At 72.0% G+C, this 41,043-nt stretch carries 35 protein-coding genes and 1 pseudogene (1 of these 36 running past the window's edge); 18 read left to right on the top strand and 18 right to left on the bottom strand.

Annotated elements, in window-relative coordinates; all coding sequences use genetic code 11:
- Window positions 1–124 precede the first annotated feature (124 nt).
- The 7 genes from ehuA to ectA form a co-directional block, all read right to left on the bottom strand.
- Complete coding sequence (gene ehuA / locus ABZ635_RS08265) at window positions 125–961, bottom strand: ectoine/hydroxyectoine ABC transporter ATP-binding protein EhuA (RefSeq protein WP_357760806.1); 837 nt, start codon at window positions 959–961, stop codon at window positions 125–127.
- A complete protein-coding gene (gene ehuD / locus ABZ635_RS08260; RefSeq protein WP_357760801.1) occupies window positions 948–1,601 on the bottom strand; it encodes an ectoine/hydroxyectoine ABC transporter permease subunit EhuD in 654 nt (217 codons plus the stop codon). The genes ehuA and ehuD overlap by 14 nt, the downstream gene beginning before the upstream one ends.
- Window positions 1,601–2,329 carry an ectoine/hydroxyectoine ABC transporter permease subunit EhuC gene (gene ehuC, locus ABZ635_RS08255; RefSeq protein ID WP_357760798.1) on the bottom strand — a complete coding sequence of 243 codons (729 nt, stop codon included), beginning with the start codon at window positions 2,327–2,329 and terminating at the stop codon, window positions 1,601–1,603. Before ehuC ends, ehuD begins: the two co-directional genes overlap by 1 nt.
- A 6-nt stretch (window positions 2,330–2,335) precedes the next feature.
- The gene (gene ehuB / locus ABZ635_RS08250) at window positions 2,336–3,184 is read right to left on the bottom strand and encodes an ectoine/hydroxyectoine ABC transporter substrate-binding protein EhuB (protein WP_357760820.1); all 849 of its coding nucleotides are present in this window, start codon (window positions 3,182–3,184) and stop codon (window positions 2,336–2,338) included.
- A 477-nt stretch (window positions 3,185–3,661) separates the two neighbouring features.
- A complete protein-coding gene (locus tag ABZ635_RS08245) occupies window positions 3,662–4,063 on the bottom strand; it encodes an ectoine synthase (RefSeq protein ID WP_357760795.1) in 402 nt (133 codons plus the stop codon).
- 147 nt (window positions 4,064–4,210) lie between these two features.
- On the bottom strand, window positions 4,211–5,479 hold the full coding sequence (gene ectB / locus ABZ635_RS08240; protein ID WP_357760792.1) for a diaminobutyrate--2-oxoglutarate transaminase: 1,269 nt from the start codon (window positions 5,477–5,479) through the stop codon (window positions 4,211–4,213).
- A 91-nt stretch (window positions 5,480–5,570) separates the two neighbouring features.
- Window positions 5,571–6,116: a diaminobutyrate acetyltransferase gene (gene ectA, locus ABZ635_RS08235; RefSeq protein WP_357760789.1), complete on the bottom strand. Its 546-nt coding sequence runs from the start codon at window positions 6,114–6,116 to the stop codon at window positions 5,571–5,573.
- Between the two features lie 748 nt (window positions 6,117–6,864).
- On the opposite strand from ectA, the gene ABZ635_RS08230 reads away from it, so the two are divergent.
- The 3 genes from ABZ635_RS08230 to ABZ635_RS08220 all read left to right on the top strand — a co-directional run bounded on the left by ABZ635_RS08230 (window position 6,865) and on the right by ABZ635_RS08220 (window position 8,577).
- Window positions 6,865–7,128 (top strand): WhiB family transcriptional regulator, encoded by a 264-nt coding sequence (locus tag ABZ635_RS08230; protein ID WP_357760786.1) that lies wholly within the window; start codon window positions 6,865–6,867, stop codon window positions 7,126–7,128.
- A 139-nt stretch (window positions 7,129–7,267) separates the two neighbouring features.
- Window positions 7,268–7,837 carry a copper resistance protein gene (locus ABZ635_RS08225; protein ID WP_357760817.1) on the top strand — a complete coding sequence of 190 codons (570 nt, stop codon included), beginning with the start codon at window positions 7,268–7,270 and terminating at the stop codon, window positions 7,835–7,837.
- Window positions 7,838–7,947: 110 nt separating this feature from the next.
- Complete coding sequence (locus ABZ635_RS08220) at window positions 7,948–8,577, top strand: copper resistance CopC family protein (protein WP_357760784.1); 630 nt, start codon at window positions 7,948–7,950, stop codon at window positions 8,575–8,577.
- Between the two features lie 72 nt (window positions 8,578–8,649).
- On the opposite strand, the gene ABZ635_RS08215 is transcribed toward ABZ635_RS08220, so the two are convergent.
- Entirely contained in the window at window positions 8,650–9,411 is a 762-nt protein-coding gene (locus ABZ635_RS08215; RefSeq protein WP_357760781.1) for a protein phosphatase 2C domain-containing protein, read from the bottom strand.
- Window positions 9,412–10,284: 873 nt separating this feature from the next.
- On the opposite strand from ABZ635_RS08215, the gene ABZ635_RS08210 reads away from it, so the two are divergent.
- Together ABZ635_RS08210 and ABZ635_RS08205 are read left to right on the top strand one after the other, a co-directional pair.
- Window positions 10,285–11,559: a glycosyltransferase gene (locus ABZ635_RS08210; RefSeq protein WP_357760778.1), complete on the top strand. Its 1,275-nt coding sequence runs from the start codon at window positions 10,285–10,287 to the stop codon at window positions 11,557–11,559.
- 17 nt (window positions 11,560–11,576) lie between these two features.
- Window positions 11,577–12,563, top strand: coding sequence for an anti-sigma factor RsbA family regulatory protein (locus ABZ635_RS08205; protein ID WP_357760775.1), 987 nt, complete (start codon window positions 11,577–11,579; stop codon window positions 12,561–12,563).
- Here the strand turns inward: ABZ635_RS08205 and ABZ635_RS08200 are convergent.
- Together ABZ635_RS08200 and ABZ635_RS08195 are read right to left on the bottom strand one after the other, a co-directional pair.
- Window positions 12,553–12,900, bottom strand: a complete 348-nt coding sequence (locus ABZ635_RS08200) for an STAS domain-containing protein (RefSeq protein WP_357760772.1) — start codon at window positions 12,898–12,900, stop codon at window positions 12,553–12,555. The two genes, ABZ635_RS08205 and ABZ635_RS08200, sit on opposite strands and share 11 nt — an antisense overlap.
- Before the next feature lie 163 nt (window positions 12,901–13,063).
- Entirely contained in the window at window positions 13,064–13,837 is a 774-nt protein-coding gene (locus tag ABZ635_RS08195; protein WP_357760769.1) for a GAF and ANTAR domain-containing protein, read from the bottom strand.
- A gap of 150 nt (window positions 13,838–13,987) precedes the next feature.
- On the opposite strand from ABZ635_RS08195, the gene ABZ635_RS08190 reads away from it, so the two are divergent.
- Complete coding sequence (locus ABZ635_RS08190) at window positions 13,988–15,148, top strand: PAS domain-containing protein (protein ID WP_357760767.1); 1,161 nt, start codon at window positions 13,988–13,990, stop codon at window positions 15,146–15,148.
- 126 nt (window positions 15,149–15,274) lie between these two features.
- Here the strand turns inward: ABZ635_RS08190 and ABZ635_RS08185 are convergent, their stop codons facing one another.
- A complete protein-coding gene (locus ABZ635_RS08185; RefSeq protein WP_357760764.1) occupies window positions 15,275–15,916 on the bottom strand; it encodes a response regulator in 642 nt (213 codons plus the stop codon).
- 6 nt (window positions 15,917–15,922) lie between these two features.
- Window positions 15,923–20,332, bottom strand: coding sequence for a HAMP domain-containing protein (locus ABZ635_RS08180; RefSeq protein WP_357760761.1), 4,410 nt, complete (start codon window positions 20,330–20,332; stop codon window positions 15,923–15,925).
- A 441-nt stretch (window positions 20,333–20,773) separates the two neighbouring features.
- On the opposite strand from ABZ635_RS08180, the gene ABZ635_RS08175 reads away from it, so the two are divergent.
- A complete protein-coding gene (locus ABZ635_RS08175) occupies window positions 20,774–22,939 on the top strand; it encodes a SpoIIE family protein phosphatase (protein ID WP_357760814.1) in 2,166 nt (721 codons plus the stop codon).
- A gap of 45 nt (window positions 22,940–22,984) precedes the next feature.
- Here the strand turns inward: ABZ635_RS08175 and ABZ635_RS08170 are convergent, their stop codons facing one another.
- On the bottom strand, window positions 22,985–23,590 hold the full coding sequence (locus tag ABZ635_RS08170) for a response regulator transcription factor (RefSeq protein WP_357760758.1): 606 nt from the start codon (window positions 23,588–23,590) through the stop codon (window positions 22,985–22,987).
- 218 nt (window positions 23,591–23,808) lie between these two features.
- Between ABZ635_RS08170 and ABZ635_RS08165 the strand changes: the two genes are divergently transcribed.
- The 4 genes from ABZ635_RS08165 (at window position 23,809) to ABZ635_RS08150 (ending at window position 27,608) form a co-directional block, all read left to right on the top strand.
- Window positions 23,809–25,512: a trypsin-like peptidase domain-containing protein gene (locus tag ABZ635_RS08165; protein WP_357760754.1), complete on the top strand. Its 1,704-nt coding sequence runs from the start codon at window positions 23,809–23,811 to the stop codon at window positions 25,510–25,512.
- 362 nt (window positions 25,513–25,874) lie between these two features.
- Window positions 25,875–27,134 carry a glycosyltransferase gene (locus ABZ635_RS08160; RefSeq protein WP_357760751.1) on the top strand — a complete coding sequence of 420 codons (1,260 nt, stop codon included), beginning with the start codon at window positions 25,875–25,877 and terminating at the stop codon, window positions 27,132–27,134.
- Between the two features lie 72 nt (window positions 27,135–27,206).
- Entirely contained in the window at window positions 27,207–27,443 is a 237-nt protein-coding gene (locus ABZ635_RS08155; protein ID WP_357760748.1) for a hypothetical protein, read from the top strand.
- Window positions 27,444–27,455: 12 nt separating this feature from the next.
- Window positions 27,456–27,608 carry a hypothetical protein gene (locus ABZ635_RS08150; protein ID WP_357760745.1) on the top strand — a complete coding sequence of 51 codons (153 nt, stop codon included), beginning with the start codon at window positions 27,456–27,458 and terminating at the stop codon, window positions 27,606–27,608.
- A gap of 265 nt (window positions 27,609–27,873) precedes the next feature.
- Here ABZ635_RS08150 and ABZ635_RS08145 read toward each other — a convergent pair whose 3' ends face one another.
- From ABZ635_RS08145 to ABZ635_RS08135, 3 genes are all read right to left on the bottom strand, one after another.
- On the bottom strand, window positions 27,874–29,496 hold the full coding sequence (locus ABZ635_RS08145; protein ID WP_357760742.1) for a HAMP domain-containing sensor histidine kinase: 1,623 nt from the start codon (window positions 29,494–29,496) through the stop codon (window positions 27,874–27,876).
- Window positions 29,497–29,501: 5 nt separating this feature from the next.
- Window positions 29,502–30,200, bottom strand: a complete 699-nt coding sequence (locus ABZ635_RS08140; RefSeq protein WP_357760739.1) for a response regulator transcription factor — start codon at window positions 30,198–30,200, stop codon at window positions 29,502–29,504.
- Between the two features lie 83 nt (window positions 30,201–30,283).
- Window positions 30,284–31,231, bottom strand: a complete 948-nt coding sequence (locus ABZ635_RS08135; RefSeq protein WP_357760736.1) for a CoA ester lyase — start codon at window positions 31,229–31,231, stop codon at window positions 30,284–30,286.
- Window positions 31,232–31,426: 195 nt separating this feature from the next.
- Here ABZ635_RS08135 and ABZ635_RS08130 point away from each other — a divergent pair, with 195 nt between their 5' ends.
- The 3 genes from ABZ635_RS08130 to ABZ635_RS08120 are packed head-to-tail and all read left to right on the top strand — an operon-like array spanning window position 31,427 to window position 34,362.
- On the top strand, window positions 31,427–33,763 hold the full coding sequence (locus ABZ635_RS08130) for a molybdopterin-dependent oxidoreductase (protein WP_357760733.1): 2,337 nt from the start codon (window positions 31,427–31,429) through the stop codon (window positions 33,761–33,763).
- Between the two features lie 60 nt (window positions 33,764–33,823).
- Complete coding sequence (locus ABZ635_RS08125; protein ID WP_357760730.1) at window positions 33,824–34,105, top strand: type II toxin-antitoxin system Phd/YefM family antitoxin; 282 nt, start codon at window positions 33,824–33,826, stop codon at window positions 34,103–34,105.
- On the top strand, window positions 34,102–34,362 hold the full coding sequence (locus tag ABZ635_RS08120; RefSeq protein ID WP_357760727.1) for a type II toxin-antitoxin system RelE/ParE family toxin: 261 nt from the start codon (window positions 34,102–34,104) through the stop codon (window positions 34,360–34,362). The genes ABZ635_RS08125 and ABZ635_RS08120 overlap by 4 nt, the downstream gene beginning before the upstream one ends.
- A 33-nt stretch (window positions 34,363–34,395) precedes the next feature.
- Here ABZ635_RS08120 and ABZ635_RS08115 read toward each other — a convergent pair whose 3' ends face one another.
- Window positions 34,396–36,546 (bottom strand): PrsW family glutamic-type intramembrane protease, encoded by a 2,151-nt coding sequence (locus tag ABZ635_RS08115; RefSeq protein ID WP_357760724.1) that lies wholly within the window; start codon window positions 36,544–36,546, stop codon window positions 34,396–34,398.
- Window positions 36,547–36,752: 206 nt separating this feature from the next.
- Between ABZ635_RS08115 and ABZ635_RS08110 the strand changes: the two are divergent.
- Together ABZ635_RS08110 and ABZ635_RS08105 are read left to right on the top strand one after the other, a co-directional pair.
- Window positions 36,753–37,178: pseudogene (locus ABZ635_RS08110) on the top strand (TetR/AcrR family transcriptional regulator); the annotation flags it as partial.
- 13 nt (window positions 37,179–37,191) lie between these two features.
- Window positions 37,192–37,686: an NUDIX domain-containing protein gene (locus ABZ635_RS08105; protein ID WP_357760721.1), complete on the top strand. Its 495-nt coding sequence runs from the start codon at window positions 37,192–37,194 to the stop codon at window positions 37,684–37,686.
- An 87-nt stretch (window positions 37,687–37,773) separates the two neighbouring features.
- On the opposite strand, the gene ABZ635_RS08100 is transcribed toward ABZ635_RS08105, so the two are convergent.
- Window positions 37,774–39,336 (bottom strand): NAD(P)H-hydrate dehydratase, encoded by a 1,563-nt coding sequence (locus tag ABZ635_RS08100; RefSeq protein ID WP_357760718.1) that lies wholly within the window; start codon window positions 39,334–39,336, stop codon window positions 37,774–37,776.
- A gap of 173 nt (window positions 39,337–39,509) precedes the next feature.
- On the opposite strand from ABZ635_RS08100, the gene ABZ635_RS08095 reads away from it, so the two are divergent.
- Both ABZ635_RS08095 and ABZ635_RS08090 read left to right on the top strand, forming a co-directional pair.
- Window positions 39,510–39,947 (top strand): hypothetical protein, encoded by a 438-nt coding sequence (locus ABZ635_RS08095; RefSeq protein WP_357760715.1) that lies wholly within the window; start codon window positions 39,510–39,512, stop codon window positions 39,945–39,947.
- A gap of 119 nt (window positions 39,948–40,066) precedes the next feature.
- On the top strand, window positions 40,067–41,043 hold the 5' portion of the coding sequence (locus tag ABZ635_RS08090) for an N-acetylmuramoyl-L-alanine amidase (protein ID WP_357760713.1). It continues 760 nt past the right edge of the window; only the first 977 of its 1,737 coding nucleotides appear in the window; the start codon lies at window positions 40,067–40,069; its stop codon lies beyond the right edge, outside the window.

The raw sequence follows: 41,043 nt of genomic DNA, 5'->3' as shown, positions 1-41,043 counted from the left end.
GCTCCCCGGCGGGCCCCCGGGCGCGCAGCAGCTGCCCCTTGACCGGGCGCAGCGGCGGTACCACCACCGGTTCGGGCACCCGCAGGCGGTGCCCGCCGCGCCCCCGACGCCCGAGGTGACGGACCTAGTGGCCGCTCTCCAGCACCGACTTGAGGAAGGACTTGGTCCGCTCCTCGCGGGGGTCGCCGAAGATCTGGTCCGGGTGCCCCTCCTCGGCGATCCGGCCCTGGTCGAACATCAGAACCCGGTGCGACACGTCCCGCGCGAAACCCATCTCGTGGGTCACGCACAGCATCGTGATGTCGGTGGTCTCGGCCACCTCCCGCAACACGTCCAGGACGCCCGCCACCAGCTCCGGGTCCAGGGCGGAGGTGACCTCGTCCAGCAGGAGGATCTCCGGCCGCATCGCGAGGGCGCGGGCGATCGCCACGCGCTGCTGCTGGCCGCCGGACAGCTGGGTCGGGTGGGCGTCGACCTTGTCGCCCAGGCCCACCAGCTCCAACAGCTCCTCGGCCCGGGCGTTCGCCTCGTCCTTGTCCAGCCCGAGGACGTGGACCGGCGCCTCGATGACGTTCCTGCGCACCGTCATGTTCGGGAACAGGTTGAACTGCTGGAACACCATGCCGATGCTCTTACGGCGCCGTCGGAGGTACGACTCGTTGGCCGGGACCAGGCCCTTGCCCCGGGGCATGTGGCTGAACGGCTCCCCGCCGACGGTGATGTGCCCCTCGGTGACCTTCTCCAGCGTCATGAGCAGACGCAGGATGGTGGTCTTGCCCGAACCGCTCGGCCCGATCAGCGTGACGCGCTCACCGGCGGCCACGTCGAAGTCGAGGTGGTCCAGGACGGTGAGGTCGCCGAAGCGCTTCACCACCTGGTCGAACACGATCAGCGGACCGTCGGCGGCGCCGCCCCCGACACCCTGTTCGGTCACGTTCTCGGGGGTATCAGACGGCGACATATCGCTTCTCCAGTCGTCGAATCACAATCGCGGACGGGATACTCACCAGGAGGAAGAGGAACCCGACCATGGTGAAGGTCTCCACGTAGCGGAAGTCCTTGCTGCCGACCTGCTGCGCCATCGCGAGCAGCTCGACCACGCCGATGGCGAAGAGCAGCGGTGTGTCCTTGAACATCGCGATGAGGTAGTTGCCCAGCGCGGGGATCACCCTGCGGATCGCCTGGGGCAGCACGATCGCCGTCCAGGTGCGCGAGGTCGGCAGGCTCAGCGCCCGCGACGCCTCCCACTGGCCCTTGGCCACGCCCTCGATACCGGACCGGTACACCTCGGCGGTGTAGGCGGCGTAGTGGATTCCGAGGACGATCACACCGATGGTGAAGGCCGAGACGTCCGGCGGAGCCAGCGTGAACACGAACACCAGCTGGATCACCAGCGGAGTCGTGCGGATGAACTCCATCAGGAAGTGCAGGAGGGCTCCGAAGAACGGCACCCGCCGCACGACCGCGATGAGCAGGCCGAGGGTCAGCGCCAGGGCGTAGCCAATGCCTGTCGCCTGCACGGTGACCACCAGGCCGCTGAGCAGGTCCGGCAGGACCTCGCCGGTGTACTCGAAGTCCCACAGGTTGTTCAGGAACTCCATCACTGGGCCACCCCCACCTTCGTACCGACCGACGGGGGCCGCAGGAGCCCGAGGAGACCGCCGCCGGACGGCGGGGTCCGTCCCAGCTTCCGGTTGGCGCGCCGTTCGAGCAGGCGCACGCCGAAGATGAGGACCTGGGCGATCAGGTAGTAGAGGGCGAAGGCCACCAGGAAGGCCGCGATGGTCTCACCGGAGAGGCGGCGCACGTCCTCGGCGATCCAGGTCAGGTCCTGCAACGCGACCAGGTACACCACGGCGGTGGCCTTCATGAGCTCGACCACCAGGTTGCCGAACGTGGGCAGCATCTGCGCCCACGCCTGTGGCAGGACCACCAGGCGCGTGCGCTGGGCCCAGGACAGGTTCAGCGCCATGGTGGCCTCGATCTGCGCCCGGGGTACGGCGTTGATCGAGGAGCGCACCACCTCGGCCCCGTAGGCGCCGAGGTTGAGGCCCAGTGCCAGGATCGCCGCGAACATGTCCTCCAGCTGGAATCCGGTCAGCCGGGGCAGGGCGTAGATCAGCCAGTACATGACGACCAGCGCCGCGACACCGCGGAAGACCTCCACGTACACCGTGGCGACCGCCCGGGCCAGTCTGCTGCGCACCGTGCCCAGGACACCGAAGGTCATCGCCAGGACGAAGGCCAGGACGATGCCGCCCAGCGTGAGCTGGATCGTGAGCAGCGCTCCGTCAACGAAGCGCGGGCCGTACTCGTTCAGGAACTCCACGCGGGATCACTCCCCACAGAGCTCGGCGGTGGTGGTCCCGTCGGGCAGGTCGTCCTCGGTGAAGCCCCACTCCTCGCCGAGTTCGAGCAGACGGCCGCTCTCGGTGAACTCGGCGACGACGCGGTTGATCTCCGAGAGGAGCTCCTCGTCCTCGGTGCGGACGCACAGCCCGCCCCAGCCCTTCTCCTCCTTGCCGTTCATCTCGGGGTAGAAGGGGTCGCTGACGGAGTACTCGTCCTCCAGGTCGCGCTCGATCAGCAGGTACTTGTGCGACACCGCGAGCATGGACACGGCGTGGACGCGGCCGCTCTGGAGCAGCTCGAAGCCGCGGGTCTGGTCCTGGATGGTTTCCAGCTGGTCCGACGGGACCCCGAAGTACTCGGCGTAGGTCTGCTCGACCGAACCGTTGAGCACGGCCAGCTTGAGGTCGGGGTTCTCGACGAAGTCCTCGAAGTGCTGGATGTTCCTCGGGTTGTCCTTCTCCACGAGGAACGCCTCGGGCGAGGTCGCGGTCGGCTCGGTGAACGCGACCTCCTGGCAGCGTTCGGGCGTGATGAACACACCGGCCGCGATGACGTCGTAGCGGTTCGACTGCAGGCCCGGGATGAGTCCGTCCCAGGAGGTCGCCGCCGCCCGGATCTCGGGGACGCCCAGCTCCTCGAAGACGGCCTTGGCCACCGCCGGGGACTGCCCGGCGGCCTCGCCGTCGGAGTCCTCGAAACCGAAGGGCACCTCGTTGGCCAGGGCGACCTCGACGAACCCCTGTTCGCGCAGACGTTCGAGGGTGCTCTGCCCCTCGGCGTTGCGGCCGCCCCCGTTGTTGTCGACCCGGCTGCACGCCGCGAGGCCCGCCACCGCCGCACCTGCTCCGGCCAGGCGGAACGCGTCTCGACGCCCCCAGGTTCCCCGCCGACGCGCTGGTACCTGATTCTTCACGACTGCTCCTCGAAAACTCGCGGGTGCGGGGCCACCGCCCGATGACGGGGCGGGGACCTCACGCGTTCGAATGCTGGATCGCCTCGTGTGGGCGCTCGCCGCGGCGCTTCGGCCGCGGCCGTGGCCATTGCCCGGGTGCTCGGGACGACGGCGCTGGTACGGGGTCTCCCTCCCCGGGCGCGTCGAGCAGTAACTGAACACGTTTGGTCCGTTATGCACTGGTTATGAGTCTTCGTTCGTCGGGTGACCCGACGACACGCCCCCTCCGAGCTGGCCACCTGTGGTTCGTGACTATGGGTACTTATGCCCCTTACCCAGGGATTCCTACCTTCGGTAACACGGAGGGCGGGGTCCGAACCTCCCGGACCCCGCCCTCGGCGGTCGACGCGTAGGGATCTACGCGGTGGCCTCCTCCTCGACGACGAGCGGGTAGACGCCGTTCTCGTCGTGGACCTCACGGCCGGTGACCGGGGGGTTGAAGACACACAGGACCCGGAAGTCCGTCTTGGGGCGGACCGTGTGCTTCTCGTGGCCGTTGAGCAGGTAGAGGGTGCCCGGGGTGATGATGTGCTTCTCCCCGGTCTCCTCGTTGGTCAGCTCGGCCTCGCCCTCGATGCAGTGCACGAGCTCGATGTGGTTGGCGTACCAGAACGTCGACTCGGTGCCCGCGTACAGGACGGTCTCGTGGAAGGAGAAGCCGACCTTCTCCTTGGCCAGGACGATCCGACGGCTGCGCCAGTTCTCGGTCTTGATGTCGGCGTCGGTGTCGTTGACCTCGTCCAGACTGCGAACGATCACTTGTGTCTCCTTCACGCTCTGATGCGCGCTCTGTGCGCTGGTGGTACACGGTACGGGGCCGACCGGCACCCCGGGTAGAGGTACCGTCCGGCCCCGCGCCCAATCCGGTGGGCACGCCGGTCCGAAACGGCTTCGGCGTGTCGCGTCCTAGGCGGTCTGCGGCACCTTGACCGCCTCGCGGACGGCGTCGGCCATGATGTCCAGACCGGCGGTGAGCTCCTCCTCCGTCGTGGTGAGCGGCGGGAGCAGCTTGGCGACCTCGTCCTCGGGGCCGGAGGTCTCCAGGAGCAGACCGCGGTCGAAGCACCCGGCGGCGACCTTCTTGGCGATGCCGCCCTCGGCGTCGAAGGCCAGGCCCCGGGCCAGGCCGCGTCCGCGCACGTGGGCCCCGAACTCGGTGTGCTCCTCGGCCATCTCGGCCAGACGCGCCTCGACCAGCCGGCCCTTGGCCAGGGTGGCCTGGGCGAAGGAGTCGTCGGACCAGAAACGGCGCAGCGCCTCGGTACCGGTGACCATGGCCGGGTTGAAGCCGCGGAAGGTGCCGTTGTGCTCGCCCGGCTCCCACACGTCCAGCTCGCGCTTGAACAGCGTGAGCGCCATCGGGAGGCCGTAGCCGCTGATGGACTTGGAGAGGGTGACGATGTCCGGGGTGATCCCGGCCTCTTCGAAGCTGAAGAACCTGCCGGTACGGCCGCAGCCCATCTGGATGTCGTCCAGGATCAGCAGGATGCCGTACTCCTGGCAGAGCTCGGAGAGCCCGCGCAGCCACTCGGCGCTGGCGACGTTGATGCCGCCCTCACCCTGGACGGCCTCGACGATGACGGCCGCCGGGGCGTCCAGGCCGCTGCCGCTGTCCTCCAGGAGGGTGCGCAGCCACAGGAAGTCCGGGGTCCGGCCGTCGAGGTAGTTGTCGAACGGCATGGTGGCGACGTGGTCGAGGGGTACACCGGCGCCACCGCGCTTCATGGAGTTCCCGGTCACGGCGAGGGCGCCGAGGGTCATCCCGTGGAAGCCGTTGGTGAAGTTGATGATGGTCTGGCGGCCGGTGTACTTACGGGCCAGCTTGAGCGCGGCCTCGACCGCGTTGTTTCCCGCGGGGCCGGGGAACTGGACCTTGTAGTCCAGGTTCCGGGGTCGGAGGACGATCTCCTCGAAGGTTTTCAGGAACTCGCGTTTGGCCACGCTGTAGGCGTCGAGGCTGTGGACGATCCGGTCGTCGGTCAGGTACTCGATGAGCGAGGTCTTCAGCTCGGGGTTGTTGTGCCCGTAGTTGAGTGACCCGGCCCCGGCGAAGAAGTCCAGGTAGGGGCGGCCGGACTCGTCGTGGACGTGGCTGCCGACCGCCTTGTCGAAGACGACAGGCCAGTTCCGGCAGTATCCGCGGACTTCGGACTCGAGGCGCTGGAAGGTCTCCATGGTGATGTTCCTTGGTTCCTTTCCCCAACTGCGTGGGCTCAGGGCTGGGACGAGGGGCGGGTGGGGATCGCGTTCGATCCGGCGCGGACGGTCAGGCGTCGGCGTCGTGGGGTCGGCCGATGGGGCCGATGCGTACGAGGTCCTCGGGGTCGTGGGGACCTTCGCCGTCCGAGGGGAAGTGCTCCGCACCGAAGAGCGGGCTCCACGCCACGTCGGCGTCCAGGTTCCTCGCGAACGAGGCGAAGAGGGCGCGGGAGGCCTCGTTGTCGGGGGTGACGGTCGCTTCGAGGAAGCGCAGGCCCCGGTCGGCGAGGCGTTCGCCGATGAAGTCGAGCATCCGGCGGGCGAGCCGCCGCCCCTGGTAGGCGGGGTCGACGGCCACCTGCCAGAGGAAGTACGTGTCCGGCCTGTCGGGGCGGACGTAGCCGGTGACGTAGGCCGCCATGCGGCCGTCGGCGTCCCGCGCCACGACGCTGGTCGCGGCGAAGTCGCGGCACCAGAGCGTGTAGGCGTACGGGGAGTTGACGTCCATCCCGGTGTCCGCGGCCAACCGCCACATGTGCGGCCCGTCCTCCGGGGAGGGGTGCGAGAGGCGCACGTCCTCACGGCCCGCGGCCCTCGTCGTCTGGGAGCTCATCGCCCCGCCTTCGGTTCGGTCGCGTGCTTGGAGGTTCGTTCGTTGATGTGGCACGTCAATCGAACTTAGCGAAAGAAGGTCAAGGGAGTTTCGGCGAGATTCCGCGCAGATGTTTGGGAGGATTCGGCCCGGGTATGGCTCGTCTATTTAGCAGCGTGACACCGCCTTCGACAGGGCTCCCACGTGACGCTGGGTAGCGGGCGCCCCGCCCGTCCACGCCCCGTCTATCAGGGGGTTCGACCCCCGGGGCGGACCGGTGTCGCACGAGGTGAGAGGTGACTCGCGGGCGGGCGGTCGGCAACCGTCAGGGTCAAACATAGAGCCTGGGGGCCGGATATTAAGCGTGCGTTAAGTCACATCAATTCGGGGGAAAGCTCGCGACATATCCGCCGGAGTGTGTCGCCCCGCACGTCACACGTTACGCGTGCCGCCTCTCGGAACCACCCGTACGCAGGCATTTCCCTTGTTCCCGGGACGACAAACCGGCCCCTCCGGACGCACCCGCTCGTCACGCCACCCGGAACGACCGGCCGACGGAGACCGGCGCCACCGCCGGACGTCCTTGAAGATTCGGCGACTTTCCAGCAGACTCTGTGTAGTACGACCTCATGTAGTACTACACTTAGTCGCACCGCTTCGCCGCAGCCCTCGACAGGTCGGGCATCCTCGGGACGGCAGTGCGGACTCGAACTTCGTCGCCCGCCGTAGGAACACGGCGAGGACCACTGACCAGGGATCGGAGGCACCCGTGAACCGCCTGTACCACGACAGCGAGGACTGGGTCGAGCAGGGGAACTGCCGATCGTACGACCCCGAGATCTTCTTCCCGGTGAGCAGCACCGGGATCGGCCGCGTCGACACGGAGCGGGCCCTGGACGTCTGCCGCAGCTGTACTGTTCGCCCGGAATGCCTGCGGTGGGCCCTGCGCGCCGGAGAGGCTCACGGAGTCTGGGGTGGCACCACCCCCGAGCAGCGTCGCTACATGCGCCGCGAACTGGTCCCGGCGGGCTAGGAGACGGCCGAGCCGCCGGACGTGAAGGATCGCGTCCGGCGGCTCACCTCTGCCTCGGGGGTACCTTCCGAGATCCCCGAGCGCCTTCTCACGTCCGGAGGTCTTGCGGCCCCCCGAGGCACGGCCTAGGTTCACTATGGTGCGACCCGTTCACGGCACACTCCGCCTCACACGCACGGCGCTCCTCGCCGGTGCGTGCACGGGCATTGCCTGGGTCGGACACAACCTCTCGGCCGACCACGGGGCCGGGGTCGGGGGCTTCCTCCTGGCCACGGCCTTCCTGCTCGGCCTCCTGTGGCGGTTCACCCGGATCATGCGGGGCTTCGGTGACATCTTCACCGTCATGGCCCTCGCACAGGTCGCCCTGCACCTGATCCTCCAGCTGGCGGGCCCGGGTATCGCCCCGGTCGAGCACGCCGGGCACGCGTCCGCCGCCCTCGGCCTCGCACCGGGGATGCTGTTCGCCCACCTGTGGGCGGCCCTGCTCGCCTCCGCGCTCCTGGCCCACGGGGAGTCGGCGCTCTGGTTCCTCGCCGGAACCGTCGCCCGCGCCCTCCCGCTCCCCGCCCGCCTGCCCGACCTCGTCACCGAGAAGGGCGGGGCCGCGCCCTTCGCGCCCCCGGCGCTCGGACCCTCCTCACCAGAGCCGTCGACGCACGGCCCACGCGGGCCTCCCGGTTCGCCCGCGTTCCGCCCGACCCTCCCGTAACTCGCGTTCGGGGGGTCGAGGCGGTCCCACAGAAGAACCCCGGACGAGCACCGGTCCCCGACCCGTGCCCGCCGGGCGCGAACCGCACCCGAACGGCCTGAGAGAGAGTCATGAGAAGAATCCGTACCGCCGCCCTGCTCGCCCCCTTCGCCGCCGCGCTCCTGCTGGCCCCCGCGCCCGCCTTCGCCCACGACGTGCTCATCGCCTCCGACCCCGAGGACGGCGCCACCCTCGACGCCGCCCCCGAGGAGGTCACCCTGACCTTCAACAACGCGCCGATGGCGGGCGGGAGCGGCAGCGCCATCGTCGTCACCGCCCCGGACGGGTCCGAGGTACAGGAGGGCGAGCTGACCTTCGACGGCACCGACGTGTCCGTGGGCCTGGCACCGCTCACCGAGGCGGGCGACTACGGCATCTCGTTCCGGGTGGTCTCCTCCGACGGTCACCCCATCCAGGAGGGTCTGGCCTTCTCGCTCTCCGAGGAGGCCGTCGAGGCCGCCGCCCCGGAACCGACCGAGGACGAGGCCGCCGGGACCGAGGACGAGGCCGCTGAGGAGGCCCCCGAGGACACCGCCGACGCGACCGCCGCGGAGGACACCGCCGCGGACGAACAGGGCGGGACCTCCCCCCTGCTGGTCCTGGCCGGGGTCGTCGTGGCCGTCGCCGCCATCGGCGCCGTCGTACTGGTGATCGTGCGCGGGCGCAACCGTCCCGGCTCCGGTGAGGGCTCCGGCCGGTAGCGGCAGCGAGAGGGGGAGGGGGAGGGGCCCGCACGCGTCGGCGTGCGGGCCCCTCCCCCGTTCGGAAGCCGTCTACCTCCGGCGAGCCAACAGGATGCTGATGTTGTCCTTGCCGCCCGCCTCCATGGCGGCCTGCCAGAGGGCGTGCACGGCGGCCTCGTCGCTGCCCGCCTCGGCGATCATCCGCTCCATCTCCTCCGGCAGCACCAGGTCCGACAGACCGTCGCTGCACATGAGCCAGGCGCTGGGGTCGGCGGCGTCGTCGCGCCCCACGTGGGGCACCATCGAGCCGCCGGAGCTCCCGCCCAGGGACTGGGTGATGAAGTTGGTGGTGACGGGACGTCCGTCCTCGGAGGGAGGAAGGGCCGGGGAGTCGTCCTCGGAGAGCTGCCTCAGGCGGCGCCCCTCCAGACGGTAGGTGCGGGAGTCCCCGACGTTGAACCAGAAGTTGCCGTCGCTGTTGAGCAGCACGCCCGCGACCGTGGTCCCCATCCCGGAGAACTCGGTGTGCTGGAGCGCGTGGTCCTTGATCTCCTCGTCGATGTTGGTGAGGAGCTGGGCGATCTCCTCCGGGCCGTTGAGTCGCGGCCCCATCTCGGCCATGCGGTGCACCGCGTGCTCGGAGGCGATCTCTCCGGCGGCCTGGCCGCCGATCCCGTCCGCGACCGCGAGGATGACCGGTTCACTCACCGGCAGCACGCAGCGGACCGGGGAGGTCATGTTCGCGCTGGCGACGGTGAGAGCACCCATGACCACGGAGTCCTCGTTGGCGGGGCGGATAGCGCCCCGGTGCGTGAGGGCCGTGACAATGACTTCCCCACCAGCGACACCCATACGCCCTTCCTCCCGTTTCATCGGCCGTGGCCGGTTGTCCGGCGCCCGGCGCCGGACCTTGGTCGAGTCCCGTACATCGTCTGGATTTCTGTAACCGTACCGAGCCACCGCCGGAGTCGGTCAAAATCCGCGTACATCATGGCGGAAAACACCCGGATATGCAGTTCCCGCACCGGTTTTCGACGCCACAAGTGTGGCGTCGGTTGATCCTGGGACGTGTGTGGTGCCGTCGTTCGGTTCCGGTCTGACAGTAGCGGTGCCGGGGGCCCTCCGACAGAGTCCACCGGCAGGTTCGGACAACCCGCAGACCAGAGGCACCGCACGGGCTCGGCCTGCCCCCGCCCGGCGGCCACCGGGCGCCGCTCCGGCCGCCGATGACACCCGACACGTCCCTCCGGGCCACCCGATCGCCGACGCCGCGTTGTCGGCTTCGCGACCGTCTGGCAGAATGGTCGCGTTGGGTGTCTAAGACGCAGACACACACGACCCGCCCCGGGCGGTCCCTGATGCCCTCAGGTGCCCCGGTGGCTCGAACTCCCTTTCGACGGTCGTTTGGTGTGGTCCTCGTGCGTCCTTCCCTTCTCCTCTCCTCTCCGGTCTCCACCGCCCGTTCGCACCGTGTGCGCGCGGCGCCCCGTGCTGCCCGCCGTCCCCCTCCACCCGGCCCCGTCCCCGGGCGCGCGTCGCCCTGAGGGCCTCCCCACCCCATCCCCCGTCCCGCCGCCCCACCCGGGCGGCCCGGCGCCCGCCCGCCGTCGGCGCCGGACGACCGCGCACAGTCACGCCCGGGGAGATTCCGACTCCCCGCTCCGGAGTCACCCCGGGCCCATCCACGACGGACACCACGACAGTGTCCAAGGAGTCCAAAGCCCAGTGAAGATCGCCATGGTCGCCGAACACGCCAATCCCCTCCCCGCCCACCGGGGCGAACCGGCCTGCCCCGCGAGCCTGCACGTGTGTGCCCTGTCCCGTCAGCTCGCCAAGCGCGGGCACCGGGTGACCGTCTACGTCCGCCGCAGCGACCCCGACCAGCCCGACGGCCGTACCCGGATGGCGCGCGGCGTCTCCGTCGCCTACCTCGACGCCGGGCCCGCCCGCCCGCTCTCCGAGGACGAGCACTCCGAGCACACCGGGGCCTTCGGCACCGCGCTCGCGGCCGTCCTGGACGAGGACGTCCCCGACGTCCTGCACGCCATCGGCTGGACCAGCGGCCTGGCCGCCCTACACGCCCAGGCGCACAGCGAGAAGGACCAGAGCGGCACCCCGATCGTCCAGACCTTCCACTCCCTCAACGCCAGCGAGCAGCGTTCCGGGCTGGCTCACCGGCCCGACCGCGCCCGTATGGAGACGATCCTCGCCGCGCGCGCCGACCACGTGCTGGTCAACTCGACCGACCAGCAGGGCGAGCTGGCCCGCCTGCGCGTGCCCCGGCACCACGTGAGCGTCGTCCCGTTCGGCGTCGACCCCGACCACTTCAGCGTCGAGGGAAGCGCCTCGGGCGAACCGTGGCAGGCTCGCCGTGAGGAGCGCGCGCGGCTGATCTCGGTGACCTCCCTGACCCGGGCCGGCGGTGCCGAGCGGCTCGTGGAGGCGATGGTCCGCCTGCCCGAGGCCGAGCTGGTGCTGGTCTCCACGGCCGAGGACCAGGAGGTGGCCCTGGACGAGAACGCCCGCGGGATCGAGCTGCTCGCCAAGGAGCTGGGGGTGGACGACCGCGTGCACCTCACCGGCCCCGTGGAGCGCAAGGAGCTGCCCCGCCTGCTGCGTTCGGCCGACGTGTACGTGTCGGCCGCGTCCTACGACCCCTATGGCGGTGCGGTCCTGGAGGCCATGTCCTGCGGGCTGCCCGTGGTGGCCACGGCCACCGGCGCCGTCCCCGGCGCGGTCCTGCACCGCACCAGCGGTGTCCTGATGCGGTTCGGCCGCCCCGACGAGGTCGCCCGCTCGGTGCGCGCCGTCCTCAACACCCCGACCATGAGCACGGCCTACGGGATCGCCGCCATGGACCGCGCCCGGTCGCGGTTCACCTGGCAGCGCATCGCGATCGAGACCGAGCTGGCCTACGAGCGCTCCCGCCCGCAGCTGGCGGCGCGGGACGAGATCCAGGAGGATGAGGCGGACCTCCTCCTGTCCGGTTCCCCCAACTGAACGGTCCGCTCACACCGATGACGTTCGAACACCAGGGCCTCCTGTTCCGCCGTGAGAGACGGTTCCACGACGTGGCGTTGGAGCGGCTGCGGTCCGCCGTTCGCGACGACGCCCACGTCGTGCTCGCCGTCACCGACCCCCTCCCGCTCCTGGACGGGCTGGACCGGCACGAGCGCGCCAGGGTGGACGTCGTCGGCAGGGACGACCTCTACGAGGCCCCTGGGCGCACTCTGGCCGCCCTGCACCGGCTGACCCTGCTGCACGGGCCGGGGCCGGTGAGCGTGGTGGCCGAACCGCCTCTGGCGCCGTTCGTCCACGGTCCGGCGATGGAGCTGCGCGAGTGGCACCGGTTGGAGTCGGTACTGGGCACCGCGCTGGCCCCGACACGCCTGCGCATGCTGTGCGTGCACGACGAGCGGCCGCTCGGCCCGGGGGTGCGCGCCGCCGTCCGGGCCACGCACCCGACGCTCGTGGACGAGGCCGGTCCGCGCCCCAACCCCGCCTACCTGGGGACCTCGGCGTTCGGACGGCGTCCCCTCTCACCCGAGCCCCTCCCGCTACGGGGGCCGGTGCACCGGCTGGAGATCGGTCAGTCGCTGCCCCGGCTGCGCGAAGAGCTCACGGCGCTGGCCGGTGCGGTCGGCCTGCCTCCGGCCCGGGTGGACAACATAGTCGTCGCGGTGAACGAACTCGCGGCGAACGTGCTCGAACACGGGGCGGGCAAGGGCAGTGTCCACCTGTGGCGGGCGCCGGACCGGTGGGTGTGCGACGTCTTCGACGAGCACGGCGACCTGCGCGACCCGCTCGCCGGGTACCGTCCGGCGGACACGCTCCGCTCGCGCGGCTACGGGCTGTGGATCACCCGGCAGACCTGCGACTACCTGGAGATCTGCGGAAGCGGTGAGGGATCGCTGACCCGGCTGCACTTCCTCGACGGCGCACGCGGAGCGGCGTCGGGCGAGGGCCGGGCCGAGCGCGGCAGGGAGGCCGGACTCACCCCCTGAGCGTCTCCACGGCGTTGTCGGTGCTCGCGTCGATGGGGATGACCTGGTCGATGCCCGCTATCACGAACAACCGGTTCACCTGCTGCTGGGGTTCGGTGACCACGAGCCCCAGGCCGAGGTCGCGGGCCTGGCGGAAGGCCGCGACGAGGACCCCGATGCACCGGGAGTCGCAGAACCCGACCTTGGCCAGGTCGACCACCACCCCGACGGGCAGCGGTGCGGACAGCACCTCGTCCAGGGCCTCCGCGAGCGCGGGCGAGGTGACCGCGTCCATCTCCCCGACGGGTGTCACGATGACGACGCCATCCTCGCGGCGGATCGAGACGTCTGACGTCACGCTCGGTTCTCCTTGTCGTTCGCATGCACCGTGGAGGGCTCGACGCTCCCCCGGGCGGACCGACCGCCACCGCGTACCGCGACGGCCCCGAACCCTCATCATGACGGCTCACTGTCACGCTCTGGACTCGGAGCGACTTCGACACGTCGGCGAACCGGGTGTCTCAGCGCCCTCCCGGCCTCGGGCGGCGCGACCTCTGCGGGCCGGTGTTCTCCGCGACCAGGTCGCGGGCGACGTCCACGACCTTCTTCCGGTTACGCTGCGCCACCTCCCGCAGGGCGGCGAAGGCGGTGTCGGCGTCGCAACCGCGGGCGTGCATGATGATGCCCTTGGCCTGGTCGATGACGGTGCGCGCGGACATCGCCCGGCGCATGTGCGCGGACTCCCGCGCGGCGTCCGCCTGACGGTCCGCGGTGTTCAGGGCCATGGCGGCGTGCTCGGCGAGCAGCGCGGTGAGCTGGGTGACGACCTCCTCGTCGAAGGCGTCGGCGCGGCCGGAGTGCACCCCGAACGTCAGGATGCGGTCCTCGTCGCCGTCGCCCTCCCCCGAGAGCTTGCTGGGCTGGGTGACGGAGGAGCGGTCGCCGCACTGGACCGCCATGCTCGTGTACCGGGGCCAACGGTTCTCCCGCAGCACGTCCGCGACCCGGACCTGGCGCATCTCCCGGACGGCCTCCACGGTGGGGCCCTGGTCGGTCGTGTACTGGTGTTCCAGGGCCTCGGAGAGGTCGGAGTGCGAGGCGCCGTAGTCGGCGACCACGTGCCGTAGCGAGCCGTCACGTCCCACGACCTCGCGCCAGACCACCACCAGCGCCGCCGAGCACCCGGGGACCCCCAGGGCGGCGGCCCGGCTCATCTGGTCCAGGGCCCGTTGCAGGCTGGTGTGCTCCTCCTGCCCCAACGCGGCGATGTCACGGGCGAGGTGTTCGATCCACACAGTCCGCACCTCCACCGACGATTCCCGGGTCCCCCACCAAAGGTAGCCTTCGGGGGAGCCCCGACCGGACGGACGGGGGTCGACGGCGCCGGGCCCGTCCGCTGCGGGTGCCGGCGGGACGCCCTCGAAGACGACCGGGAGACCGTGAGCGTGTCGGAGAACCTCGCCGAACTGCAACGCGAGATCGCTGCTCTGAGCGAACGCATCGTGGCCCTGCGCAACACGCACGCCATGTTCCCGGACGACGCCCAGGGCACGGCCGAGGCCGCCCTCGCCGAACTGGAGTACGCCGAACGGCTGCTGGGCTCCGCCGGGACCGAGCTGGCCCGGGCGCACAGTGGGCCGCCCGAGCCCCGAAGGCCCGCGGAGGACGGCGACCGCGTCCTGCTGCGCGCCGTGTTCAACGAGCTCAGCGTGCCCGTGGTCCTGCTCGACCACGAGGGTTACGTCCGCCGGATCAACGGCGCCGGAGCCACCCAGCTGGGCAGCGCGCCCGGGTACCTCACGGGCAAACCCTTCAGCCACTTCGTGGACCTGCGCAAACGGGCCGCCATGCAGTCGTGGCTGGCCGCCGTGCTGCGCGGGGACGGACCGGCGCACCTGGAGTCGCGGCTGGCCCTGCGCGGATGGGCGGAGGACGTGCACCTGACCCTCACCCGTCTGGAACTGCCCACCGAGGCGCAGCCGCTGGTGCTGGTGGCGATGTCCCCGCCGATGAGCGGCTCCGAGGAGGAGGGTCCGGCCCCGCTGGAGTCCGAGGTGGAGAACCAGGTGGTGGTGCTGGCCGCCCGGCGGCTGGACGTGCTCACGCGGATGACCCGGCTCCTGCTGCGCGGGACCACCCCGACCCGTGACCTGGCCCTGACCGACGCCGCCGACCTGCTGGCCGACTCGTACGCGGACTGGGTGGTCATCGACGTCTGCGACCTGCCCGAGGGACCCCGCGCGGCCCGCCGAGCGGCCGTGGTGGGCCCGGCCGACGCCCCGGAGGGCCAGCGGGAGGAGGTCGCCGCGCTCGTCCCCGGCGACTCGGACATCCCCGGCGAGGTCCTGGGCCGGGGACAGTCGCTGTTGTTCCCCCTGATCGAGGACGAGACCGTCCTGGGCCGCGCGGAGGGCGGCGCGCCGATCCTGGCCGCCCTGGGGGCGGGTTCGCTCCTGTCCGTGCCGCTCAGGGGCAGCCGGGGCGTACGGGGGGCCCTGACCCTCATCCGCCGCAGCAACCGGGCCAGTTTCCGGCTCGCCGACCTCGGCCTCATCGAGGAGATCGGCGAACACATCGGGCTGGCGCTGCCGCCGCGGCCCCAGTGACGCGGTTCCGGCCGCGTTCCGTGGCCGGAGCGGGCCCGGCGGTGCGGTCCCCCGCGCCCGGGCCGTGCGCGTCGGGGCGCCGCGCCGGGTCTCCCGGTCCCCGGCGCCCCTCCCTCGATCCCCGCTCTACTCGTCGGGCCCGTGCAACGTGTCAACCAGCGTGGACAGTCGCGAGGCGGAGCGGTCGACCCGGCGTACGGCGTCGACCAGCGGCTGGTCGATCTCCTGGTAGCGGTCGACGACGTGCTCGCGTAGGGCGGCGAGGTCGGTCTGCACCTGGCGGGAGCGCTGCGCGAGCTGTTCGGCCAGGACCTTGCCGGGCTCCCCGGTCTCCTGGTTGAGGACCCGTTGCAGCGACCGGGCCTGTTCGCGCATCTGCGCCTTGAGCTGGTGCAGTTCCACGAACACCTCGACCTTGGAGCGCAGCACCCACGGGTCGAACGGCTTGATGAGGAAGTCCACCGCACGCGACGAGTAGCCGCGGAAAACCTGGTGCCGGTCGACCTCCTGGGCGGTCAGGAAGATGATCGGCACGTCCTTGGTCTTCTCGCGCTGCTTGATGTGCGCGGCGGTCTCGTACCCGTCCATGCCGGGCATGATCACGTCGAGCAGGATGACCGCGAAGTCGGTTCCCAGAAGGTGCTTCAGCGCCTCCTCACCGGAGTTGGCCCTGACCAGCCTCTGGTCGAGGGAGGTGAGGGCCGCCTCCAAAGCGATGAGGTTCTCGTCCCGGTCGTCGACGAGAAGGATGTTGGCCTTCTGAGTCACTGCTGGCTACTCCGAGTCTTCGTTCGGGGTGCTACTGCTGCCAGTGTCCCCGTTCGCGTCGTGGTTATCCCTGGTGTCGCTGGTGTCCGTCGCGCCATTGTGCCCGGACGCGGAGGCGTCGGACGCACCGGCCCCGAGGTCGTCGCCCGCGGCGCCCGCCCTGGTCTCCTCCGGGCCCGCGGTGAGCCACCGGCGCATCACGTCCAGGAGGTGGTCCAGGTCGACCGGTTTGGTGACGTAGTCGGTGGCACCGGCCGCGAGGCTGCGCTCCCGGTCCCCCTGCATGGCCTTGGCCGTGAGGGAGATGATCGGCAGGTCCTCGAACTGCGGCATCTCGCGGATGCGCTGGGTGGTCTGGTTGCCGTCCAGCTCGGGCATCATCACGTCCATCAGGACGAGGGAGATGTCCTCGTTGGCCTCCAGCTTCTCGATACCGGTGTGACCGTTGTCAGCGTAGAGGACCTCCAGCCCCTGGGCCTCCAGGGCGCTGGTCAGGGCGAACACGTTGCGCACGTCGTCGTCGACGATCAGCACCCGCTGACCGGCCAGCACGGCGCGCCGTTCGGGGTCGGTCCGAGCCTCCACGGCCTCCTGGGCGTTCTCGGACGCCTCCGCCTCGGAGGGTTCGGGCGCCTTGAGCACCTGCACCATCGGCAGGGGTTCCTCGGTCGTCCCGGAGTCGGTCAGCGCCGCCACGACCGCGTCGAAGTCCTCGTCCGGGAGGTCGAGGTCGTCGTCGGACAGGTCGGTGAGCGAGTCGTACTCGATCCGGCTGGGCTCGAGGGCGGGCACCGGCTCCAGGGTGGTGATCTCGTCGGCGCTCTCCCCGGCGTCCTCGGGCAGGCGCACCGGGAGCAGCAGGGTGAAGGTCGAGCCCTGGTTGGCGACGCTCTGCACCCGGATCTCGCCGCCGAGCAGACGGGCGAAGTTCCGGCTGATGGACAGCCCCAGGCCCGTGCCTCCGAAGCGGCGGGAGGTACCGCCATCGCCCTGGTGGAAGGCCTCGAAGATCACCTGGAGCTTGTCCTCGGCGATCCCGATCCCGGTGTCGGCGACGGTGAACGCGATGACCTCCTCGTTCTCCACGAACATGTCGAGGTCGGTGTCCTCCAGGGCCCAGGCGGGCTCGATCAGCAGCCGCACCTCGCCCTGCGGCGTGAACTTCACCGCGTTGGAGAGCAGGTTGCGCAGGATCTGCTGGAGGCGCTGTTCGTCGGTCCACAGGGTGCCGGGGATGTCCGGTGAGACGTCCACGGCGAACGCCAGCCCCTGTTCGCCGGTGACCGGCCGGAACGTGGCCTCCACGTAGTCGACCAGCTGGGCGATGGACACCTCGCTGGGCTGCACCTCGGCGCGGCCGGCCTCCACCTTGGACAGGTCGAGGATCTCGTCGATGAGGAGCAGGAGGTCGCTGCCGGCCTTGTGGATGGTCTGCGCGAACTCCACCTGCTTCGCGGACAGGTTCTGTTCGGCGTTGTCGGCGAGCAGGCGGGCCAGGATCAGCAGGCTGTTCAGCGGTGTGCGCAGCTCGTGCGACATGTTGGCCAGGAACTCGGACTTGTACTTGGACGAGACCTGGAGCTGGTGGGCGCGCTCCTCCAGAGCGTTGCGCGAACGCTGGATCTGCTGGTTCTGGAGTTCGATCGCGCGGTTCTGGTTGGCCAGCTGGGTGGCCTTCTGCCGCAGCTCGGCGTTCTTACCGCGCAGTTCCTCCTGCTGGCGCTGGAGTTCGTTGGAGCGCTCGCGCAGCTGGCTGGTGAGCTGCTGGGACTGTTCGAGCAGGTGCTCGGTGCGGTTGTTGGCCAGGATGGTGTTGATGGTGGTGCCGAGCAGGGCCACCAGCTGGCGGAGGAAGTTCTTGTGGATCTCCCGGAACTCGTCGTAGGACGCGAACTCGATGACGCCGAGCGAACGCCCCTCCGTGACGATCGGGAGGATGTACAGGTGGCGCGGCTGCGCGCCGCCCAGGCCGGACTCGACCGTCACGTAGCCCGGCGGGATGTTCGAGACCTGCTGTTCGACCTGTTGGGAGAGGGCCTCCCCGGCCAGCCCCACACCCTTGCGGATGCGCTGGCGGCCCTCGGGCGGGTCGAAACCGAACCCGGCGTAGAGGCGGAAGACGCCCTCGTTGTCCTGGTCCTCGGGCAGGTAGCAGGCGCCGTGCTGAGCCTCGATCAGCGGCGTCACCTCGGTCATGATGAGGCGGGCCAGCTCGTTGAGGTCGCGGTGGCCCTGGATGTGGCCGGAGATGCGGGCCAGGTTCGACTTGAGCCAGTCGGCGTCGGCCTGGTCGGCGGTGGTCTCGCGCAGGTTGGACACCATCAGGTTGATGTTGTCCTTGAGCTGTTCCATCTCACCGCGGGTGTCGACCTGGATGTTGCGGGTCAGGTCGCCCTTGGCGACGGCGTTGGCGACCTCGGCGATCGCGCGCACTTGCGTGGTGAGGTTGCCCGCCAGACCGTTCACGCTGTCGGTGAGCTGCTTCCACGTGCCGGTGACGCCCTCGACCTTGGCCTGGCCGCCCAGCTGGCCCTGGCTGCCCACCTCGTGCGCGACCCGGGTGACCTCGGTGGCGAAGGCGGACAGCTGGTCGACCATCGTGTTCACCGTCGTCTTCACCTCCAGGATCTCGCCCTGGGCGTTGACGTCGATCTTCTTGGTGAGGTCACCGGCGGCGACGGCGGTCGTGACCTCGGAGATGTTGCGCACCTGCGTGGTGAGGTTGTGCGACATCGAGTTGACGTTCTCGGTGAGGTCGTTCCAGATGCCGGAGACGCCGCGCACGCTCGCGCGCCCGCCCAGCTTGCCTTCGGTGCCCACCTCACGGGCCACCCGCGTCACCTCGTCGGCGAACGCGGACAACTGGTTCACCATCACGTTGATGGTGTCCTTGAGCTCCAGCATCTCGCCCTTGGCGTTGACGGTGACCTTCTTGGTGAGGTCGCCCGCCGCCACCGCCCGCGTGACCATGGAGATCTGCCGCACCTGGTAGGTCAGGTTGTTGGCCATGGAGTTCACGTTGTCCGTGAGGTCCTTCCAGACCCCGGACACGTCGCGCACGTGCGCCTGCCCGGCCAGCTTGCCCTCGGTGCCCACCTCGCGGGCCACCCTGGTGACCTCGTCCGCGAAGGTCGACAGCTGGTCCACCATCTTGTTGATGGTGTCCTTCATGTCGAGCATCTCGCCCTGGGCGTCGACCGTGATCTTCTTGCTCAGGTCGCCCTTGGCGACCGCCGTCGTCACCTGCGAGATGTTGCGGACCTGGTAGGTGAGGCTGTTGGCCATCGAGTTGACGTTGTCGGTCAGGTCCTTCCAGATGCCCGACACGCCCTTGACGTTCGCGCGCCCGCCGAGCTTGCCCTCGGTACCGACCTCGCGGGCCACCCTGGTGACCTCGTCGGCCAGGGAGTCGAGCTGGTCGACCATGGTGTTCACGGTGTTCTTCAGCGCCAACATCTCGCCCTGGACGTCCACCTCCACCTTGCGGGTGAGGTCGCCCCGGGCCACCGCCGTCGTCACCTTGGAGATGTCGCGGACCTGGTTGGTCAGGTTGTCCGCCATGGAGTTCACGTTGTCCGTGAGGTTCTTCCAGATGCCCTGGACCCCGCGGACGTTGGCGCGGCCGCCCAGCTTGCCCTCCGTGCCCACCTCGCGGGCCACCCGCGTGACCTCGTCCGCGAACGTGGAGAGCTGGTCCACCATCGTGTTGAAGGTGTCCTTGAGCTCCAGCATCTCGCCCTGGACGTCGATGGTGATCTTCTTGCTGAGATCGCCCCGAGCGACGGCGGTGGTGACGGTGGAGATGTCGCGGACCTGGAGGGTGAGGCGGGACGCCATCTGGTTGACCGACTCGGTCACCTCGCGCCAGGCACCGGAGACACCCTCGACCCGGGCGCTGCCGCCGAGCTTGCCCTCGGTGCCCACCTCGCGGGCCACCCTGGTGACCTCCTCGGTGAAGCCGCTCATCTGGTCGGCCATCCGGTTCACGGTGTTGGCCAGGCGGAGGATGTCGCCCTTGAGCTCGCCCCTGCGGCCCTCCGTGGAGGCCCGGCGGTTGAGTTCGCCCTCGGCGACGGAGTCGAGGACCCGGGCGACGTCGGTGACGGGCTCGGCGACCTCGTCCAGGAGGACGTTGAGGGCCCGGGCGCTGTTGCCCCACGCGCCCCGTGCCGGGTGCACGTTGACCCGCTCGTTGAGCCGGCCCTCGTCGCGTACCACGTCGCCGACCCGCTGGAGTTCGGTGCTGAGCTGTTCGCTGTGGTCGACCACCTCGTTGAACACCGAGGAGATCTCACGGAGCTTGCCGCTGCCGCGCGACCGGAGCCGGACACTGAAGTCGCCGTCACGCATCCGGTACAGGGCACTCAGGATCTCGTCGAGCTGGTCGTCGGCCAGTTCCGTGACCGCCTCGGGCATGAACCCCTCCTCAATCCCGCACGTCTTCTCGGCCACCGGCCGCACACGGCCCACGGCGAACGGCCCCGCGCGAACCGGACGCACGGGACACGGGGGTACACGTGTCGCACGCGCACCCCTGGTGACATCCCGTCACGCTACCGTCGCGGAATACCACCCGAAAGAAGCGGATGTGTCGTCTTACACTATCTGGCCGGGCCCGGACGCACAGGAGTGTTGGCCAGGTTCCGCTTTCGCTCGTGGCTGACCGACCTCCGCCATGGAGGCCGCACGCCCTCCCCGGTCGGCGTTCCCGCGCGCGGAGTGTACGAGGACGGGGCCCGATATCGAGGTGGTTCGGGGTTCCCCGGGAGGACGGCACGCGTATCGTGGCAGTGTCCACCCCTCCCAGACCCGCGCCCAGTGACGAAGGACACCGACGGCTTGGCAGCACAAGACGCGTTGAAGGTCGCACGACGAGAGTTCCCCCCTGCTCCCGAGACCGCGGCGGCCGCCCGAGAGTTCGTGCACGACACCCTCCTCAGCTGGGGCGTGCCCGACCCCTTCGACGACATCATCCTGCTGGTGAGCGAGCTGGTCACCAACGCCGTCATCCACGCGGACTCGGCGTTGGAGGTCGCCGTGCGCCGCACGGAGGGCTCGACCGAGGTGATGGTCACCGACTCCGCGCCCGAGCGCGCCGTCCCGCAGGCCGGACCGCTCGCCGTGGACACCTCCCCCTCCACCGGAGACGAGCGCAGCGGAGGCCTGGGCCTGGCCCTGGCCTCGGCGATCGCCTCCAGCTGGGGCGTGAGCTACGGACGCAACGACAAGGCCGTGTGGTTCCGGATCGAGGACCGCCCCGGCGACCACCCCTCGTTGGAGTCCCCGCCGGTCCGCCGGGGCCCGTCGCGCCCGGTGCGCCCGCCGGCGTGGTCGGCCCTGGACTCCGCGCTGGGCTCCCGGCTGTCCCTGCCCCAGCTGCTGGAACGCACCGTGGAGTACGCGACCACCGCGCTGAGCGGCGACGCCGCCTACGTCGCGCTGGCCACCTCCGACGAGACCATGTGGGAGGTGCGCTCGGCCGTCGGCCTGACCGGCGGGGCTCCGTGGCGGCCGCTGCGGGTGCGCTCCGAGGAGATCTTCCCGTCGGCGGCGCCCGAGCCCGGCCCGGTGATCAACGACGACATGATGATCTCCCGCACCACCAGGGGCGCGCTGGCCAGGGCCGGGATGCGTTCGCTGGTGACGGCGCCGCTGATCGTCGACGGCCGGGTGACCGGTCTGCTCGGTGTGGCCTCCACCCGCGCCCGGCAGTTCGGACCGGCGGCGGCCAAACGCCTCCAGGAGGGCGCGGACCTGATCGCGCTGCCCGTGGAGCGGTCCCGTCTGGCCGAGGTCGAGCTGAGCCGCCGCGCCTCGCTGAGCTTCCTGGCCGAGGCCAGCGACCTGCTCGCGGGCACGCTCGACGAACGGATGACCGGCGCGCTCGCGGCGCAGCTGATCACCTCACGGCTGGGCCGGTGGTGCGCCATCCACACCATCAACGAGCTGGGCATCTCCAGGCTCACCCACGTGGTGCACGGAGACGAGAACCTCAACGACGTACTGCGGTCCCTGCTGACCGCGCTGCCCCCGCGCGAACAGCGCGAGCCGGGGCCGCTGTGGGCCCACCAGGACCTGGCCGCCGAGGGGCTGGACGAGCAGATGCCCGGCTCCATAGCGCGCGGCCCGGCGATCAGCATCCCGCTGGTGGCCCACGGACGCGCGCTGGGCCGGATGACCATCGGCAAGAACGAGTCGGACGACTTCACCCGCGAGGAGGCCGACGTCGCCGACGACCTCAGCCGCAGGGTGGCGTCGGCGATGGAGAACGCGCGGCTGCACGAGCGGCACACCTCGATGAGCACGGCGCTCCAGCGCAGTCTGCTGCCGCCCAAGGACAAGGAGCCGGTGATCCCCGGAGTGGACCACGCCGTCTACTACCGGCCCTCCGACGAGCGCAGCGAGGTGGGCGGGGACTTCTACGACGTGTTCTCGGCCAGCGGGCGCTGGTGCTTCGCCATCGGTGACGTGTGCGGCACCGGCCCCGAGGCCGCGGCCGTCACGGGTCTGGCCCGGCACACGCTGCGCGCCCTGGCCCGCGAGGGGTTCACCCCGGCGCACATCATGCAGCGGCTCAACCTGGCGATCCTGGACGAGAACACCTCGACCCGGTTCCTGACGATGCTGTACGGCGAGATGACCCCGGCCACCGACGAGGCGGGCGGGATGCGGGTGCGCATGGTCTCGGCCGGGCACCCGCTGCCGCTGCGCCTCAACCAGAAGGGCGAGGTGCAGCCGTTCGGCACGTCGCAGCCGCTGCTGGGCGCCTTCGAGGACGTGGGCTTCAGCACGGAGAGCGTGGACATCCGCCCGGGCGAGGTGGTGCTGGCGGTGACCGACGGCGTCACCGAGCGCCGCAGCGGCTCGGACATGCTCGGCGACGAGGGCCTGATGCGGATCTTCTCCGGCGCGGCCGGGCTCACCGCCCAGGCGGTGATCAGCCGGATCGACCGCGAACTGGAGGAGTACGCCCCCGGCGGCAACTCGGACGACACCGCGATGCTCGTCCTGCGCTTCCTGTAGCCGCTCCCGGGCCTTCGCGGGTGTCGCCCACCAGAGGTGCCCCGCTCAGAGCCAGCCCATGTCCTGGGCGGTGCGGATGGCGGCCATGCGGTTGTCGGCGCCGGTCTTGCCGATGGCGTTGGACAGGTAGTTGCGCACGGTGCCCTCGGACAGGTGCAGGCCCTTGGCGATGCGGGCCACCGTCGCGCCGTCCGCCGCCGCCCGCAACACCTCGGCCTCGCGGTCGGTGAGCGGGCTCTCCCCGCCGACCATCGCGGCGGCGGCCAGTTCGGTGTCGATGTAGCGCCCGCCCTCGTGGACCCGCCGGATGGCCCCGGCGAGCTGCTCCACCGGGGCGTCCTTCGCGAGGAAACCCCGGGCCCCCGAGGTCAGGGCGCGGCGCAGGTACCCGGGGCGTCCGAAACTCGTCAGGATCACCACCCCGCAGCCGGGGGCGCGCTCCTTCAACCGGCCCGCGGCCTCCAGCCCCGTGGCCCCGGGCATCTCGATGTCCAGGACGGCGACGTCGGCGGCGTGTTCCAGGACGGTGTCCACCACGAGGTCGCCCCGGCCGACCTCGGCGACGACCTCCAGGTCGTCCTCCAGGCCCAGGAGCGCGGCGATCGCTCCGCGCACCAGGTGTTCGTCGTCGGCGAGCACGAGCTTGATCACGGGTGGGGCCTTCCCTGTCGGACCGGGTCCTGGGAGCGGAGCGCGGTATCGTTACGGACATTGTGGTACACGGACCCCACTGCTCACGGGGTGCGCCGGTCGGGGCGGGGGCCGGGCGACGACTCGAAACCACGCTGTATCGGGCTCTCACCCTGTTCTAACCCACGCCCCCCAAGATGAGGCAAGTCAGTACATCGTCCCGTCAGTCGGAGGATGAGTTGCACCCGAACGACCCGAGTGAAAGCCCGGAGACCGGTGCTGGAGCGGAGCGCGGCGACGCCGAGCACGGTCCCACCGGGTCCGGTGCCGCCGACCAGCCCCGGACCGGTGAGGAGCGCCCCTTCGAGGACTCCCTCTTCGACGACGACCGAGCGCCCGGCCAGGAGGCTCCGGGCGCGCCCGCCGCGCCCGGCCCGTCCGCGCCCCGGTTCACGGCGCCCGAGGGGCCCGAGCCCGGCTGGGCGACCGGCCCCAACGACACGGACCGCGCCTCCTACGTCTTCCCCGGCCCGGACGGACAGCCCGGCCCCACCAGTCACCCCGAACCCGCCCCGGCGGACGCTCCGGCCGGCCACCACGGCGCGGGCCCCGCGGCTCCGGGAGCACCGTTCGGCGCACCCCGGGCACCGGGCCCCCAGGGACACCAGCCCCCCGGAGCACCGCACCAGGGTCCGCACACGGCGACGTTCATGGCGGGCGCGTACGGCGGCCCCCAGGCTCCGGGCGGCTTCGGCCCCGGACAGCCCCACGGCCCCCAGCAGACGGGTCCCTTCGGACCCCCTCCCCACTTCGGCCCGGGCCACCCCGGCCAGCCGCAGGAGCAGCGCCGGCGCGGCACCGGCCGGATCGTGGCGGTGGCCGCGGTGACCGCCCTGGTCACCAGCCTGATCGTGGGCCCGACCGCCGCCCTGGGCACCGCCTACCTCATGCCCGGCGGGTCACCCATCAGCTCGCTCACCGGCGAGCAGGGCACGACCGCGACCGAGGGCGCCGTGGGCGAGGTCGCCGACCAGGTACTGCCGAGCGTGGTCTCCATCCAGACCAGCGCGGGCGGCGGCAGCGGCGTGATCATCTCCTCCGACGGCCAGGTCCTGACCAACGCGCACGTGGTGGAGGCGGCCGGTGACGGCCCCCTGCTGGTGCGGTTCAACGACGGCAGCACGGCGGAGGCCGAGCTGCTGGGGGCCGACCCGGTCTCCGACATCGCGGTGCTCCAGGCCAAGGACCGCACCGACCTCACCCCGGCGACGCTCGGCGACTCCGACCAGGTCGGCGTCGGCGGCGACGTGGTGGCGATCGGTTCGCCGCTCGGCCTGTCCGGCACGGTGACCACGGGCGTGGTCAGCGCGCTCAACCGCCCGGTGAACACCGGCGCCACCGAGAGCGGCAACAGTCAGACGGCGACGGTGATCAACGCGATCCAGACCGACGCCGCGATCAACCCCGGCAACTCCGGCGGCCCGCTGGTGAACATGGCCGGCGAGGTGATCGGCATCAACACCGCCATCGCCGGGCTGTCCCAGGAGAGCGGGTCGGTGGGCCTGGGGTTCGCGATCCCCATCAACCAGGTCCGGCCGATCACCGAGCAGCTGATCGAGACCGGCAGCGCGAGCTACCCGGCCATCCAGGCCACCATCGCGCCCAGCCGGGTCGGTGGCGCACAGATCATGGAGCTGACCAAGGACGGGGCCGCCGAGAAGGCGGGGCTGGAGGTCGACGACGTGATCGTCGCGGTGGACGGCGACGAGGTGTCCTCGCCGGACCAGCTGATCGCCCGTATCCGCGCCCTCCGGCCCGGCGACGAGGTCACCCTGGGCGTGTTGCCGGGGGGCAGCGGCTCCGAGCGGGAGGTGACGGTGACGCTGGGCGAGCAGGGGGCCGCGTCGGCGCAGGAGGAGACCCCGGAGATCGAGGAGGACTGACGGGGGCGTCTTCCTTCCCTTTCTCCGATCCCCGGACGGGGGCGGACCGGTCACGGGGGCCGGTCCGCCCCCGTCCGCTGTCCGGGGGCGGTTCGGAGCGCGCGGCGGGGGTTCGCGGCGGGGGTTCGCGGCGGGGGTTCGCGGCGGGGGTTCGCGGCGGGGCCTCTTCGGACGCGCCCGTGGTGACGTGCCCCGTCTTGGTGGTCACTGAGGGTATTCTGCCCTGCGCCGTGTGCTACGTCGCCGGTCGCCTCGGCGTCACCGGAAGGTCGGCGACGGTCCATACCGGTGGACCACACTCGTGGTACACCGCACCGGACCAGAGCACGGCCCAGCCGCTCGACGCCTCCAGGAGAACCGGTATGTCCACGTCCTTCGCACCGCACTCCCCCACCGCCCCCCGTGCTCCGGAGAGGGGTCGCGGGGGCCGTCGCGTCCGGGTGCTGATCGGCACCGACACCTACCCTCCCGACGTGAACGGCGCCGCCTACTTCACCGCGCGACTGGCTCACGGGCTCGCCGAACGCGGCGCCGACGTGCATGTGCTCGGCCCCTCCCCCACCGGCCGCCCCTACGTGAGCGAACAGGACGGCGTGGTGGAGCACCGGTTGCGCTCCATGCCGTCGCTGGCCCACGAGAGCGTGCGGCTGGCGCTGCCGCCCGGGGTGCGCGGGCACCTGAACCAGCTCCTGGGGCGCCTGCGCCCGGACACCGTGCACATCCAGAACCACTTCCTGGTCGGCCGGATGCTCGCCCGCGCCGCGCGCGTCCACGGTGTCCCGGTGGTGGCCACCAACCACTTCATGCCCGAGAACCTCTTCGACCCCCTGCGGGTCCCCGGGCCGCTGCGCCCCTACGCGGCCCGCCTGGCCTGGTGGGATCTGGGCCGCGTGCTGGCCGGGGCCGAGCACGTGACCACCCCGACCCCGGCCGCCGCGGGGCTCCTCACCGACCAGGGGTTCGCCCGGCCGGTGGAGCCGGTCTCCTGCGGCATCGACCTGGTCCGCTTCCAGCCGCTGCCCGCCGACGCCCCCGCGGCCGACCGGAGGCGCCTGCGGGAGCGGCTCGGCGTCCCCGACCGCCGGACGATGCTGTTCGTGGGCCGCCTGGACGAGGAGAAGAACGCCGACGAGCTGGTGCGGGCGGTGACGCTCCTGCCCGACACGCAGCTGGTGCTGGCTGGGCACGGCGCGCAGCGGACCCGGTTGGAGGAACTGGCCCGCGCGGAGGGGGTGGCCGACCGGGTGGTCTTCCTCGGGTTCGTCTCCCATGAGGACCTGCCCGACGTGTTCCGGTGCGCGGACGTGTTCACCATCGCGGGCACCGCGGAACTCCAGAGCATCGCGACCCTGGAGGCCATGGCCAGCGGACTGCCCGTGGTGGCCGCCGACGCGATGGCCCTGCCGCACCTGGTGGAGGAGGGGCGCAACGGCTACCTGTACCGGCCCGGTCGGCCCGGGGAGCTGGCGGAGCGGCTGCGCCTGGTGGTGGAGGACGAGGGAACGCGGCGGCGGATGGGGGCGCACAGCAGGCTGATGGCGTCCCGGCACCGTCTGGAGGACTCGTTGGAACGCTTCGAGCGCATCTACGAGGAAGCGGTGGCGGGCACCGGCCCGAGGTAGGGCGCGGGGACGCCCCGAAACGTCGGAACCGCCTGCTTCGATGGCGGTGACCGGCGGGATCGAGAGGGCGTCATGGGCACCTGCGGTAGTGGGAACTTCGAGAGCGACACGGCGGCCGACCGCCTGGCGGGGGTGGTCGACCGGCTCGTCGGCGAGGTCGCCTCGGCGATGTCCGGCGACCCGGTCGCACTGGAGGCCGACGAGTACTGGGGCACGGCGCTGCCGTGCCACCTGGAGTTGTTGTACGTGCTGGCCCGGGAGGGCTACTCGGGCGGGCGCCTGCCCTCCCGCGAGGTGGTGCTGGGGTGACGCCGGGACTTCATGGCGGCGTGGGAGCGGAGCATCGACGGACTGGAGCCCGCACCGGAGTTCAGGGAGGAGCGCCGGGCCGTGCTGCACCTGACCTTCGACCGGCTCGCCGAGGCCACCGCCCCGGGTCCCGGGGGTCCCGGGGGTCCCGGGGACGTCGTCTAGGGCGGGGCGCGGGAGGACACCGGGCGCGAACGCGGCGCGAACCGGGCGCAGGGCCTCCGGCTCTCCGGCAACCCGGCTCTCCTGTTTTTCGGCAGTCCGGGAGTCCGGCAGTTCGGCTCTCCGGGAGTCCGGTGTGGCGCTCACGCTGTGGTGCGCGGTGACGCTCGGCGAGCCCGCAGGTGCCGTGCGGCGGGGCCGGGGCCGTCCATCCCCGGCACCCCGTCACCCCCCGCGACCCCGGGCACCCCTCATGCCCCTACCGCCCCTAGGGTCCCTGGGGTCCCTGGGGTCCGAACTGGCCCGGTCGCCCCGGTGACACGTCCCCCGGAGGTCGGTACGTCGGCAGCCAGAGGCCGATCACCAGCCCGCCGCCCTCGCGGTTGCGGGCGAACACTCCGCCGCCGTGCGTGTGCGCGATCTCCTGCACCATGGCCAGCCCCAGCCCCGAACCAGGCAGGCCGCGCGCGACCGTGGCCCGGTAGAAGCGCTCGAACAGGTGCCCGATCTCGGCCGGGTCCACACCCGGCCCCCGGTCCATGACCTCCACCGCGCCCTGACGGACCCGGATGACGATCGGGCTGTTCCCCTCGGGATCGAACTTGGCGGAGTTCTCCACCGGGTTGGCCAGGGCCCTCTCCAGTGAGCCAGGGCGCCCCCAGACCACGCTGTCGTCGGCGTCCACCAGGATCTCCCGGCCGGTGCGGCGGCGGCTGCGCGCCGCCACCCGCTCGGCGACGTCGGCGAGCGCGACCGGGCTCGGGGACTCGTCCTCGTGGTTGCCGGTGGCCAGGCCGACCAGCTCGTTCACCAGGCCGGTGAGTTCCCGGGTCTCCCCCTGGAGGTCGTCGATGAGCCGCTGGCGGGCCTCCGGGCTGAGCCGGTCCACCCTGCCCAGCACCTGGACGTTGGTGTGCAGGCTGGTGAGCGGGGTCCGCAGCTCGTGCGCGGCGTCCTGGACCAGTCGGCGCTGTTCGTCCTTGGAGCGGGCCAGGCGGGCCAGCATGGCGTTGAACGCGCTGCTGAGCCGCCCCACCTCGTCGTGGCCCGGCTCGTCCGGGCCGCCGACGGACCCCGCCTCGACGGTCGGGTCGGCGACCCCGACGCGGTTCGGTGTGACCGGGTCCAGTCGGCCGGTGGAGCTCACGTACTCGGCGGCGTCGGTGAGCCGGACCAGGCGTCCGGTGATGCGATGACCCACCAGCCAGCCCACGGACGCCGCGCACAGGGCGACCAGCAGCCCCACCCAGAGGATCTGGAAGGCCAACCGGCCGATCATCTGTTCCACCGGCGACAGCCGTTGCAGGAGCTGGATCGCTCCGCGCCCCTCCCCCAGGGACACGGTGCCCACCCGGTACTCCTGTTCCTGGACCTGGGTCTCCCGAGTGTCGACGAGTCCGGCCTCGGCCGCCCGCGCCACCTCCAGGTCGGCGGGGCTGGGTTGGAAGGACGACAGTTCGTGCCGGTTCGCGAGCAGCTGCGCCCAGGTGCCGTCGGGGGTGAGGATCTGCGCGTCCAGGCTGCCCGGGGCCAGGAACGTGAAGGTGTTGCCGTCGGGGGCGCCCTGGTTGTTCTCGGCGGAGATCTCCAGCTGCCGGGACAGGTTCTGCACGGCCTCGTCGAACTCGCTCTCGGCGTCGGCCCGGATGAGCGCGGCCGCCGTGCTGTAGGCCAGGGTGCCGACGAGTGCGATGGTGACCGCCGCGACCAGGGCGAAGAGCACCGCGAAGCGGGTGCCGAGCCGCCACTCGCCCGGGTGCAGGACCACGCTCGCGCGCGGACCGGCGCCGGGTGTCCCGGTCGCGTCGCCCGTGCCGCTCGAACCGGTCGTGTCGGTGGGGGCCGGGCCCGTCCCGGTGACGGGCGGCCGCTCGGACGCGGGGTCGGTCATCGGGCTCACCCCTGGGGACGCAGCGTGTACCCGACGCCCCGGACGGTCTGGATCAACGGAGGCCCGCCGTCCTCCAGCTTGCGGCGCAGGTAGCTGATGTAGACCGCGAGGTTCTTGGACTCCGGGCCGAAGTCGTAGCCCCAGATGCGGTCGTAGATGGTGGCGTGGTCCAACACGATGCCGGTGTTGCGCATGAGGAGTTCGAGGAGGTCGAACTCGGTCTTGGAGAGCTCGATCTCGCGTTCGCCCCGCCAGACCCGGCGGGCCCGGGCGTCCAGCCGTAGTTCGCCCGCCCGCAGCGGGGCGTCGCCGTCGACCTCCTCGGGGACGGGGGCGGCCCGGCGCAGCAGCGCGCGCAGCCGCGCCAGGAGCTCGTCGAGCTCGAAGGGCTTGGCCAGGTAGTCGTCGGCCCCGGCGTCCAGCCCGGCCACCCGTTCGGGGGTCTCCACCCGTGCGGTCAGCATGAGGATGGGGGTCCGGTCGTGCTCGGCCCGGAGGACTCGGGCCACGCCGAGCCCGTCCACCCCGGGCATCATCACGTCGAGGACGAGCAGGTCCACGGGGTCGGAGTGGACGGCGGCCAGGGCCTGGACGCCGTCCGCCACCGTCCGCACCGTGTACCCCTCCAGCTGGAGGGCGCGTTCCAGGGACTCCCGGATGGCCCGGTCGTCGTCGGCGATCAGGACGGTGGCGGTGCTTTCCATGGGCACATGCTCTCCCACCTTGGTGAGAGGGCGGTAAGAGGCGGGCCGGAGCGGTACGAGACGGCGGGCCGAGCGGGCCGGGATCAGGCCCCGGGGTCGAACGAACGGGTGCGGGAGAGCCCGGCCGCCCGGCCCTTGCCCGCCACGACCAGCGCCATCTTGCGCGAGGCCTCGTCGAGCATCTCCTCACCCAGCATCACGGCTCCGCGCCGGTCCACGGTGGTGGCGTGCGCGTAGGCGTCCAGGATCAGCTCGGCGTGGTCGTAGTCCTCCTGGGAGGGCGCGAACGCCTCGTTGACCGCCTCCACCTGGAGCGGGTGCAGCACCCACTTGCCGTCGAACCCGAGGGCGGCGGTGCGCCCGGCCGCGCGGCGCAGGGCGTCGACGTCGCGGATCTGGAGGTAGGGCCCGTCGATGGCCTGGAGCCCGTGGGCGCGGGCGGCGACGAGGATGCGCATGAGGACGTGGTGGTAGGCGTCGCCGGTGTCGTAGCCGGGCGGCTGCTCGCCCACGACCAGGCTCTTCATGTTGACCGAGGCCATGAAGTCGGCGGGTCCGTAGACCAGCGTCTCCAGCCGGGGCGAGGCGGCGGCGATGCGGTCCACCTCGACCAGGCCCCGGGCGTCCTCGATCTGGGCCTCGATGCCGATACGGCCGACCGGCAGGCCGCTGGCGCGTTCGATCTGGGTGAGGAGGGTGTCCAGCCAGTGGACGTCGCGGGCGGCGGTGACCTTGGGCAGCACGAGGGTGTCGAGGTGGGCTCCGGCGCCCTCGACCACGGCGATGACGTCGCGGTAGGCCCACTCGGTGGCGACGTCGTTGACGCGCACCGACCGGACGCGCCCCCGCCAGCCGCCGTCGTTGAGCGCCCGGACCACGGTGGCGCGGGCGTCCTCCTTCTCCGAGGGGGCGACGGCGTCCTCCAGGTCGAGGAAGAAGGCGTCGGTGTCCAATCCCCGGGCCTTCTCCACGAACCGGGGGTTGGACCCCGGAACCGCGAGTACCGACCGCCGTGACCTGAGCTCGCCCATCGTCGCCCGCTCCCCTGTCGTTTCGTGTGTGCGCTGGTGTGTGCCGGTGCGCGCGCCGGTGAGCGCCGCGCGGATCATCATCGCACCGTGCCGGGCGCCGCACGAGGCGCGCCCCCGTGCGCTGCGTAGAGTGTGAGCCGACGCGGGGGCCGCGCCGCCGCACGGGGACACGCAGGGAACACACGGGGAGTACACATGTCCGCCACGCTTCGCCCGACCAGCGCCCACTGGGGCAGTTACCAGGTCGAGGTCGACGACGGCCGGGTGGTCGGTGTCCGCGCGAACCCGGACGACCCGGCGGCCTCGCCGGTTATGGGGAACACCCCGGGCGCCCAGCACCACCGCTCCCGGGTGGCCCGGCCGACGGTGCGCCGTCGGTGGCTGGAGCACGGACCGGGCCCCGACCCGCGCCGCGGTGACCCCGGGGACGCGTACGTGGAGGTGGAGTGGTCCACCGTGCTGGACCTGCTCGCCGGTGAGCTGGACCGGGTGCGCACCGAGCACGGCAACGAGGCGATCTACGGCGGCTCCTACGGTTGGGGCAGCGCGGGCCGCGTCCACCACGCGCAGAGCCAGCTGCACCGGTTCCTCAACACCCTTGGCGGGTACACGCGGTCCGTGAACACCTACAGCCACGCGGCCCTGGAGGTGCTGTTCCCGCACCTGATCGGGGTGCGGGACGCGAACCGGCTGTTCAGCCGGGTGCCGTCCTGGGAGCACATCCGTGAGCACACCGAGCTGCTGGTGAGCTTCGGCGGGCTGCGGGTGTCCAACACGTGGACGACCTCGGGCGGGCGCGCGGCCCAGACCTCGGGGCCGGCGATGCGCGCGGCCTCGGACGCCGGGGTGGAGTTCGTGTCGGTGTCGCCGTTGCGCGACGACACCGACCCGGGGGTGAAGTCCGTGTGGGTCTCGCTCCGTCCGGGGACCGACACCGCCGTGATGCTGGCGCTCGTGCACGTGCTGTTCGCCGAGGGGCTGGCCGACACCGCCTTCCTGGACCGCTACACCGTGGGCGCCGACCGGTTGCGCGCGTACGTGAACGGCGAACGCGACGAGCGCGGGAACCCGGGCGGAGTGGAGCGCTCCCCCGAGTGGGCGGAGCGGGTGAGCGGGGTGCCCGCCGCCGACCTGCGCGCGCTGGCGCGGCGCATGGCGGACAAGCGCACCCTGGTGAACGTGGGCTGGTCGCTCCAGCGGGCCCGGTACGGCGAGCAGCCGCTGTGGGCGGGGCTGGCGCTGGCGTGTGTGCTGGGGCAGGTGGGGTTGCCGGGAGCCGGGTTCGCCTCGGGGTACGGGTCCATGGGCAACTACGGCGGCGGGGCCACGCCGCTCGGGCTTCCGCGTATGCCGCAAGGGAACAACGCCGTGCGTTCCTCGATCCCGGTGGCGCAGGTCAGCGACATGCTGCTGCGACCCGGGCAGGCCTACGACTTCAACGGCGAGCGCCGCGTCTTCCCGGACATCAGACTCGTGTACTGGGCGGGCGGCAACCCCTTCCACCACCACCAGGACCTGGCCCGGCTGACCACCGCCTTCGGCCGCCCGGACACGGTGGTGGTGCACGAGACGCACTGGACGGCGACCGCGCGCCACGCCGACATCGTGATCCCCGCGACCACCGTGCTGGAGCGCGACGACCTCGCCGCGAGCCAGGGCGACCTGGCGGTACGGGCGATGCCGCGCGTGGTCGAGCCGCACGGGCAGGCGCGCGACGAGTACGACACCTACGCGGACCTGGCCGAGCGCCTGGGTGTGCGGGAGGAGTTCACCGAGGGGCGGACCAGCGGCGAGTGGGCGCGGACGGTCTACGAGCGGTGGCGGGCGCTGCTGGCCCGCCGGGACCTCACCGTCCCGGACTTCGACGGGTTCTGGAAGCGGGGGCGGATCGACATGCCCGCCCGGGTCGAGGACGAGACCCACCTGGGCGAGTTCCGGCGGGACCCCGACGGCCACGCCCTGCGGACTCCGAGCGGTCGGATCGAGTTGTACTCGGAGACCATCGCGTCGTTCGGCTACGAGGACTGCCCCGGGCACCCGGTGTGGCTGCCCGGCCCGGTGGTGACCGGGGCCGACGACCCGGAGCGGCCACTGGTGCTGGTCGCCAACCAGCCCAACACCCGGCTGCACAGCCAGCAGGACATGGGCGGGTACAGCGCCTCCCGGAAGGTCGGCGGCCGCGACCCGCTGCGCATGCACCCCGACGACGCCGACCGGGCCGGGGTCGTCGACGGCGACGTGGTGCGGGTGTCGAGCGCCCGGGGATCGTGCCTGGCCGGACTCGTGGTGAGCGACGCCCTCAGACCGGGGGTGGTCCAGTTGTCCACGGGCGCCTGGTACGACCCGTCCGGTACCGGCGTGACCTGTGCGCACGGTAACCCGAACGCGCTCACGGAGGACGTGGGCACCTCGTCGCTGTCCCAGGGGTGCACGGGCCAGTTGACGCGGGTGCGGGTGGAGCCGTACGCGGGCGCCCCGCCCCGGGTCCGCGCCTTCGATCCCCCCGTGGGCGTGGAACCGTACGAGGGCTGACCCGGGCCCCGGTGGCCCGGAACATGGACGGGATTCCGACCGGTCGCTACAATGACCACCATGGAGACCATTCCGATTACCGAGGCCAAGGCCAAGATCGCCGAACTCGCGGAACGCGCCCAGCGCGAGCACGCCGATTACACGTTCACCAAGAACGGGCGTCCCGCGGTCGTCATGATGTCCGTGGCCCAGTACGAGTCGCTGATGGAGACGTTGAGCATCCTGTCCGACCCCGAAGCCAGGGCCGACCTGGCCGAATCGTCCGGCTCCGAGGGGTTCACCACCGAAGAGGACATGGACATGCTCATGAACCAGCGGCTGAACCGGGGCTCGGCCGCGTGAGGGTCGTCTACAAGGGGCCGGCCAAGCGCGCGCTGACCGAGGAACTGCCCGAGACGGTCGCCGCCGCGGCCTACGAGTTCATCACCGGACCGCTCAGTGCCGAACCCTGGCGGGTGGGCAAGCCCTTGGAGGAGCCCTTCGCCGGACTCCACTCGGCGCGGCGCGGGACCTACCGGATCATCTACCGCATCGACCCCGGCAAGGACGTGGTCGAGATCCATTCCATTCGCCACCGCCGGGACGCGTACCACTCCTGAGACGCGCCGCGCCGCCGCGACGACGCGCCGCGCTCAGCGGCGGATCAGGTGGTTCACCCGGGCGGGCAGGAGCATTCCGGCCAGCCCCAGGAACGCGTACCCGACCTGTCCGGGGGCGAGCATCCCCAGGATCGCTCCGGTGTTGGACGTGGGGGCGCGCAGGAACTCCCCCATGCGTGGGTGCGCGTGGGGCACCGCGTTGCCCATGGTGAGCAGCGACAGCACGGCCAGGCCCGTGAGGGCGGTCCACACCAGCGTGGCGGTGTCGGCGCCGCTGAGCCAGCCCAGGAACAGCTCCAGGGAACGGACCGCGTATCCGGGGGTTCCCTCGGCCGTGACACCGGCCACGACACCGGGCACCGGCCCGGCACCGAGCAGCAGCAGCGCCGCGGCGGACACCACGATGCCGGTGGTCCCGGCCAGGCCGATGCGGCGGGCCAGCTCGCGGGCGTGGCCGTCCAGTTCCCGCTCCGAGGGGTAGCGGCGCCAGTCCCTGCCCCGGGAACGGGCCTCGCCCATGGCGTTCGCACGGCGCCAGCGCAGGAAACGCCACGTGTCGGCCAGCGCCCCCGGCCCCCGCTTGGCGGCCATGGTGGCGGTGGCGAGCTCGTGGGCGACGGTGGTGACCGTGACGACCAGGGTGACCGGGAGGTTCACCCAGGACAGCGCGATCCGGCGGAAGAGCGGGGCGATGTCGGCCGGGATACGCACCCGCAACGCCACCGACCGGCCGTTCGCCCAGCGCCGGAGCCCCGGGAAGGGGGTCCGGCCGGGCAGCGCGGGCGTGGTCTCGGCCGCCGTCGCGATCACCCGGTAGTCCATGGCCACCGCGAACAGCAGGGCGGTCAGCAGCAGCCACGGGGTGAGCGCCCCGGCGCCGAACAGGGTGTGCACGAAGGTGGAGACCGTGTCGAGCCGGGCCCCCGCGGCCCGGGCGTTGACGTTCAGGTGGTCCAGGAACACCAGAGCGGCCGCCAGGAGCGGCAGCAGCCACAGCCAGCCGCCGTACCTGCGGCCGACGACCGCCAACCCGAGGGTCGCGCCGATCAGCCCGGTGGCGACGGCGTGCCCGGAGTACGGTTCGGGGGCGAGGCCGCTCACCAGCCCGGTCACGGGGTCCGCCAGCGGGGCGGAGATCCCGACGAGCAGGCGCTCGGCCAGCTGGAACCCGGCCCCCGAGGCGGCGGCGATGAGGAGGAAGTCCACGGCGGACAGTCGGCGCGCCCGGCGGCGGGCCAGCGCCAGCAGGAGGAGCAGCGGGAGGAGCTTGCCCGCCTCCTCCACGGTGACCGCCACGTAGGTCTGGCTGAGGACGTCGTCGGTGCCCCAGCCGAGCGCCTCGCTGACCGCCCCGGACAGCAGGGCCAGCGGCCAGAACGTCAGGGCGCCGAGGGCGCAGGTCCGTAGGAGCGTGGCGAACGAGACGGTGCGCGAACGGGCCAGCAGCGCCAGCTGGAACAGCAGCAGGTAGGTGAGGAACAGGGCGGGCGGAGCCGCTCCCAGCGCGGGGACGGCCAGGGGCGCCAGCAGGAGGACGCCGAGCACGAGCCACCCCCAGGCGCCGCGCAGTCCGCGCAGGAAGCGGACCACCCCCGGTCTGCGCTCACGCGCCCGCTCGGCTCTTCGCGCGAGGCGTTCGGCGAGGTCGGGCCCGGGGCCCCGTGGGGCGCGCGCGTGCCGGGCACCGGGTGCGACGCAGTCGTAGTGCTGTGCGGCCCGCAGCAGTTCCGGCCGGTTGCCCTCCTGGGCCCGGGTCGCGAAGTTGGCGCGGGCACCGGGGATGTCGGGGCCGACGATCTCGCGCACGAAGTCGACCGGGCCGGAGGCGACGGTGAGTTCGCTGGCGGAGACCAGGACGGCGGCGGAGAAGTCCTCGACGCACACGAGGAAGTCGGTGGGGGTGGGCCCCCACCCCCGGATGAGGTCGATGAGGGTGTCGGTGTCGAGGGGGACCTCGGTGACCGGGTCGTAGGAGTACTCCGCCCGGGTGCGGCAGACCAGGAGCCGGTCGACGCCCAGGGCCCGGCCCGCCTCGACGACGCCCCGGATGAGGTTGCGGTCGCGCGGCACCACGAAGGGCGTGGTGACCTTGCCGCGTGCCCGAATCCAGGGGGTGGCGAACTCGGTGGGGCCCGCACAGACGCGCAGCACGAGGTCGCGCGCGAGCATCGCCTGTTCTTCCATGGACTTCCTCGTGCCGGGGGGGCGGGGGTGCGGTGCCGTACGCGTCCGGGAGGGAGGCGCGGCCCGGCACGAGCATAACGGCGGGGGCGTCGCGCCGGACAAACGCGTTCGCGGCAGTCGTCCCGACCAGGGCGGGGGGTGGGGCGCGGCCGCGCGCGGGACGAAAGAGAGGGCCTGCGGGTGGGGCGCAGCCGGGGCCGACCGGGCGGGCCCGCACCCTGGAGGAGCTGGTGGAGGTGGCCACCCGCGTCTACCGGACCGACCTGGAACGCGGCTACATCGCCGAGTTCTCCGAACTGGTCGCAGCGGCGGTCACCAAGCCCGAACTGCGCGCCGAGATCAACCAGCGCTCCCAGCCCTGGATCGACTTCGTCGCCGGGGAGTGGGAACGTGTGCTCGGGGGCTCGCCCCTGGGGCGGCTCCTGCCCGCCCGCGAGGTCGCCCACGCGGCGATCACCTTCTACCTGGGGGTCAACCTCTTCTCCGTGCTGGACGAGGACCGCAGCCGGACCGAGGGCGTCTTCGAGCTCGCCGGGACGCTCGCGCCGCGCGCCAGGCTGCTCACCCTGCGCCTGCCGCGCCGGGGGGCCGCCCCCGGGGAGGACGGCCGAACCCCGCCGCACACCGCCTGAGAAGGAGAGCACCGTGAACGTGGACAACGTGGAGATCGCCGAGGGCGTCGTCTTCCCCGACACCGGCGACGGCGAGCGCTGGGTCGCCGGGGCCGTGGTCGTCGACGACCGGGGACGCGCGTTCGCCCAGCGCAGGTCGGCCACCCGCAAGGTGTTCCCGAACTGCTGGGACATCGTCGGCGGCCACGTGGAGGAGGGCGAGACCATGCTCCAGGCGCTGGCCCGCGAGGTCCACGAGGAGACCGGCTGGACCCTCACCGCCGTGGTCGCCGAGCTGTACCGGCTGGACTGGGACCCGGGTGACGGCTCCACCCGCCGCGAGGTGGACTACCTGGTCCGCGTGGACGGCGACCTGTCCGCCCCCGTCCTGGAGGCCGACAAGCACACCGAGTCCATGTGGGTCGACGACTCGCGGCTGCACCTGCTGTGCGACTCCCGCGACCCCGGCGACTACTTCATCACCGACATCGTGCGGCTCGGCTTGGAGGCGGCGCGCGCCCGGACCTGAGGGGTGTGGAACGGCGACGCGGACCGTCATCGCGCGGTCTCCCCCTGCGGCCCGGGCACCCCGGGCGGGCCCGGGGTGGGTCCCGGCTCAGCGCGACGCGCCCAGCACCTCGGCGACCGCCAGGGGCAGGGCGTCCAGCAGGTCGGAGGCGCTGATCGGCGCCCCGCCCCGGGCCAGCCTCGCCGCCCGCCCGTGCAGGTAGGCGGCGCACATCGCGGCGTCCGGCGCGGTGAGCCCCGAGGCCAACAGGGCCCCGGCCACGCCCGACAGCACGTCGCCCGAACCCGCGGTGGCCAGCAAGGGGGTTCCCGTGGGGTTGACCACCGTCCGCTCTCCGGGGTGGGCGATCACCGTCGTCGACCCCTTGAGCAGGACCGTCGACCGGTACAGCCGCGCGGCCCGGGTGGCCTGCTCCAGTCGGTGCGCCTCGATGTCGGCGCGGTCGGTGTCCGGCAGCAGTCGGGACAGCTCGCCCGCGTGCGGGGTGAGCAACGTGTGCGCGTCGCGGCGGTGCAGGAGTTCGGCGAGCGGCACGCTGCTCGCCACCAGGGTGAGGGCGTCGGCGTCGAGCAGGGCGGGGACGTCGCTCTCCAGCAGGGCCCGCAGCTCGTCCGCGTTGGCGGGGTGGGTGCCGCGACCGGGGCCGACCACCACCGCCGAGACCCGCCCCGGGCCGAGGTCGGTACTGCTCCGGGGGTCCATGTGCAGCCCCACGACCTCCGGCCAGCGCGCGATCACCTGGGACAGGACGTCCGGCCCGCCTCCGTAGCGGACCATGCCCACCCCGGTGCGCAGGGCTCCGCCCACGCACAGCACGGCGGCGCCCCGGTACTGGTCGGACCCGGCGCGGACGGCGAGCACGCCCCGGCGGTACTTGTCGTCCTCGGCTGCGGGAACGGGCAGGAGTCGGGCGATGTCCACAGCCTGTGGACGGACGACCCCGGCCTCGGGCAGCTCCGGGCCCAGCCCGATGTCGACCAGGCGCACCCGCCCCGCCAGGCCCGCGCCCGGGTCGACGAACAGGCCCGGCTTGTAGGTGCCGAAGGTGACCGTGACGTCCGCGCGCACCGCCAGGCCCGCGACCTCGCCCGTGTCTGCGTCCACCCCGCTCGGGAGGTCCACGGCGACGACGAGGGCGGGGGAGGCCGACGCCAACCCGGCGAGCGCCGCGTGGGGTTCGCGCAGGCCGCCACGGCCGCCGATCCCCACGAGACCGTCCACGACGAGGTCGGCCTCCAGGACGGCGGCCCGCGCCTCGGCGGCGATCCCGGCACCACCCTCCCCGGGCGCACCGGAAACAACCCTGGCCCCACGCACCTCCTCAACCTCCCGTGCACCATCCCCGACCACCCGCCCGCCCGCCGCGAGCAGGGCGGACAACGCCTCGGGGTGCACCGACCGCCCGGCCAACACCGCCCGCACGAAGCAGCCGCGCGCGGCGAGGTCGGCACCGGCGAAGAGCGCGTCGCCGCCGTTGTCGCCGCCTCCGACCAACAGGGTCACCCGGGACCCGTGGACCCGGGGCAGCAGGCGGGCGCAGTGGACGGCCAGCCCCATGGCGGCGCGGCGCATCAGCGCGCCCTCGGAGAGCCGGTCCATGAGCGCCTGTTCGGCCTCGCGGACGGTGCTGACGACGTGGGCGGAGCGCATGGGTCACACCTTTCGAGGGGGCGGTGTCCCCATGGTCGCGCACCGAACCGGGACGCGCCCGCAGGGCGCACACGCGGAGGGTTCCTTCTCGATTACTTTTTGTGGTGACCGCAGGTGAAAGGGGTGAGAGTGGCCCCGCACCCCGCACTCGAACCCAAGGCGAGGAAGCAGCCATGCCCCCGACGCCCGGATACCGCCGCCTCACCAAGAGCACCGGACAGCCGCTCCGGCCACGGGAGTGGCACCCGATCGCCTTCGACCTGCGCGACGGGAGGCCACCGGCGGACCCGACCGAGCTGGTGGGGACCGCGGAGCCGTCCGGCGCGCTGTACGACCTCGCCCTGGGGGTGACGCTGACCAACATCACCCCGGGGCGCGAGGTGCGGCTGCGCGCGGTGGAGTCGGCGCCGGACGGCGCGGGCGGGTGGCGGACCCACCGGGAGATGCCGGTGGAGGTGACCACGCACTCGGTCGGGCACGGCGGGTTCACGTACGGATGGAAGGACCTTTCGGAGCCGGGCCACCGGGTCCAGCTGTGGGCGGCCCAGTTCGGCGAGGCCGACGCGCACCTGGTGGCGGCGGAGGCCGTGGTGTTTCTCTGGCCTCGTTAGCCACAGGAGACAAATCAGGCCCCAAAAAGAACTCGCAGCCCAGAGATCACTTTCCACACATATAGCTCGTTGTCACGGATTCACCACGTAGAGACGTTCCCGCAGGGGACAATGGGTGTATGCCTCGACCAAGCAAATATGTGTCCAGGTCCGACCTGGGCTGGGGTTCCTCCCCCGCCGAGCGCGCCAACCCCCGCTCCGGTCTCGTCATCCACTACGACAGCTCCGACCAGAAGCTCGCCGACAAGGACCACTCGGCCTGTCTGACGTACTGGCGCAACACCCGCAACTTCCACACCGGCCCCTCCCGGGGCTGGGCGGACATCGGGTACTGCGCCGACGAGGAGACGCAGGTCCTCACCGAGGACGGTTGGCGCTCCTTCCGCGAACTCCACGCGGGTGACGTGGTCCTCACCCTCGACCACGACACCGGAACCTCACGGTGGCAGCCGGTCCAGGCCGTCAACGTCTTCCCCGCCGCCGAACGCACCCTCGTTCGCATGGAGGGCCGTTCCCACTCCTCCCTGACCACCCCCCGACACCGGTGGCCCGTGGAGCGCGACGACCCGTCAGGACACCACGGGGAGCGCTGGGCCACCAGTGCGACCCTCTCCGCCCGCGACCTGATCCGCGCGGCCGCTCCCTGCGATCACCTGCCCAGCGAGCCCAAGTGGTCCGACGCGACCGTCGCCGAACTCGCGGGCGCCTGGGCCGGGCACGAGCCGCTCCCCGCCTGCCTGGGCGAGACGAGCCCCGACAGGGTTCCCAGTCACGCGCTCCTGCGCTCCCTCACCGGGGCCCAGCTCGAGTCACTGCTCGACGGTTTCGCCGCCGAGCACACGTGCCCGGGTCTGGACCGGGCCTCGGCCGAGGCGCTCCAGTTCGCCTCCGTGCTCGCCGGGCGCGCCGCCCATCTCCACCAGGGGCCGGACGCGTGGTCGCTGGTGGAGGACTCACGGCGCCTCCTGCCCGTCGGCGCCCGGACGGCACCCGGGCCGGACGGCCTCACCATCACGGAGGAGACCTACGGCGGGCACGTGTGGTGTCCCACCACCCCCAACGGCACGTGGCTGGCCCGGCGACGGGGGACGGTCTA

Origin of the sequence: Nocardiopsis sp. NPDC007018, from assembly GCF_040635075.1 — a bacterium.
GTDB lineage: Bacteria > Actinomycetota > Actinomycetes > Streptosporangiales > Streptosporangiaceae > Nocardiopsis.
The sequence above is the reverse complement of the archived record's forward strand: the minus strand, read 5'-3'. Positions and strand labels throughout refer to the sequence as shown.

Bases quoted from the DNA above. Each gene is read 5' to 3' on its own strand.
- ABZ635_RS08215 (WP_357760781.1), bottom strand. From the start codon at position 9,411: ATGGGTGTCGCTGGTGGGGAAGTCATTGTCACGGCCCTCACGCACCGG.
- ABZ635_RS08220 (WP_357760784.1), top strand. From the start codon at position 7,948: ATGAGAAGAATCCGTACCGCCGCCCTGCTCGCCCCCTTCGCCGCCGCG.
- ABZ635_RS08125 (WP_357760730.1), top strand. From the start codon at position 33,824: ATGGAGACCATTCCGATTACCGAGGCCAAGGCCAAGATCGCCGAACTC.
- ABZ635_RS08145 (WP_357760742.1), bottom strand. From the start codon at position 29,496: ATGACCGACCCCGCGTCCGAGCGGCCGCCCGTCACCGGGACGGGCCCG.
- ABZ635_RS08095 (WP_357760715.1), top strand. From the start codon at position 39,510: ATGCCCCCGACGCCCGGATACCGCCGCCTCACCAAGAGCACCGGACAG.
- ABZ635_RS08150 (WP_357760745.1), top strand. From the start codon at position 27,456: ATGGCGGCGTGGGAGCGGAGCATCGACGGACTGGAGCCCGCACCGGAG.
- ectB (WP_357760792.1), bottom strand. From the start codon at position 5,479: ATGGAGACCTTCCAGCGCCTCGAGTCCGAAGTCCGCGGATACTGCCGG.
- ehuA (WP_357760806.1), bottom strand. From the start codon at position 961: ATGTCGCCGTCTGATACCCCCGAGAACGTGACCGAACAGGGTGTCGGG.
- ehuD (WP_357760801.1), bottom strand. From the start codon at position 1,601: ATGGAGTTCCTGAACAACCTGTGGGACTTCGAGTACACCGGCGAGGTC.
- ABZ635_RS08135 (WP_357760736.1), bottom strand. From the start codon at position 31,231: ATGGGCGAGCTCAGGTCACGGCGGTCGGTACTCGCGGTTCCGGGGTCC.
- ABZ635_RS08160 (WP_357760751.1), top strand. From the start codon at position 25,875: ATGTCCACGTCCTTCGCACCGCACTCCCCCACCGCCCCCCGTGCTCCG.
- ABZ635_RS08115 (WP_357760724.1), bottom strand. From the start codon at position 36,546: ATGGAAGAACAGGCGATGCTCGCGCGCGACCTCGTGCTGCGCGTCTGT.
- ABZ635_RS08100 (WP_357760718.1), bottom strand. From the start codon at position 39,336: ATGCGCTCCGCCCACGTCGTCAGCACCGTCCGCGAGGCCGAACAGGCG.
- ABZ635_RS08205 (WP_357760775.1), top strand. From the start codon at position 11,577: ATGACGTTCGAACACCAGGGCCTCCTGTTCCGCCGTGAGAGACGGTTC.
- ectA (WP_357760789.1), bottom strand. From the start codon at position 6,116: ATGAGCTCCCAGACGACGAGGGCCGCGGGCCGTGAGGACGTGCGCCTC.
- ABZ635_RS08180 (WP_357760761.1), bottom strand. From the start codon at position 20,332: ATGCCCGAGGCGGTCACGGAACTGGCCGACGACCAGCTCGACGAGATC.
- ABZ635_RS08130 (WP_357760733.1), top strand. From the start codon at position 31,427: ATGTCCGCCACGCTTCGCCCGACCAGCGCCCACTGGGGCAGTTACCAG.
- ABZ635_RS08140 (WP_357760739.1), bottom strand. From the start codon at position 30,200: ATGGAAAGCACCGCCACCGTCCTGATCGCCGACGACGACCGGGCCATC.
- ABZ635_RS08155 (WP_357760748.1), top strand. From the start codon at position 27,207: ATGGGCACCTGCGGTAGTGGGAACTTCGAGAGCGACACGGCGGCCGAC.